This is a genomic window from Massilia sp. IC2-477 (assembly GCF_020707265.1).
Classification (GTDB): domain Bacteria; phylum Pseudomonadota; class Gammaproteobacteria; order Burkholderiales; family Burkholderiaceae_D; genus Telluria.
In genome coordinates this window covers 228,489-283,764 of sequence record NZ_JAJFEQ010000004.1, presented here as the reverse complement: position 1 = coordinate 283,764, position 55,276 = coordinate 228,489, and the positions used below count along the sequence as shown (strand labels likewise).

Below are 55,276 nucleotides of genomic sequence, written 5' to 3'. Positions count from 1 at the left end.
CCCTGCCCGCACAGGGCCATACTTCTGCCGAAAGCATTCGAAAGGTAGAGTCGCAGCTGCTCGGATCGAAGCGATTTCAAAGAAGCAGCGATACGAACGGGCACGCTTATTCACTCATCAGTCCTTCTGCAGATTCGTTCATCTACTTTTTTACTACGCCAGCCGAACGGGCACATCCTGCGATGGTAAAGGTGACCATCCATCCGATGGTCGATCCCCGGCAGCCCAAGGAAAACGACATCGAGACCTTTGGCGCGTACGCGGGAAAAGAAGAAGATTTCCGTGCCTGGAGTTACCGGATCGGGCGTGAGCTTGGCCGAGGTTTCGGCGATGCCGTCTTCAAGAAATGATTTGCGGTAGGTAGTCGAACGTGCAGCGGAGATGTACCTCGACCTTCGACGTCATTCCTGCAGCCAGAAGCATTCAGGCCCGCCCCAAACGAAAAAGGCCAACCGGTTGGCTGGCCTAACTCATTGATTTTGTTGGTCGGGGCGAGAGGATTCGAACCTCCGACCCCCTGCACCCCATGCAGGTACGCTACCAGGCTGCGCTACGCCCCGACGAACTCTGAAATTATATCAGAGCTCGTCCAAAAACTTGAGTTTTTGTAATAGGCAAGCGCGCAGATTTTTGTGCTTGCGCAGGTGCGAACATCGTCAATATCGCTCCCTACTCGAAAGCCAGGGCGATATCGTCGGTTCGCGCCGGTCGGGGCGCGCCAGCGGCCAACAGGTCGACTGCAGCCTCAAGCACCTTTCGCGGCGCCAGCAGGTCCAGACAGGCATGGTGGCCCTGCGGACAGCTGCTACGCAGGCAGTTGCGGCAGCTGACGTCGTGGAACAGCAGCCGGTGCGCCACGCGCCAGGGCGTGTGCTGGGGATTCGTCAGCGCATACATGTCGACCAGGGGCGTGCCGACGGCGGCGGCGATGTGCGCCGGCCCGGTGTTGCCGGTGATGAGCAGGCTGGATGAGCGGATCAGGGCGCCCAGTTCTCCCAAATTGAGTTTACCGATCAGCGAGTGCGAGGGGCCAACCCAAGTGTCGGACAGGGGGCGCAGCGATTCGACGTCGCCGCGGTCGCCGGTGAGGATGATCGGGTAGCCGAAGTGCGTTCCGAGCATGCCGATCAGGACCAGCCAGTGCCTGACGGGATAGCGGCGCGAGGCGGCGCTGGCGCCCGCGTGCAGCACCAGATAAGGGGCGTCTGGATCGATACCGGCATCAATCAGTATGGCGGCGACGCTTGCCGTGGCTTCCTGGGGAATGGCGAAGGACAGCGTGGTATCGGAGGTCGAGCAGCCGACATGGGCCACGAGGTCGAGCTGGCGCTGCACTTCGTGGCGGGTGGCGCGCTCGTGCTCGTGCTCCGGCACCCAGTGGGAGAGCAGCTGATAAGGGTTCTCGCGCGAGGACGCCAGCCGCAGAGGGATGCCGGCGAGGTGGCATAGCATGGCCGCCGGTAACGGGCTTTGCGAGTACGAGGTGAAAATGACGGCGGCATCGAAGCGCTGGGCAGCGAGCTGCGCGGCGCATTCCTGCAGGGCCGCGCTGCTGGCGAGCTCCTCGTGTTTCATCCACGGGGCACGGTAGCTGATCGCGCCGTTGAGCTCCGGAATGTAGGGCGTTACGGCTGCGCCGGACGGAGAGGTGAGCAAGGTGAGCTCGCAGCCCGGGATGCTTTGGCGCAGGGCGCGAATGGCCGGCGTGCACATGAGCACGTCGCCCAGCGAATCGAGGCGGATGCACAGGATGCGCCGTGCGGACTGCCATGCAGCGCTCATCGTGCTTCCTCGTGCGAGGCGATCAGGACGGCGGCCGAGTACAGGTCCGGCGCCATGCGGGTAGGGACACGGCGCGGGCCGAGCCGCCATTCGGTTTCGTTGCCGTTGTCGATCAGGAGGGTACGGCAGCCGGCGCGGTTGCCGGCTTCGACGTCGTGCAGGATGTCGCCGATCATCCACGAGTCGCGCAGGTTGATGTCGTGCTCGTGGGCGGCCTTGATCAACATGCCTGGCGAGGGCTTGCGGCAGGCGCAGACCATGGCGTAGGCGCCGATCGTGCCCAGCGGGTGGTGGGGGCAATAATAGAAGCCGTCCAGCGTCAGGTTTTCGCGAAACAGCAGGTCGGCCACGCGGTCGGCGACGGGGCCCATGGCGTCTTCGCCGAAGCAGCCGTGGGCGATGCCGGACTGGTTGGTCACGACGAAGAAGCGGTAGTCGAGCCGGGCCAGCAGGCGCAGGGCCGCGCCGGCGCCACTGACCAGGCGGATGCGGCGCGGCTCCACGTTGTAGGGCAGGTCGTCGACCAGGGTGCCGTCCTTGTCCAGGAAGATAGCCTTCATGTCAGGGCCACGAGGTTTCGCGCAGCGGCAGGACGGTGAGTTCGGCCACGACGGTGGTGGGCGGCAGCACCAGGACCGAGTGGATGGCATCGGCGACGTCGGCCGGGTCCTGCAGGCTGTCGGCATCGAGATCGGGGAAGCGTTCGAGCAGGAAGGGCGTGCGCATGCCGCCGGCGATGACGGCGGTGACGCGGATGTTTTCAAGCCGCAGTTCGGCGTGCAGCGCATGCGACAGGCCCAGCAGGCCCCACTTGCTGGCGTGGTAGGCGCTGGCATTGGGCCAGGCGCGCTTGGCGGCGGTGGAGGCGATGTTCACGATGTGGCCGCCGCCCTGGGAGCGCATGGCTATGGCCGCGTACTTCGACAGCAGGAAGGGTGCACTCAAGTTGGTGCCGACCACGCGCAGCCAGTCGCTGTCCGGCAGTTCGGCGATCGGCAGGGTGACGTCGGTGCCGGCGTTGTTGACGAGGATGTCGAGGCGCCCGAGCACGTCGACGGCATGCGCCACCACGCGCGGCGCGGCGCCCGGATCGGTGATGTCGACGCCGAGCGCATGTGCCTGCACGCCCAGTTCACGCAGCTGCGCCATGCTGTCGGCCAGGCGGCTGGCCTGCAGGTCGACGCCGAAGATACTGGCGCCGGAGGCGGCCAGGCGGCGCGCGAGGGCGGCGCCGAGGCCGCTAGCCGCACCGGTGATCAGGGCGGCCTTGCCGTGCAGGGAAGGTTGATGCTGCGTCGTCGTGCTCATGGGCTCCTCGGGTGGGCTCGGTTGGAATGGGAGTGCGGTCAGGCTCGGTTCAACATCAGTTCGGCACTCAGTTCGGCAAAACCGCCGGCTGGGCAGTGGAGCGGGTGGCGTCCAGGACGTCGGCGTAGATGGCAGCCAGCTGGGTGGCGACGTGGCGCCAGGTGTAGTGCTCGCAGGCGCGGCGGCGGCCGGCCTCGCCCATTGCGCGCGCCAGGTCGGGGTGCCGGTGCAGGCGCGCCAGCCGGTCGGCCAGCGCGGCCGGGTCGCGTGAGGGAATCAGGAAGCCGGTTACGCTGTCGTTGACGGTGCTCTTGATGCCGCCCACATCGGAGCCGACGACGGGCCGCGCGCAGGCCATGGCCTCGACCGGGGTGATGCCGAAGGGTTCGTACCAGGGCGTGCTGGCGAAGACGTTGGCGGCGCTGTAGTAGTCGCGCAGCACGGCGCGCGGCTGCTGGCCGGCGAAGCGCACGTGGGCGCCGACGCCGAGGTCGGCGGCAACGCTGCGCAGGCGCGCCAGTTCGACGTCATCGCCCGGCTGGCCGCCCGTGCTCGGTCCGGCATTGCCGCCGACGACCAGTAACTGGGCATCGACGCCGTGGCGGTGGCGCAGCATGGCGACGCCCTGGATGACCGTGTCGACACCCTTGCGCGGCACCATGCGGCCGAGCTGGAGTACCACGAAACGGCCGTCGTCCAGGCCCAGGCGGGCACGTGCCTCGTGCATCGGCACCGGCCACAGTTCGTCGGGCGAGAAGCCGCAGGGCGCGATTGCGATGCGCGACAGCGGCGCGCCGTAAAGCCGTTCCATGTCCTGGCGGTCTTGCGGGCACTCGGCGATGATGCGGTCGGCCGCGCGCATCAGCGCCGCTTCGATGCGCATGCGGGCGATCGGGAAGGTGTCGGCGCTGCCTTGCGCCAGCCGGCGCACGCGGCCCAGCGCATGGAAGGTGATCACGAAGGGCAGGCCCAGGCTGGCCTTCAGGTGCTGGGCGACCATGCCCGACATGAAGAAGTTGGCGTGCACGATGTCGTAGGGCACCGGCTGGCGCCGCGCGAAGCGGGTGACGTAGCGCGAGAAGGCGTCGACGTGCGGCAGCATCTGCTCCTTGGGGACATAGCGCGGCGGCCCGGCCGGCACGTGGATGACACGGATGTTCTCGCACCACTGCGCCACCAGCCGCTGCTCGGGTGCATCGCGGCGCGTGAAGACGTCGACCTGGTGCCCGGCGCGCGCCAGCTCACGCGCCAGCTGGGCTACGTACACGTTCTGGCCGCCGCAGTCGATGCTGCCGGGTTCGGCCAGCGGCGAGGCGTGGTCGCTGATGATGGCGATGCGGCGGCGCGTGCCGCCAGGGCCGGTGGCCAAGGGCAGGTGGGCAGGCGGCGCGGGTACTGCGACATCGGCCTGGGTGGAGGGCGCGCTTGCCAGTGCCGCCTTGGCCGCCGCAACGGCGGCCTGCACTTCATTCAATTTCATATTTGCTCCTGCCGGGTCGCGCCCAGGCCGGTGACGTGGCGCAGCGCGGCATCCCAGTCGCTGCTGAAGCGGCCGATCGAAAAGCGGTCGCGTGCGGTGCGGCGGGCCCCTTCGCCGAGGTGGCGGGCCAGGGCCGGATCGTCGAGCAGCACCCGCATGTCGCCGAGCAGGGTCGGCAGGTCGGTTGCGGTGTAGCCGGACACCCCGTTCTCGATGACGGTGGCCATCTCGGTGGTCGCGAAGGCCACCACCGGCAGGCCGACCATCATTGCCTCGATCACGGCCAGTCCGAGACTCGAATAGCGGATCGGACTGAACAGGAAGCGGTAGCGCGCCATGAAGGCGGGTAGCCGGGCGTGCTCGATCTCGTCCAGCCCGCCGAGTTCCTGGGCAGCCATGCCGACCAGGTCGAGCGGGATGGTCTGGCGCGCCTGCAGGAACAGGTCCGGGCCCATACGGCGGCCGCGGCGCGCGAGGTGGTTGGTGACCACCAGGCCGCGCGCCAGTTCGCCGCTGTAGTGCACGTCCGGCGGCGCCAATACGCCATGTTCGATGACGCGCACCGGCGTGCGACCGCTGTCCCACATCAGGGCGTTGAATGGCGTGACATGTATCAGCAGCACGTCGGGATCGTCGACCGGATGGCGGGTGCTGGCCGGATGCCCCATGGGCGGGTCGTGCTCGAGGTAGATGCGCGGCAGCGCGCGCTGGGCCGGGGTGAGGAACTCGTACTGGTCTTTCTCCCACTGGAAATCGTCCTGGAATAGGATGCAGTCGAACTCGTGGTCACGCGCGAGCTCGGCAGGCAGGTCGTGCACGTTGTCGCGCCAGGGCATGCTGCCGCAGCGTCCGCCGTAGCCGGGCGGGCAGCCGGGCTTCGAGAGCACGTAGAAATCGTGCGGCGCGTGCGACAGGTAGTGCAGGTAGTTGCCGTGGGTGTGCCAGGTGAGGACCTTCAGTCTGCGCATGGCGGCCTCACGCGAAACGTACGCGGTAGCGCACCGCGCCGGCCAGGCGCCAGAACACCGCCAGTGGCGGTAGCAGGGCCGAGGTGAGGATCATCTCGGCCACGTGCGCGGGCGTGTGCGCGGCCCCGCGCAGGCGGTGCGCGCACAGGCGGCCGGTGAGCAGCAGCCAGGCGGCGAAGGCGAGGCCGGCCAGCACCGGCAGCCCGGCCAGCAGGCCGGCCAGCGCCAGCAGCAGCACGGCCACGATGGCGTAGTGGTCCCAGCGCGGGCGCGGCTCGACCTTCTGGCGGTACAGGGCCGGGTGTTTCTTGTAGAGCAGGGCGTCGAACACGGCGTGGCGGATCTGCAGCAGGCTGGCGCCCCAGGGCACTGGGCGCACGGGGTGGACCACCAGCGCACGCGGGGCGCGCACGATGGGGACGCCGTGTTCCAGCAGGCGGAAGTACATGTCGGCGTCGCTGCCGCGCGGCACGCTGAAGCGCTCGTCGAAACCGTCCAGGCGTTCCAGCACCGTCTTGCGGAAGAAGCAGCTGGCGCTGGTGAAGCCGGCCGCATCGTGGCCGTGGGCGCTGCGCTGGTATTCGGTGGGGCGGGCGGGGACCGGGGTCTGGATGCGCCCGCAGACGACCTCGGCGTCATCGGCAAAGGCGGCCACCCCTTCGGACAGCCAGTTGGGTTCTGGAACGGCGTCGTCGGTGGTGAAGGCGACGATGGGCGCGCGCGCGGCGCGCCAGCCGCGGTTGCGGCTCGATGCCGGGCCGACCGGGCCCGGGTTGGCGACATAGGACAGGCGCGGGCCGCGTTCCAGGGTGCGGGTGCGCCAGCCCGCCACCAGGTGCAGGGTGTTGTGGTTGGGTTCGTCGTCGACGACGACGATCTCGTAGCGCTGCGGGTCGAACCCCTGACGCATCAGCGCGTCCAGGCAGCGGTCGAGCAGGTCCATGCGGCCGCAGGCGGGCACCACCACCGAAACCGCGATCGTTGCGTCATCCGTCGTTGCAGGCATGTCTCGTCTCCGCGTGTACTCCAGTCACGTTGGCCGTCATCGCGACGTGCGAACGACGGGGCGTGTTGAGTGCGGTTGGAGTCGGGCGGGAACGGACGGGTTCCGTCAGAGGGAAGGGGCTTGGAGGTGGATCAATGATCGGGCTGGACGGCCAACTGGCGGTGGCCGTAAATGTTTCCGGAATATTCTAAAGCTCGTAGACCGCGTGGGCGGGAGGACCCGCCCACCCTACAGGTTACTTACGCGAAAAGCCGGTGTCGTCGTCCATCTTGCGATCGCCCGCCAGGCGGTTGGCGCCGGCCGGGCTTTTCGGCAGGCCGCCGGCGACGTCGTTCGATTCGTGCACCGGGTCGGTGTCGGCCTGCACGCTCTGGCCCGGCTTCCAGCCCTGGTTCTCGCTGCGCGGCCCGCTGTTGCCGGGGCTGCGCGGCAGGCCGCCGGCGACGTCGTTCGACTCATGGGACAGGGCCTTGCCTTCGCTGCCGCCGGCCCCGGTCTGCGAACCGCTGCGGTCCGTGCTGCCCTGCTGGTTCTGGTCCTTTTGCTCGTTCATCGTTCCCTCCTTTGCTGGTTCGTCGGGTGCGGGCCGACCGCCATGCCGGTGCCTTCTCCCTGGCTTGCCGCGCTCTGCTTGTTGCCGTAGCCGACCTGGGCGGTCGTGCCCTGGGACTCGTAGGTGCCCGGCGCCACGCCGTGGTGGCGGCCCAGCGAGCCGCCCTGCAGCTCGGGCTGCCGTGCGTCGTGCGGGTTCATGTCGTGCACGGCCTGGCTGTTGCCCTGCTGGTTGGCCGGGTGGGCGCGCAGGTCGGTGCCGGAATCCCTGTCGCGGTGGCCGACGGGTTGCTCCAGCAAGCCCCAGGCGCCCGAGCGCTGTTCCATCTGGCGCTGGTGGCTGTCGGTGATGCCTTGTTGCGGGCCGGAGCCGCCGGTCTGCTGGCTTTGCAGCGAGCCGCCCGGCAGGTCATCGGGCACGGCGCCGGGGAGGGTGGTTTCGTAATCGGCGCGGCCGCCGTCCTCCGCGGCGACTTCCTGCTGGCCCATGCGCGCGGGATCGTCCGTCGGGCGCATCTCGTTTTCGCCGCGGATCACCGATTGCTGGCCTGGTCCCTGCGGATAGGTGTGGTCCATCGGGCCACTCTGGGTATTGCCCTTGGAGCCAGGTGTCCATTTCTCGTTGGCGCCGTTATTGGTCTGGTTATTGAATTCGCTGCGTTGGTTCGCGTCCATTGTCGACTCCTTTCGATAAGCCAGCGGTAACTGCTCGAGTCCCGCCTGATACTGCCATCATGCGCCGGTCTCCTCCAACACAGTATAGGAAGACGTAGGGGTGCCATGTAGGACACTTACTGAAGGGTTTGTTGACGACTGGAAGTACATTTTCGTTAATGCATTTTCTGTCGCGTGAAGTCCTACAAAGTCATCTGAAAGCGTCCTATACCAGCATTCATCTGTGCTACCTAAGATGATTTCGCCGGTCACTCATCGGGCATAGATTGTGATGGGTAGAAGCCTGCCGCAGGACGCGGCGGTCCATAAAGCGTACAAGGGAGAAGATCATCATGGCCTCGAGCAATCAAGGTAACAAGCAAGGTAGCAACCAGGGCGGCAACAGCCAGAGCAGCGGCACCCGCAATCGCGGTTTCGCATCGATGGATCCGGAACGCCAGCGTGAAATCGCCAGCCAGGGCGGCAAGGCTGCCCACGCCAAGGGTACGGCGCACGAGTTCACCTCGGAAGAAGCCCGCCGTGCCGGCAGCATGAGCCACGGTAACCGCCAGTCGGCCAATGCCGGCTCGGGTGGCCCGTCGCGCGCAGCCTCCAGCAAGGGCGGCCGCAACTCGCAGGGCGGCCGCGGCTCGAAAGAGTAAGGCCGGAGCAAGGCTCGCGCGTTGCGGAAGCCGAAGCACGACAACGTCGGGGAGCGCAAGCTCCCCGTTTTGTTTTTTGACCCTCGGATACCACACAACTGGGCCATGGGATGCGGTAGAATCGCTGCGCCTTTTTCAACCTTTCCCTAGGAATATCGTCGTGAAACCTGCGGTAATTCGTGAAGTCAAGAGCATGTCCATGTCCTGCGACCGCGTCGGCAACCTGTTGCTGGTGAAATTCTCCAGCAAGGGCGCGCGCGACCTGTGCATCTATGTGCCGGCCTTTATCGTGTTCTGGCTGCTCAGGCACCTGCCGGTCAACCAGGACCCGAACCTGGCTGCGCCGCCGGCCGCGCCGCAGATCACGCAGCAAGACTGGGACAATCCCTACACCCCGCGCGCCCAGTACGTGCAGTGCAAGGAACTGCGCGGCGCGCTGCGCATGACCTTCGTCCTCGACAGCAAGGAAGACCTGACCGTCGTGCTTGACCGCAGCAACGTCGAACTGATGCGCCAGGTCATGGCCATGTACACCAAGGACCTGATCGACCTTGACGCGCAGTAAGCGGAGCAGGCCGGGCAGGGCGAGGACCGCGCCGGTCTGCGCACTGTCCGGTAATATGCGTTTCTTTGAACGGACAATGAAGGATTCGCCATGCCCATCAAAATCAGCCAGACCTTCGATTCCGGCGCCATCGAAGTCGTGCGCGCCGACGGCCCCAGGGCGATCGACCTGAACCTGCGCAAGGATTCGCACGCCGACATCCACCAGTGGTTCCACTTCCGCCTGCAGGGCGCGCGCGACCAGGCCTGCACCATCCGTTTCCTGAATGCGGGACAGGCCACCTACCCGAAGGGCTTCGAGGACTACCAGGTCGCCGCCAGCTACGACACCGAGAACTGGTTCCGCGTGCCGACCAGCTTCGACGGCCAGGTGATGACGATCAACCACACGCCTGAACTCGATAGCATCTACTACGCCTATTTCGAGCCCTACACCTGGGACCGCCACCTGCGCCTGCTGGGCGAAGTGGCCGAGAACCCGGTCGCACGCGTGCAGGACATCGGCACCACCATCGACGGCCGCGACATGAACCTGGTCGTGATCGGCAACCCGCAGGCGGAAAAGAAGATCTGGGTGATCGCACGCCAGCATCCGGGCGAAACCATGGCCGAATGGTTCGTCGAGGGCATGATGGATGCGCTGCTCGATAACGCCAACCCGGTCGCGCGCAAGCTCCTCCAGCGCGCCGTGTTCTACATCGTGCCGAACATGAATCCGGACGGCTCGGTGCGCGGCAACCTGCGTACCAACGCGGCCGGCGCCAACTTGAACCGTGAGTGGATGACCCCGTCGCTGGAGCGCAGCCCGGAAGTGCTGTGCGTGAAAAACAAGATCCACGAAACCGGCGTCGACATGTTCTTCGACATCCATGGTGACGAAGCACTGCCGTACAACTTCGTGGCCGGCAACGAGATGCTGTCCGACTTCGGGCCCGAGCGCCAGGCGCGCCAGGATGCCTTCGTGCAGCGCTACATGGCGGCCAGCCCGGACTTCCAGAACGTCTACGGCTACGCCGCGAGCAAGTACAACGAGGAACTCCTGACCCTGGCCTCGAAGTACATCGGCCACACCTTCAAGTGCCTGTCCCTGACCCTGGAAATGCCGTTCAAGGACAATGCCAACCTGCCCGATCCGCACACAGGCTGGAACGGCGCCCGCAGCGCGGCACTGGGCGCGGCGATCCTGCAGCCGATCCTGCAGACGCTGGACTGAGCGTGGGCGTCGAAATCGAGCGCAAGTTCCTCCTGTCCGGCGAGGACTGGCGCGCCCTGGGCGAACCCGTGCTGCTGCGCCAGGGCTATCTGTGCTCGGACCCGGTGCGCACCGTGCGGGTGCGCATCGAGGGCGAGGCCGGCGTCCTCACCATCAAGAGCAAAAGCACGGGCGCGACGCGCGGCGAGTGGGAGTATCCGATTCCGCTGCCTGAAGCGCAGGAACTGCTCGACCGCCTGTGCGAGCGCCCGCTCGTCGAAAAATACCGGCGCCGCATTGCGTACGCGGGCTTTACCTGGGAAGTCGATGAATTCCTGGGCGAGAACGCGGGCCTGATGGTGGCCGAAATCGAACTGCCCTCCGAAGACGCGCAGTTCGAGAAACCCGCGTGGGTCGGCCAGGAAGTCACCGGCGACAAGCGCTACTACAACTCCAGCCTGATCCGCTTCCCGTTCTCTCAATGGACCACACCATGATGCATGTCTCCCGCCGCGCCGTCCTGAGCCTGGTCTTGGGCGCGCTGCTGCCGTCGGCCGCTTTTGCCGCCGCGCCCGCCGCATACTTCCCGCCGCAGGGCGAATGGGCCCGCAAGTCACCCGCCGAACTCGGCATGGACCCGGTCGCACTGGCCGCCGCGGTGCAGTTCGCCCAGTCGCGCGAAACCACCCGCGCCGTCGATTTCTCCGACCAGGAAGCCACCTTCGGCAGCCGCCTGGGTTCGATGCCGACGCGCCGCGCCCGGACCAACGGGCTGGTGATCTACAAGGGCTACGTGGTGGCCGAATTCGGCGACACCCAGTTCGTCGATCCGACCTATTCGGTGGCGAAAAGCATGTTGGCGACGGTCGCCGGCGTGGCCGTGCGCGACGGCCGGATCGTGCTGGACGAACCGGTGGCCAAGCGCGTGAACGACGGCGGCTATGCGTCGCCCCAGAACGCGCGCGTGACCTGGCAGCAGCACCTGCAGCAGGAAACCGAGTGGGAAGGCAGCCTGTGGGGCAAGAACGCCGACTTCATCGGCAAGGAAGCCTTTGGGGCAGGGGAGCGCAAGCCGCGCGCCCTGCAGGCGCCGGGCAGCTTCTACGAATACAACGACGTGCGCATCAACCGCTTTGCGCTGTCGCTGCTGCGCGTATTCGACCAAGCCGTGCCGGACGTGTTCCAGCAGCAGGTGATGGACCCGATCGGCGCCTCGAACAGCTGGAAGTGGGTCCCGTACCACAACAGCTATGTGGAACTGAACGGCAAGCCGGTAGCGTCGGTCAGCGGCGGCACGCGCTGGGGCGGCGGCATGTGGATCAATTCCTGGGACATGGCGCGCTTCGGCTACCTGTGGCTGCGCGGCGGGGCCTGGAACGGCAAGCAGGTGCTTCCGCCGTCCTACGTGAAGGCGGCGCTGAGCCCGAGCGCGCATGGCCCGGACTATGGCTATCTCTGGTGGCTCAATACCAAAGGCAAGAACCTGCCTGGCCTGCCGGCGAACGCCTACGCTGCGCTGGGAGCAGGCAGCAACACCGTCCTCGTTTCGCCTGACCACGATCTTGTGATCGTCTGGCGCTGGCATGCCGGCAACGCTGCCGACTTCGCCACCAAAGTCATTGCCAGCATCCGCCGCTAAGTCCTTCCGCTTGGCTGACCAGGCCGCCTTTATCGGCAGCAGCCCGCCCGGCGCTGCTGCCGCTCACTTCCCTCGCTCCCTTTCACTGTTCGCGCCGACGATCGCGGCTGCCTGCGTTCGCCTTGTGCCATCGCTCTTCCATTAGTGTGAATGTAAACGATAATGAGAATGATTCCTGTTTACATATCGGAACCTTTTCTTTACAATAATTTTCATTGTTGACTTTCCCACCATCTGACTGCCAAGGAACAGCTTCGTATGAAAACAATAAAAAGCCGCAAACACCCTCAATCGCGCGTGATGGGCACCGCCCTGGCGGCGGTCCTGCTGCCAATGGCCGCGCACGCGAACGACATGGACGGTGCTGCAGCCGCGATGGCCCCCGCCACCACCGTCGAAGTGGTTGGCAAGGCCGAGAACGCTTTCAAGGCTGAGCAGGCCTCGTCGCCCAAGTACACCGAGAAGCTGCTGGACACCGCGCAGACGGTGCAGGTCATCAAGAAGGAACTGTTCGAGCAGCAGGGCGCTGTGACCCTGACCGAAGCCCTACGCAATACCCCGGGCGTGGGCGCCTTCTTCCTGGGCGAGAACGGCAACACCAACACGGGCGATGCGATCTTCATGCGCGGCTTCGACACCTCGGGCAGCATTTTCGTGGATGGCGCGCGCGACATCGGTTCGATCTCGCGCGACACCTTCAACCTGGAGCAGATCGACGTCCTGAAGGGCCCGGCAGGGACCGACACCGGCCGCGGCTCGCCGACCGGTTCGATCAACCTGGTCAGCAAGAAGGCCAACATGAGCAGCGGCCGCTCGGGCTCGGTACTGGGCGGCACCGACTCGCAGAAGCGCGCCACCGCCGACCTGAATACGGTCCTGAACGCCGAGCGCGGCATCGCCCTGCGCCTGAACGCGATGGCGCAGGATTCCGGCGTCCCTGGCCGTGAGGTGGTCAACAAGAAGCGCTGGGCGGTCGCCCCGAGCATTGGTTTCGGCCTGAACGGCCCGACCCGGGTCTACCTGGATTACCTGCACGTGGACCAGGACAATGTTCCGGACGGCGGCGTGCCGACCATCGGCCTGCCCGGCTACACCAGCCCGGACCCGGCCCGTCCCTTCATCGGCAACGCGGCGCCGGTCGACCCGGAAAACTTCTACGGCTCGAACAACGATTTCGACAAGGTCAAGGCCGACATGGCCACCATCCGTGTCGAGCACGCCTTCTCGCCGACCCTGCAGCTGTCGAACGTCAGCCGCTACGGCCGCACCAAGCAGGACTACCTCCTGACGGCCTGGCTGGCCAGCAGCGCCAACTTCCGTACTCCGGTGGTGACTGACCCGTCGACCTGGACCGTGGCGCGCAGCACCCGCACCGTGAAAGATGCGGAGAACAAGATCCTGACCAACCAGACCGTGCTCACCGCCGATTTCGACACCGGCAGTCTGAAGCACACCCTGGTCACCGGCCTCGAATTCGTCAACGAGACCCAGGTCAGCTTCGGCCGTACCGGGCTGGGCACGCTGCCGGCCGCCAACCTGTACCGCCCGAACCCGGCCGACCCGGTGACCGGCCTGACCCTGGCCCGCACCGGCGCCTATACCGAGGGCGACGTCGACACCCAGAGCCTGTTCGCCTTCGACACCATCAAGCTGGGCGAGAAGTGGATCTTCAATGGCGGCGTGCGCGTGGACCGCTTCCGCGGCGTGTTCGATGCGGTGACCTTGACCAACAACGTGCTGGTCCCGGCCCGCCTGAACGTCAACAAGACCCTGGTCAACGGCAAGGCCTCGCTGCTGTACAAGCCGACCGCGAACAGCAGCGTGTACGGCATGGTCGCCACCTCGAAGCAGCCGCCGGGCGCCAACTTCACGGCATCGAGCAGCGCCAGCAGCGCCCAGAACCCGATCTTCGATCCGCAGGAAACCACGAACTGGGAACTCGGCGGCAAGCTCGACCTGCTGCGCCAGAAGCTGGCGCTGTCGGCGGCCCTGTTCCGTACCGACGTCAAGAACGAGATCGAGCAGGACCCGGTGGACCTGCAGTGGTACCAGACCGGCAAGAAGCGGGTGCAGGGCGTGGAACTGGGCATGACCGGCGCGCTGGCCAGCAACTGGCTGGTAAGCGCGGGCTACCTGTACATGGACACCAGCGTCGAAGCCGGCCGACTGATTACTGCCAACGGCGAGAACAGCCTGACCTACACGCCGAAGTCCTCGTTCACGCTGTGGACGGCGTATGACGTGACGCCCAACTTCAAGATCGGCGGCGGCGCCCGCTTCGCCGACGAGCTCAAGCGCGGCACCGACGGCGCAGTGGGCACGCCCACATACACCGAGTCCTACTGGGTGTTCGATGCCATGGCCCAGTACCGCATCGGCCCGAATCTGGACCTGCGCCTGAACGTGTACAACCTGGCGGACGAACGCTACGTGGCCAGCATCAACAAGAGCGGTTACCGCTACACGCCAGGCGCGCCGCGCTCGGCCAGCCTGACGGCGAACTTCCGCTTCTGAGATTCGCCGTGCTTTTGTAGGGTGGTCGGCTTCGCCGACCACCCTACTGCTTGCGCTGCTGCGCGAACCAGTCGAACAGCCCGGCCTCGCCGTAGGCATGCACCCATGCGTCGATGTGGCCTGCCTCCGGCAACACCGTGTACTTCACGTTGCCACCCTGCGCCTTGAGCGCTTCCACCATGCGTGCCGATTCCTGCTCCGGCACCGCGTCATCCTTCAGGCCGTGGAAGACCCACACCGGAATGTCTTTCATGCTGCGCGTCAGGCGCGGGATGCCGCCACCGCAGATCGGCGCCACCGCCGCGAAGTACTCCGGATAGCGTGAGGCGAAATCCCAGGCGCCGTAGCCGCCCATGCTGATGCCGGTGAGGTAGACCCGTTTCGGGTCGACGTTGTAGCGCTTCAGCACATCGTCCAGCATCGATTTCAGCAGGTAGGTATCCCACCACTGGCCGTCCGGCACCTGGGGCGAGACCACCATGAAGGGAAAGTCCGGATCCTTCTCGACGATCGCCGGCGGGCCCCAGGCCTTGACCTTGTTCAGGTCGGCGCCGCGCTCGCCCGAACCGTGCAGGAAGACGATCAGCGGAACCTTGTCGCCCTTGGCGCTGTAGGACTTGGGCAGGAAGGTCAGGTAGTTGATCTTGCCCTTGATGCTGGTGCTGTGGGCTTGCTGGGGAGACTTGGCCGGCGCCGGAGCGGCGAAGGCGAGGGAGGCGGTGCAGAAGGCGAGGGTAGCGGCGGTGAGACGGAGCATCTCGGGTTCTCCATGCGACGGTTGACGAACATCAACTCTAGCATGGCAACTGTAGCGTGGGCGGGTTCTCCCGCCCACGCGGTCAAATTACGGTGCTACTGCCAGCGCGGCTGATCATCCCATAACTATCACCGCGTGGGCGGAGGATCCGCCCACCCTACGAAAAACGGTCAGCTCAGTGGAAGTGCTCGCTCCCGGCCGGCGTATCTTCCGGCATCTCAGCATGCACCAGCTCGCCCGACGGATCCGCAAACAGCGGCGACCCGCAATCGTCACAGTACTCGGCGACATAACGCTCGTTGATGCGCTTGATGTGCGCAATGCCTGCTTCGTTCAGGTGGGCGACGATCTCGTTGAGGGGCGTCAGCGGGGCGGGGCCGGCGGCGAACGGGCCTTCCATCGGCGTGCCGTTCTCGTCTTCCTGACCGTACAGCGGCCACACGATGCCGTACATGACGTCGCTGTCCTGGCGCATCGTGAACGAGACCCGGTATTCGTCGATCTGGATGTCGGCCGACTCTTCGCCGAAGCCGGCGATGACGGCGCGCAGGTCGGAGGCTTCCACGCCCAGGGTGTGGGTCAGGTAGTGGACGGCGGCGCGGATCGAGATCGGGCGGATCAGCTTGTCGGCTTCGCGGCAGGCCACGTAATACGCTTCCGGCAGCAGCAGCTCGACGCCGCAGCCTGGCAGCAGGCGCGCGATGTTGGCCGTGCCCTGGGCGCGCCACTGCTCGAGCGCGCGGTTGCGCTCTTCGGCGAAGCCGATGTGGTGCTGCGGTTCCTGCCAGCGGAACATCGGGGCGCCCTGGGGCGCGACGATCGCCACCAGCAGGTAGCGGGTATCGGCCAGGAAGGGTGCGGTTTCGTCCACGCGCGCGGCCGGCTTGACCGTGCCGCCCTTGTGCGCGGCCGCGGCCAGCTTGTGGGTCAGGGCATAGGTCTCGGCATGGGTGCGCGGCAGCTGGTCGATCGAGTACAGCGTCGGCGCCATGGCGATGCGCGTGCCTTCGGCCAGCAAGTGGGCCGAGAAGTGCGCCTGCAGCGTGCTCAGCATCTCCGGCGGGATATTGCCCGAGGCGATGTTGAAGCGGGTCCAGGCGAGCACCGGCGCCGCCACCAGCAGGGCCTGCCAGGTGACGTCACTCCCGTCCTGCTGCTCGACCATGGTGGCCGACTCGCTCACGGCCTCGACCGCATCCATCAGCACGTCGTACGAGGCCAGATCGTCCTTGAACAGGGCGTTGAGGGCGGCGTCGATGCTGTCCTGGTGGTTGGTCTTGAGCAGCTTCTGCAGTTGCGTGTCCAGTTGGTGCTCCCAGGTCCGTTCCTCGACGCGGCTGGCGGCCTGCATGATGGCTTGCGCGATGCTGACGAGACGCTGGCTTTCGGCGGAGAGTTTAGGGGTTGAATCTTTGGAAGGACGACGCATGGCGCTAGGGGTCTCTCTTTTCAATAAATGGTCAGGTCATGATAAACCCATATCCCCGGTATTGTAGTTGATTCGGCCACATGCCACGAACACGCCGCCGTCAGGCACAAAGGACGTTGCGCTTGCCAAAAACCTGAATAGAAACCATAATGCGAATCGTTCTCATTAAAATTCCGGGGCCGGGCGAGATTGCCGGGTTTCTCTAACTAAGAAGAAAATGACCAAGATTAGCTCGCAGGCCAACAACACTTTCATCAAGAGCAAGAAACACTCCCGTCCTTCCGCCCCTGTGCTGGCCGTGCTGGCCACGCTGGCCATGCCGCTGGCCCACGCCACCGGCATCGACGAAGCGCCGGAACTGCCGGCGGACGCCAAGCTCCCGCAAGTGCACGTGACCGCCGGCAATGACCGCGCCGTGCAGGGCCCAGTGCGCGCCAGTTCCGACAAGTTCACCGCGCCGCTGCTCGACACCCCGAAATCGGTCACCGTGGTGACCTCGGAAACCATCTCGCAGACCGGCGCCGTGTCGCTGACCGACGCGCTGCGCACCGTCCCGGGCATCACCATCGGCGCCTCGGAAGGCGGCAATCCGGTGGGCGACAACCTGTTCATCCGCGGCTACAACGCCCAGACCGACACCTATATTGATGGCGTGCGCGATTCCGGCTCGCAGTCGCGCGAGATCTTCGCGATCGAGCAGGTCGAAGTCGTCAAGGGCCCGAACTCGGCGATGGGCGGTCGCTCCTCGGCCGGCGGCGGCGTCAACATCGTCACCAAGACCGCACGCGACACCAATTTCAATAACGCCACCGTCGGCCTGGGCACCGACAAGTATGCCCGCGTCACTGCCGACCTCAACCGCGTGGTCGGCGAGAACACCGGTTTCCGCCTGAACGCCATGGTCCACGCCAACGACATCGCCGGCCGCGACGTGGTCGGCGGCGAGCGCTGGGGTATCGCGCCCACCGTCACCTTTGGCCTGAACGGCCCGACCCGTGCGATCCTGAGCTATTACCACCTGCAGAGCAGCGAGATCCCGGATACCGGCATCCCGTTCAACAACCCGATCGCCAGCGGCCCCAACACCGCGAGGAATGGCGGCGGCACCCCATTCACCGTGGACCGCGAGGCCTTCTATGGCCTGAAGAACCGCGATTTCCGCGACACCCAGACCGATGTCGCCACCGTCGACCTGCGCCACGAGTTCAGCCCGAACCTGGCCATCCGCAATGTGACGCGCTGGGGCAAGACCGGCCAGGACTACGTCTACACCCAGCCGGACGATTCGAAGGGCAACACCGTCCTGTACGGCACCGTCTGGCGCCGCGCCAACACCCGCGTGGTCGACACCAAGACCCTGGCCAACGCGACCAGCCTGACCGGCCAATTGACCACCGCTGGCATCAAGCACAGCTTCAACGTGGGCGTCGAGTTCTCGCGCGAGGACACCGACCGCGGCAGCTTCGTGTTCACGCCGGGCACCAACAACCCGGTGGCCGGCACCTCGAACTGCCCGACCGCAGGCGCCGCCACCCTGTACAACTGCACCACGCTGGTCAACCCGAACCCGTACGACCCGTGGGTCTACACCCGTACCAAGTCGCCGACCCTGACCACGGTCGAGACCCGCACCCGCGCCGTGTACGGCTTCGACACCATCGAGTTCACCCCGCAGTGGCTGCTGAACATCGGCGCACGCTGGGACGACTTCTCGAGCACCCTGTTCACCCCGGCCACCGCCACCGCGGGCGTGGTCAATGCCCGCGTGCAGTCGACCTTCGACACCTACCAGGCCGGCCTGGTGTACAAGCCGAAGGCGAACGGCAGCATTTACGTGTCGTGGGCGACCTCGGCCACCCCGCCGGGCAACGACGGCGGCGACGGCCTGGACGCGCTGACCGTGCAGATCCAGAACCTGCAGCCGCAGAAGAGCCGCAGCATCGAGCTGGGCACCAAGTGGGAAGTCCTGCCGGGCGGCCGCCTGTCGGTCAGCGCCGCCGTGTTCAAGAGCGACATGGACAACGCCCGCGTCACCGCGCCGGACGGCAGCACCCAGAACGTGGGCCGCAAGGAACTTGAAGGCGTGGAATTCGGCCTGTCGGGCCGCCTCACCAACGCCTGGACCGTGTTCGGCGGCTACACCTACCTGCACGGCATCATCGCCGACAACGGCTTCGTGAACACCGGCACCGCCTCGACGCCGCGCTGGACCGCGTCGCCGTTCAACGGCAACGCCTTCCCGACCACGCCGAAGCACAGCGCTTCGCTGTGGACGACCTACGCGATCGACAAGTCGCTGACGATCGGCGGCGGCGCCAACTTCGTGGATCGCCAGTTCGCCAACGTCAACAACAACAAGTATTCGCCGAGCTACACCCGCTTCGACGCGATGGCGAGCTACACGCTGAACCCGAGCGTGTCGTTCCAGCTGAACATCCAGAACCTGACGAACAAGTTCTACTTCGACCGCGTCTCCTCGCCGCACTACGCCGGCGTGGGCGCAGGCCGCTCGGCATCGCTGATGGCCAATCTCAAGTTCTGACTCCTGGGTACCACCCCCGCCGGGCAACCGGATTCGCCCTCCTGCTTACAATCAGGGGGGCTTTTTTATTTTGGAGGATTCGTATCATGATGCTGCACATCCCTGGCGTGCTCACGGCCGAGCAGGTCGCCCACATCCGCGCGCGCATGGACGGCGCCCCCGAATGGGTGGATGGCCGCGAGAGCGTCGGCCCGCAGGGCGCCCAGGTCAAGCGCAACCGCCAGCTGAAGGAAGGCTCTCCCCTGGCCGTCGAGCTGGGGCAGGTCGTGAGCGCTGCGCTCATGAACAACCCGTTGTTCTTCTCCAGCGTGCTGCCGCTGCGCATCCTGGCGCCTTACTTCAATGCCTACGGCGGGGGAGAGCATTACGGCCTGCACGTCGACGGCGCGGTGCGCCCCCAGCGTGGCGGGCTGCCGCCGGTGCGCGCGGACGTGTCGACCACCGTGTTCCTGTGCGACCCGGAAGACTACGACGGGGGCGAACTGGTGGTGGTCGATGCCTACGGCACCCATGAGGTCAAGCTGCCGGCCGGGGACGCGATCGTGTACCCGTCGGGGAGCGTGCACCAGGTGCTGCCGGTGACGCGCGGCGAGCGGGTGGCGTCCTTCCTGTGGACCCAGAGCATGGTGCGCGACGATAGCAAACGCGCGCTGCTGTTCGAGCTGGATACCAACATCCAGAAGCTGCGCGCGGCGCACGGCGAAAGCGAGGCAACCGTGGGCATCACCGGGCATTATCACAACCTGCTGCGCATGTGGGCGGAGATGTGATGAAGCTCGTCGCGCCAAGCCACGAACACATCGACGCGCTGCTTGCCTTCGAGCTGGAGAACCGCGCCTTTTTCGAGGCGACGATCAATGCACGTCCGGCTTCCTACTACGCGCGCGAGGGTGTGAGCCTGGCGGTGGCGCAGGCCATGGCGGACGTGTATGCGGACATCGGCTACCAGTACCTGGTGATCGACGATGCGGACCGGATCGTCGGGCGCATCAACCTCAGTAACATCAAGCGCGCGCATTTTCACAGCGCGGTGCTGGGCTACCGGATCGGGCAGGCGCATTGCGGCAAGGGCTTCGCCGGCGAGGCGGTGCGCCAGCTGCTGGCGCTCGCCTTCGGCAAGCATCGCCTGCAGCGCATAGAGGCGGACTGCCGCGTCGACAACCTGGCGTCGAAACGTGTCCTGGAGCGCAACGGTTTCAATCAGTTCGGCCATTCGCGCCGCAGTTTCGAACTGGGCGGCGTGTGGTATGACCGGCTGCACTTCGAGTGCCACGCGCCGGCCGCGCAGCCTCAGGTCTGACCCTCAGCCATGCGGGAAGCCTCCGGTTTCCCACCGGCGGCGTTCGACGTGATGTTCAGGCCCACGATCAAGAACTGTGTCTCGATATCGGCTTTTGGACAATGTTCTACGCCCCGAGGCACGACGAAGATGTCTCCCGCGCCAAGCTCCACGTCGCGATCCCTCAGCTGGATCGTCAGCTGGCCCGAATAAATGATGAAGAGTTCGTCCTGGTCATCATGTTGATGCCAGCGTGTCGAGCCGATGCCTTTGGCGACCTTGAACAACTGTCCGTTGGCTTGTGCGACCGTTCCCTGGGACCAGAACTCCGTCAAGCGAGCAAGGGTAGCTGGAATATTCACTTTGTCTTTCATGGGCATTCCTCGAAAACTTCCTGAATGAAGCCCCGGTGCATCCATCAGCAAGGCGAGCAGTCAACGATGTCAGGGCAATGCTAGTGAATGTAGCAAGCTTGTTTCGCGTGAACTAATCAATTATTCCAGCCGTCGCTCAGGAAAACTGAGGGGCCAGGCATCAGGAAGGCTTGTTCAGGGACTTGCGCATGACGGCATTGCGCAGTGCGATGCCGCGCACTACCGGATACTGCTCGCTTTCCACGCGAAAGCCGGCATGCCTGAAGAAGGGCTGCGCCGTCAGGCTCACATGGGAAAACAGCTCCGTGATGCCCTGTGAACGTGCAAGCTCGTGCAAGTGACGCATCAAGGCTGTGCCGACGCCCTGGCCACTGAACTCGGCGGCGACGAAGAATTGGTCGATACAGCCGTCGGGCTGGAGGTCGGCGAATCCCGCCAGGCGCCTGTCGACTTCGGCGACCCAGGGGCGATTCGACTGGATGCGGGCGATCCATCGCATCCGGCTGTCCTCATCCATGACGGCCGTGGCCCATGCATCGATCTGTTCGGGCGTATAGTCGCGGCTGGCGAGACCGCGGACGGAAGACTGGAAAACGGCCAGCAAAGACAGCTCTTCACCGGCGGCGCAGGGGCGGATGTGCATGGTCATCACTGAAAAAGCTTGATTATGCCGCGCCCCTCAATGGCAATGCTTCTGCATTTGTCATGCCATGTCCCTGACTGCCGGACTGAACCGCCGCTACATTGGCGGCTGTCCGTTCGAGGCCGACAAGCCGTTATCCACCTGCAGGTTGACCCCGGTGAGCAGCCGCGCGTCTTCGCTTGCGAGGAATGCCATCACCGCCGCGACACCTTCCGGATCCATGGGCGCGCCGAGCGGCATGCGTTCCTTGAACTTCTCCACCAGCTCGGGATCGCTCACCATGTCCTCGGTCATCCGGCTGACGGTAAAGCTCGGGTTGACCGCGTTCACCCGCACCCCGTGCTTTGCCGCGTCCATCGACATCGAGCGCACCATGTTGCTGACGGCGCCCTTCGAGGTGTTGTAGGCGAACAGTTCCCAGTCGCCGCCAAGCCCCGAGACGGACGAGGTCATGACGATCGAACCGCGCGTCTTGACGAGTTCGGGCATGGCCGCCTTGGCCATGTGGTAGTAGCCGCCGACATTGACTGCCATGACGCGTTCGAAGTCTTCTTCGCTCGTCTTCATGATGTCGCCTTCGGTTGCGACGCCGGCATTGTTGATCAGGATGTGCAGCGCGCCGAAGCGGTCGACGGCCGCCTTGACGGCTGCCGCTGCGGTTTCCTTGGCGGCGGTATCGCCGACCTGCACGAGGATACGATCCTGGGGCAGCTTTGCGGCCGATTCCTTGAGGCATGCCTCGTCTATATCGAGCATGACGACGCGGGCGCCCTCGTCGAGGAAGCGGCGGGCGACCGCCAGACCGATGCCGGACGCGGCACCTGTCACCAGTACGACTTTGTCTTTGAAGCGGTTCATGCGTTCTCCTTCCATGTCGGGCCCATGTGGTCGATGGCGACCATATCACAGCCGAAAAAACACGGTTTTTCCGTGCCGGAAGGCAAGCTCTACTTGTGGCCGGCTTCATGTCTGACGAGGCGATGAGCACTTGTCCTCTACAGACCGCGTGTTCGGACAGGCAAACTGCTTACATGGGTCACCATGGCTTGAAGCCGATCCTATTGCTCAAGGAGAAATACCATGCGTAAGTTGATGTTGACGGCAGCGAGCGCACTTTGTTTGCTCGGGTGTGCGACGCCACAGGAACGGGCAATGCAGCAACAGGCTGAGATGGAACGCCTGATGGCCGAATTCGGGCCGGCGTGCAGCCAGCTGGGCTATGCGATGAATTCGGATCCCTGGCGCGATTGCGTGCTCCAGTCGGCCCAGAGAAGCGGCCGTAGTGGCGTCTCGACCTCCATCTTCGGCGGCATAGGCAGTGGAGGACGCGGTTCCGGCATCGGGATCGGCATCGGAATAGGGCGCTAGCGCATCCAACTCTGACGGGGCCAGAAACAAGAAGGCCGGGATCCTCGCGGATTCCGGCCTTCTTGTTTCTGGCGCACCCGCTTGCGCAGACTCTTGCATCAGCTAGTTGTCGAAATGAAAGGAACGGCCGCCATTTCGCGGGTGGGGTAAAAACGCGCTACGGACTTGGTTCAGTTACATGGATCGAGTTTATTCAAACTCTAGCAAAACAGATAAGGAGAACAAGCTCATGGCAAATTCGGATCATCAGAACGACGGTGCACCACCAAGGAACGTCCATATCGGCCCCGAGAAGAAAACCAAGTGGCTCCCCTGGCTGCTGCTGGCGCTGGGGCTGCTCGCGCTCCTGTTCGGGCTCAGGAGCTGCAGGAACAACGACGAGGCCGCCCTCACGGCGCCGGTCGCGACGACCGAGCCTGTAGCACCGGCGCCGGCCACGACGCCTGCCGTACCGGCACCGGCACCGGTGACCGCCCCTGCCGCCGGCGCCGCTGCGGTCCTGCCCGGCGCCTCGACCGTCGGCACCTATCTGGCCGGTACCGAAGCTCTGCCGCGCACCTTCGTGTTTGAAAAGCTGAATTTCGATACTGCCAAGAGCAACATCCGGGAGGCCGATCGTGAAGAGCTGAACGCGCTGGCGGCCGTGATGAAGCAATACCCGAATGCGCGCATCCAGATCGTCGGTTACGCCGATGCACGTGGCACCGCCCCAGCCAACGCCACGCTCGGCAAGGAGCGCGCCGACAGCGTGAAAGCGGCGCTCGTCGCGCAAGGAATCGACGCCGGCCGTCTCGAGACCGCTTCAGGCGGCGAGACCGACCCGGTCGATACCAACGCCACTGCGAGCGGCCAGTTCGAGAACCGCCGCGCCGAGCTGGTCGTCCTGGCACGCTGATTTCCGAACACCTCTTACAAAGGAGCATCCATGTCACGTACTCTCACTGCATTGTTCGACACGCGTGCCGACGCCGAAGCCGGCCGCCAGCGACTGCTCGACGCCCATGTCGATGCAGACCACGTCAGGATCCACGACAAGTCCTCCGTCGGCGAAAGCGGCTACTCGTCACAGGAGTCGCCGGGCTTGTGGGCCTCGATCAAGAACGCCTTCCTGCCCGATTCGGACCGCCATCTCTACGAGGAGGGCATTCGTCGTGGCGGCTTCCTCTTGACCGCCGATATCGATGGCGATGACGCCGGCGAGGCGATCCGGGCACTCGAGGATGTCACCGTCAACAGCGTCGATATCGATGAGCGCGCTTCCCAATGGAAGTCCCAAGGCTGGAACGCACCGTCGGCAAGCGCGGCGGCGGCGGGAGGCGCTTCGCGCTCCGTGGGCCAGCGCGGCGCGCGGGTCTGTTCGTACAGCGTCGGAAAGCCGTAAGAAGCCCAGGCTTCGATCGACAAAAAAAAAGGGCTGGAACCCGTCAAGGTTCCAGCCCTTTTGATTTACCCCCTGCGGGGCGCTTCCTGATTACGCAGCCAGCAGCTGGCGCAGCACGAACGGCAGGATGCCGCCATGCTTGTAGTAGTCGACTTCGATCGGGGTGTCGATACGCAGCAGCACTTGGACTTCCTGCGATTCGCCGCCTTCGCGGTGGATCACCAGGGTGGCCAGTTGTTGCGGCTTGATCTCGCCTTCCAGGCCCTTCAGGTCGAAGGTTTCCTTGCCGGTGATGCCCAGGCTTTCGACGCTGTCGTTGCCGATGAACTGCAGCGGCAGCACGCCCATGCCGACCAGGTTCGAGCGGTGGATGCGTTCGTACGAACGCACGACCACGGCCTTCACGCCCAGCAGCTGGGTGCCCTTGGCAGCCCAGTCGCGCGACGAGCCGGTGCCGTACTCTTCGCCGCCGAAGATCATGGTCGGGGTGCCTTCCGCCACGTACTTCATTGCCGCGTCATAGATCGACAGCTGTTCGCCCGACGGCTGGTGGATGGTGATGCCTCCTTCGACTGCGGAACCATCGGCCTTCGGCGGGATCATCTTGTTCTTGATGCGCACGTTGGCGAAGGTGCCGCGCATCATGATCTCGTGGTTGCCGCGGCGTGAGCCGTAGGAGTTGAAGTCCGCCTTCAGGACATTGTGCTCCTTGAGCCACTTGCCTGCCGGACCGTCTTCCTTGATCGAACCGGCCGGGGAGATGTGGTCGGTGGTGATCGAATCGCCGAACACGCCCAGTGCGCGTGCGCCGGTGATGCCGGTGGCGGCGGTTTTCGGGGTCATCTCGAAGTCCGCGAAGAACGGCGGCTCGGCGATGTAGGTCGACTCAGGCCAGTTGTAGACTTGACCTTCGGTCGACGACACGCGCTGCCACAGTTCGCCCGGGTTGCCCTTCACGTCGGCGTAGTTCTTCTGGAAGACTTCCGAGTTCATCGCGAAGCGCATCAGTTCGCCCACTTCCTGCGACGACGGCCAGATGTCGCCCAGGTAGACGTCGACGCCGTTCTGGTCCTTGCCCAGCGGCTCGCTCATCAGGTCCTTGGTCATGTTGCCGGCGATGGCGTAGGCAACGACCAGCGGCGGCGAAGCCAGGAAGTTCGAACGGATGTTCGGGTGGATACGCGCTTCGAAGTTACGGTTGCCCGACAGGACGGCTGAGGCGACGATGTCGTTCTCGACGATCGCGGCGTTCAGTTCCGGGGTCAGGTCGCCGGCGTTACCGATGCAGGTGGTGCAGCCGTAGGCGGTCACGCCGAAGCCCAGCTTGTCCAGGTAAGGCAGCAGGCCGGCGGCGGTCAGGTACTCGGTGACCACGCGCGAGCCGGGAGCCAGCGAGGACTTGATGTGCGGCGCCACGGTCAGGCCGCGCTCGACGGCTTTCTTGGCCAGCAGGCCGGCGGCCAGCAGCACGCTCGGGTTCGAGGTGTTGGTGCACGAGGTGATGGCGGCGATCAGGACGTCGCCGTTCTTCACGCGCACGCCGTTGGTCGTTTCGTAGACCTTGTGCAGGTCGTCCGGGGTCTTGTTGAAGCCGTTCTGGGTGGTCGGCTTGCTGAACAGGTCGGTGAAGGTGTTCTTCACGTGGCCCAGTTCGATACGGTCCTGCGGGCGCTTCGGGCCGGCCAGCGACGGGGTCACGGTCGACAGGTCGAGGTGCAGCACGCGGGTGTATTCGATCTCGCCTTCCTGCGGGATGCCGAACATGCCCTGGGCCTTGTAGTAGTTCTCGAAGGCTGCCAGTTCTTCTTCGGTACGGCCGGTGCCGCGGAAGTAGTCGACGGTCGCTTCGTCCACCGGGAAGAAGCCCATGGTCGCGCCGTATTCCGGGGCCATGTTGGCGATGGTGGCGCGGTCGGTGGTCGACAGCGAACGGGTGCCGGCGCCGAAGAACTCGACGAACTTGCCGACGACTTTTTCACGGCGCAGCATTTCGGTGATGGTCAGCACCAGGTCGGTCGCGGTGCAGCCTTCGCGCAGCTTGCCGGTCAGGTTGACGCCGATGACGTCCGGGGTCAGGAAGTAGACCGGCTGGCCCAGCATGCCGGCTTCCGCCTCGATGCCGCCCACGCCCCAGCCGACCACGCCGACGCCGTTGATCATGGTGGTGTGCGAGTCGGTACCGACCAGGGTGTCCGGGTAGAACACCTCGCCCTGGCGCATCACGCCGCGGGCCAGGTATTCCAGGTTGACCTGGTGGACGATGCCGAAGCCCGGCGGCACGACGCCGAAGGTGTCGAAGGCCTGCATGCCCCACTTCATGAACTGGTAGCGCTCGTTATTGCGCTGGAATTCCAGCTTCATGTTCAGGTCCAGCGCGCCCGGCTCGCGGAAGTGGTCGATGGTGACCGAGTGGTCGACCACCAGGTCGACCGGCACCAGCGGCTCGATCTTCTTCGGATCGGCGCCCATCTTCGAGGCGACGTTGCGCATCGCGGCCAGGTCGGCCAGCAGCGGCACGCCGGTGAAGTCCTGCAGCACGACGCGCGCGACAACGAAGGGGATCTCTTCGGTGCGCTCGGCGGTCGGGCCCCAGTTGGCCAGCTGCTTGATGTGCTCTTCGGTGACCTTCTTGCCGTCGCAGTTGCGCAGGACGGATTCGAGGACGATACGGATCGACACCGGCAGGCGCGACAGGTTCACACCGAGGGCTTCGCCCAGGGCCGGCAGCGAGTAGTACTGGCCGGTCTGGCCGGCGCCAGCCGGGAATTCCTTCAGTGTGTTCAGGGTGTTGCGAGACATAATCTCTCCTTCAGTGGGGATTAATTGTTATTCCGGTACTGCCATTTACTTCATAGGGCGATCCGACGGTGTCAGCCGCGGATCATCCGTTCTTTTGCGCGGTCGCAGCGCTCGCCACGGCCGCCGCCTGTTCGGCGTTCTTGCATTCGTTGGCCAGCTGCCGGTTCAGCTTCGAATCCAGCAGGATGCCCTTGGCCGGGATGCCGATCCAAATCAGCCCCCAGAACGGGTTCTCGAAGCGCAGCGCGCCCGTCGTGGTGCCCACGCGGTTCAGGCGGTGCAGGCGCTTCTTCCAGCGCAGGGCGATATGGCCCTCGTCCTTCGCGTTCGTATAAATCGTGATCTTGTTGCCGAGTTCGCAGCTGTACTCGGTGACGATCGTGTCGGTAATGTCCGGTTCCGCTTCGTCCTCGGCGCTGAAAGCGGGAGCGGCAACGGCGGCTGCAGCTGCGGCTGCGCCCGCGGCGGCGGCCTTCTTTGCCTTGGCCTTCGGCTTGGCTTTCGACTTCGCCTTCAGGACGTCTTCGGCTTTCGGGTGATTTTTCTCGGGCGCCGCGCTGGCGTGCGCGCACACGCCGACGGCTGCAAGCGCAAACGCGCCGGCAGCCAGGAGTCGGGAGAGGAGGGTGGCCATTATGGGGAATCCGTTTGGTTGACGATTGCCGCGGCGGCTTCCGGCAGCGCAAGGCCGGCCAGCTTCGCGCGCTGCAAAACGGTCCAATAATATCGGTAGCTCGCGCGGTCGTGCAAGCGGCCGTGCTGGGCGATGGGGCCCCATCCCGCGTTCATCGCTTCCTGCAGAATATTCGTTGCTTCGTTCACTTCTGACAGGCGCGGCGTGAAGGCTTTCAGGATCGGCTTGATCTGGTCCGGGTGGATGCTCCACATGCGGGTGAACCCGAATTCCGCCCCGGCGCGCTGGGCGTCATTGGCGACCACCGCGCTGTCCTTGATGTCGGTGGTGACGTTGTGCGAAGCCACCTTGCCGTGCGCGTGGCAGGCCGCGACCATCTCGAGCTTGGCGCGCACCACCAGCGGGTGGGTGAACTGGCCCGGCGTGCGCATCGCGCTGGCCGGCACCGCGCCGTAGTGGGCGGAGACGAAATCCATGATGCCAAAGGACAGGCACTCGACCTGGGGCAGGGCGGCGATGTCGTAGGCGTCGCGCAGGGCGCCGTGGGTTTCGATCAGGACGTGGACGGGCAGGTCATTCCGGCCGGCCTTGCAGGCATGCTGGTTGATCAGGTCGATCGCGCGAATGACTTCGGCGGTGCTTTCCACCTTCGGCAGCACCACGTAGGCCAGGCGTTTTGCCGTGGCGCCGACGATGGCGGCGACGTCGCCCGCGAAGTGCTGGCTGCCGGTGTCGTGCAGGCGCACGCCGATGCGGTTGAAGCGGTTGTCTTCGCTATTGATCAGCTGTGTGACCAGCAGCGCATGTTCGACCTCGCTGCCGGCGGCGGCGCCGTCCTCGCAGTCGAAGGTGATGTCGAAAACGGGCCCAAGCTCTTGTTGCAGGGCCATCGATTTGCGCATCAGCTTCTCCGAGCCGGCGTAGTGATCGCAGGCGGGGAGGAGGAGCGGCTGGCGTTTGCCCTGGAATAAAACCTCGGAAGGGTGCATGGTATGTCTTGAAACGGATCGGCCATGCCGTCGTTGAAACGGCATGGCGCGGTTGGCGCGCCCGCAACATGCGGACGCGCCGTTGTACTACTTAAGCCAGCAGGTGAGCGACGCCGGCTTTCTCTTCTTCCAGCTCTTTCAGGGTCAGGTTGATGCGTTCCTGCGAGAAGGCATCGATTTCCAGGCCCTGGACGATCTTGTATTCGCCGTTTTCGGTGGTCACCGGGAAGCCGAACATGGTGCCTTCCGGGATGCCGTACGAACCGTCCGACGGGATGCCCATGGTGGTCCACTTGCCGCCGGTGCCCAGCACCCAGTCACGCACGTGGTCGATCGCTGCGTTGGCGGCCGATGCTGCCGACGAGGCGCCGCGCGCTTCGATGATGGCGGCACCGCGCTTGCCGACGGTCGGCAGGAAGGTGTCGCGGTTCCAGACGTCGTCGTTGATCGCTTCCTTGACCGACTGGCCGTCGATGGTGGCGAAGCGGTAGTCGGCGTACATGGTCGGCGAGTGGTTGCCCCACACGGCCATCTTTTCGATGCTGCCGACTGGTTTGCCCAGCTTGGCGGCGACTTGCGACAGGGCGCGGTTGTGGTCCAGGCGCAGCATGGCGGTGAAGTTCTTGGCCGGCAGGTTCGGAGCCGACTTCATGGCGATGTAGGCGTTGGTGTTGGCCGGGTTGCCGACCACCAGCACCTTGACGTTGCGCGAAGCGACGGCGTCCAGCGCCTTGCCCTGCACGGTGAAGATCTGGGCGTTGGCTTCCAGCAGGTCCTTGCGCTCCATGCCCGGGCCGCGCGGACGGGCGCCGACCAGCAGGGCCACGTCGGCATCCTTGAAGGCGGTCATCGGGTCGGCGTGGGCGGTCATGCCGGCCAGCAGCGGGAATGCGCAGTCGTCGATTTCCATCATGACGCCCTTGAGCGCCTTCTGTGCCTTCTCGTTGTCGATCTCGAGCAGCTGCAGGATGACCGGCTGGTCCTTGCCCAGCATGTCGCCGTTGGCGATGCGGAACAGCAGGGAATAGCCGATCTGGCCGGCCGCGCCGGTGACGGCGACGCGCATTGGGGTTTTAGCCATGATGAATCTCCAAAGTGGGAATGAAAACGGTCGAGCCGGGGTGCCGGTTTTAGGGAAACTGCAATGATACCAAAAGCGACACCGTGTCAATTGGATATCGCGCGCATACGTGAAGGGCAGGCGTGGATGTCCAAACCGACCGCGAGTTTATGCCTCCGCTGTTCTATCTGTCAATTCATATCATATGTCTTATATAAGACACATGTGTTGACGGTCGCGCACTGGACGGACGTGCACTTTTTGTGGTGAAATCACGGTCTATGAACCCCCTTCCGCCCAACAGCAGCGATGCGGTCGACGCGTCGCCGTCGTTCCGTCCGTTGTACCAGCAGATCAAGGCCCTGATCACCCAGAGCCTGCAGTCGGGCGAATGGAAGCCGGGCGAGCTGATGCCGAGCGAGGTCGAGCTGGCCGGCCGCTTCAAGGTCAGCCAGGGCACCGTGCGCAAGGCCATCGACGAGCTGGCGGCCGAGAACCTGGTGGTGCGCCGCCAGGGCAAGGGCACCTTCGTTGCCACCCACGCGGAAGAGCGCGCCCATTTCCGCTTCCTGCGCCTGAACCCCGACGAGGGCGTTCCCCACCATCCCGAGAACCGCATTATCGCCGTGTTGCGCATCCGCGCCACGGCCGAGGTCGCGCGCCTGCTCGAGCTGAAGTCGGGCGACGCCGTGGTCTACATCAAGCGCGTGCAGTCCTTCGATGGGGTGCCGACCATCCTGGAAGAGCTGTGGCTGCCGGGTCAGATTTTCAAGGGGCTGACGGCGGAGCGCCTGGTGGAATACAAGGGGCCGATGTACGGCCTGTTCGAGTCGGAATTCGGCACGCGCATGATCCGTGCGACCGAGAAGATCCGCGCGGTGGCGGCGGATGCGGCCGCGAGCGAGCAACTGAAGGTGGCGGAAGGCACGCCGCTGCTGTGTGCGGACCGGGTGTCGTTTACCTATGGCGACAAGCCGGTCGAGCTGCGCCGAGGCATTTATTCGACAGCTCGCCACCATTATCAGAACGAGTTGTCATAAGAGATACCCGTAGGGTGGGCGGCTTCGCCGCCCACGCGTTCAAACGGGCATGCGTTGCCTGAACGCGTGGGCGGGAAACCCGCCCACCCTACGAAAACACGGCGCCGGCTTGCTGACGCCCAACTGTGGTGGGCCAGACTGGCGCTCTGCAGTGATCGCATGAAGCGATTAAAATATGTTGGTTTTGCGTAAGTGGCGTACGTTACCGGTGCGCCGCAGGGATGTTCCGGTTTTCTGCATGCAGATGCTTGGTGCCCCGTTACAAAATCGGCGAAAATGAAGGGTTCACTAAAAATCTGTCGTCATAAGGGAGGTGTTACATGTCCGAAGCCGTGAGAGAAGCTGCAAAAAAAGGGCGGCCGGAGTTCCGCAACGTTGGCATTGGGGATATTACAAGTAAATATCGCATGCCGCCATCGGCCATCGTGTCGATCCTGCACCGCGTCAGCGGCGCCGGTCTGTTCCTGTTCCTGCCGTTCCTGCTGTACCTGCTGCAGGAAAGCCTGCTGTCGGAAATCTCGTTCGAGCATTTCCGCGGTGTCGTTGGCAACCCGTTTGCCAAGATCATCCTGGTCGGCCTGTCCTGGGCTTACCTGCACCACTTCGTCGCCGGCGTGCGTCACCTGTTCATGGACAACCACCTGGCCCTGGACAAGGATGCCGCCCAGAAGACCGCACGCTGGGTGCTGATCATCAGCCTGGTGCTGACCGCACTGGTCGCCCTGAAACTGTTCGGAGTCTTTTAATCATGGCAAACAAGAATAATATCGGACCGCGCCGCCTCGTCGTCGGCGCCCACTACGGCGTCAAGGACTGGCTGGCGCAGCGCGTCACCGCCATCGTGATGGCCGTGTTCACGGTCGTGCTGCTGGTTTCTTTTCTCACCGGCCAGAATTTCACCTATGAAGGCTGGGCTGGCCTGTTCGCGCGCCAGTGGTTCAAGCTGTTCGCCCTGGTGACCTTCCTGGGCCTGTTCTACCACGCCTGGGTCGGCATCCGTGACATCTGGATGGACTACGTCAAATCGGCAGGCCTGCGCCTGTTCCTGATGCTGTTGACCATCTTCTGGCTGCTCGCCTGCGCCGCCTGGACCGTGCAAATTCTCTGGAGTGTGTAATCGTGGCAGCTATTAAAACTGCAATCCCTTCGCGTCGCTTCGACGCGGTCATCGTTGGCGCCGGCGGTTCCGGCATGCGCGCATCGCTGCAGCTGGCTGAAGCCGGCCTGAACGTGGCGGTGCTGTCGAAAGTGTTCCCGACCCGTTCCCACACCGTTGCTGCCCAGGGCGGCATCGGCGCTTCGCTGGGCAACATGAGCGAAGACGACTGGTACTGGCACATGTTCGACACCGTCAAGGGCGGCGACTACCTCGGCGACCAGGACGCGATCGAATTCATGTGCCGCGAAGCACCGAAGGTCGTGTACGAGCTCGAACACTTCGGCATGCCTTTCGACCGCAACCCGGACGGCACCATCTACCAGCGTCCGTTCGGCGGCCACACCGCGAACTTCGGCGAGAAGCCGGTCCAGCGCGCCTGCGCGGCCGCTGACCGTACCGGCCACGCACTGCTGCACACCCTGTACCAGCGTAACGTCCGCGCCCGCACCCACTTCTTCGTCGAGTGGATGGCCCTCGACCTGATCCGCGACGCCGACGGCGACGTGGTCGGCGTGATGGCCCTGGAAATGGAAACCGGCGACGTCATGATCCTGGAAGCGAAGACCACCATCTTCGCCACCGGCGGCGCAGGCCGCATCTTCGCCGCATCGACCAACGCCTTCATCAACACCGGCGACGGCATGGGCATGGCGGCACGCGCCGGCCTGCCGCTGCAGGACATGGAGTTCTGGCAGTTCCACCCGACCGGTGTGTCCGGCGCGGGCGTCCTCATTACCGAGGGTGTGCGCGGCGAGGGCGGTATCCTGATCAACTCGAACGGCGAACGCTTCATGGAGCGCTACGCGCCGACCCTGAAAGACCTGGCGCCGCGCGACTTCGTCTCGCGTTCGATGGACCAGGAGATCAAGGAAGGCCGCGGCTGCGGACCGAACAAGGACCACGTGCTGCTGGACCTGCGCCACATCGGCAAGGACACCATCGAGAAGCGCCTGCCGTCGATCCTGGAAATCGGCCACAAGTTCGCCAACGTCGACGCGACCAAGGAACCGATCCCGGTCGTCCCGACCATCCACTACCAGATGGGCGGCATCCCGACCAACATCCACGGCCAGGTGGTCGCACCTGACGGCACCGGCGGCCAGAAGATCGTCAACGGCCTGTACGCGATCGGCGAATGCGCCTGCGTCTCGGTCCACGGCGCCAACCGCCTCGGCACCAACTCGCTGCTCGACCTGGTCGTGTTCGGCCGCGCGGCCGGCAACCACGTGGTGGCATCGAACCTGAAGCAGAAGGTCAACAAGCCGCTGCCGAAGGACGCCGCCGACTTCGCACTGGATCGCCTGAACCGCCTCGAGACCTCGACCGGCGGCGAAAAAGTCCAGCACGTGGCCAACGACATCCGCGCCACCATGCAGAAGTACTGCGGCGTGTTCCGTACCCAGGAACTGCTGGAAACCGGCGTCAAGGAAATCATGAAGCTCGACGAGCGTCGCAAGCACGTCTCCTTCCAGGACAAGTCGAAGGTGTTCAACACCGCCCGCGTGGAAGCGCTGGAACTCGACAACCTGATCGAGACCGCCAAGGCAACCATCGTCTCGGCCGCGGCCCGTCCGGAATCGCGCGGCGCCCACGCCCACAGCGACTACCCGAACCGCGACGACGAGAACTGGATGAAGCACACCCTGTTCTTCTCGGAAGGCAACCGCCTCGAGTACAAGCCGGTGGTGCAGAAACCGCTGACCGTCGATACCTTCAAGCCGAAGGCCCGTACTTTCTAATTTTGTGTAGGGCGGCGTTTGAATACGCTGCCCCTGAAAACAGGTAAAAACATGGCACGCACCGTCCAACTGAAGATCTACCGCTACGATCCTGACAAGGATGCGAAGCCTTACATGCAAGACGTCACCGTCGAGCTGCAAGACACCGACAAGATGCTGCTCGACGTCCTGCAGCGCATCAAGTCGGACGTCGACGATTCGCTGGCCCTGCGCCGCTCCTGCCGTGAAGGCGTGTGCGGTTCGGACGCGATGAACATCAACGGCAAGAACGGCCTGGCCTGTACCACCAACCTGAACGAGCTGACCCAGCCGATCGTGCTGCGTCCTCTGCCGGGCCTGCCGGTGGTGCGCGACCTGATCGTCGACATGACCAACTTCTTCAAGCAGTACCACTCGATCAAGCCGTACCTGATCAACGACTCGATCAAGCCGGAGAAGGAGCGCCTGCAGACCCCGGAAGAGCGCGAAGAGCTCGACGGCCTGTACGAGTGCATCCTGTGCGCCTGCTGCTCGACCTCGTGCCCGTCGTTCTGGTGGAACCCGGACAAGTTCGTCGGCCCGGCCGGCCTGCTGCAGGCCTACCGCTTCATCGCCGACTCGCGCGACGAAGCCACCAACGAGCGCCTGGACAACCTGGAAGACCCGTACCGCCTGTTCCGCTGCCACTCGATCATGAATTGCACGGACGTGTGCCCGAAGGGCCTGAATCCGAACAAGGCGATCGGCAAGATCAAGGAACTGCTGGTTCGTCGCGCGATTTAAACGTCGTTCCGGTATTTCTCTGCACATACCGCGTGGGCGGCAAAGCCGCCCACCCTACGGAACCACGAACCGGTAGGGTGGGCGGGTCCTCCCGCCCACGCGGTCTGCGAACAGCAGCAACTCGCAGCATCCCGCAATAAAGATGCCGCAAATACAGTAAAAGTACCGTACTGCCTTATCCCGGCATGCGGAGTATGATGTTGACCCAACAACGGACTCTAGTGAAAACGCATCAATCCGACCCCGCGAACCGTGCCCGCCTGCGCTGGCGCGCGCGCCGTGGCCTGCTCGAGAACGATTTGATCCTCACGCGCTTCCTCGATGCGCATGAAGAACAATTGACCGACGAGGAAGTCGATGCGCTGACCCGCTTGCTGGACCTGGCGGACAATCCGCTGATGGACCTGCTGCTGGGCCGGACCGAGCCCGAAGGCGAGGTCGACCAGCCGCATGTGCGCGCCTTGCTGGCGCGCCTTCGGCAAGCGTGAGACGCCAGTTTTTTGTTTTTAGATCCACTCCCACAAGAAGGAAGTGCCATGAATATCTCTGATACCAAAGCCACCCTGTCGTTCTCCGACGGCAGCCCGTCGGTCGACATGCCGATCTACAAGGGCACCATCGGCCCGGACGTCATCGACATCCGCAAGCTGTACGGCCAGACCGGCAAGTTCACCTACGACCCTGGCTTCATGTCGACTGCCTCGTGCAACTCGAGCATCACCTACATCGACGGTGACAAGGGCGAGCTGCTGTACCGCGGCTACCCGATCGAGCAGCTGGCCGTCAACTGCGACTTCCTGGAAACCTGCTACCTGCTGCTGAACGGCGAACTGCCGAACGCCGAACAGAAGGCCGAGTTCGAAAACACCGTGACCCGTCACACGATGGTCCACGAGCAGATGAACTTCTTCTTCCGTGGCTTCCGCCGCGACGCGCACCCGATGTCGGTCCTGGTCGGCACCGTCGGCGCGCTGGCCTCGTTCTACCACGACTCGCTCGACATCAACGATCCGAAGCAGCGTGAAATCTCGGCCATCCGCCTGATCGCCAAGCTGCCGACCCTGGTCGCGATGGCATACAAGTACTCGATCGGCCAGCCGTTCATGTACCCGCGCAACGACCTGTCGTACAGCGCGAACTTCATGCACATGATGTTCGCCAACCCGTGCGAAGAGTACAAGGTCAACGACGTGCTGGTGCGCGCCCTGGACCGCATCCTGATCCTGCACGCCGACCACGAGCAGAACGCATCGACCTCGACCGTCCGCCTGGCCGGTTCGTCGGGCGCCAACCCGTTCGCCTGTATCGCTGCCGGTATCGCCTGCCTGTGGGGCCCGGCGCACGGCGGCGCGAACGAAGCCGCACTGACCATGCTGAAGGAAATCGGCAGCGTCGAGAACATCCCGGCCTTCATCGAGAAGGTCAAGGACAAGAACTCGGGCGTGAAGCTGATGGGCTTCGGTCACCGCGTCTACAAGAACTTCGACCCGCGCGCCAAGCTGATGCGCGAAACCTGCCACGAAGTGCTGAACGAACTGGGCCTGCAGGACGACCCGCTGTTCAAGCTGGCGATGGAACTGGAAAAGATCGCCCTGAACGACGAATACTTCGTGTCGCGCAAGCTGTACCCGAACGTCGACTTCTACTCGGGTATCGTGCAGTCGGCCCTGGGCATCCCGGTCTCGCTGTTCACCGGTATCTTCGCGATGGCCCGTACCATCGGCTGGATCGCCCAGTGGAACGAAATGATCGCCGATCCGGAACAGAAGATCGGCCGTCCGCGCCAGCTGTTCGTTGGTTCGCCGGTGCGCGACGTGCCGGGCATCGACAAGCGTTAATCGCGACTCGACTCATCAAGAAAGCGGGCTTTGGCCCGCTTTTTTTTCGTTCGACTCCCCATCGGGGTGTGACTTTCCGAGCATTTTCCGTCATTAGGAAATGGCATCATCCTGACGATGAATTTCGCCACGATCCTGATCGTCTCGATGCTGGTACTGAGCTACGCTGCCGGCATCGTCATTCTGACCGCCGGAGTGCGGCAGATCCGGACTGGACTTGCGGCGCGTGACTGGCCATCGGTCGACGCGCGGCTGGAAAAATGCGAAGTCGTACCCCGATACGCCAGCAACACCAGGGCCTACCATGTGTCGGTGAAGTATTCGTACACCATTGCTGGCGTCCGCTACGAGGGCGATACCCTGGCGATCGGCTACGGCGGGTCCAGCAGCCGACGTCCGCACGAGGACGCCCGTCGAGAAGTTCTCAGCCTGGAGCGATTCACGGTCCGCTACGACCCGGCACATCCGGAGAGTTCAACCATCTTCGCGTCCGAGAATTCGCTGGTCTTCGGCACCTTCGTGTTCGGCCTGCTGTGGATGGCCTTCACACTCATCTTCACCGCCATCGTGCTGGCTGTCAGTGGCGTCGGCTCCGCCATCCTTGCGTGGATGACCTAGATACCGTCGGGGAGAAAGAGGATGATCAAGCAGGTCGGACCCACCATCATTCAGCCGAAGCACAAGGCCAGTTGCCACTGCGGCGCCGTCGAACTCGAGCTGAGTCTACCCAACGGCATCGAAAGCCCGCGCCGCTGCGACTGCTCGATCTGCCGTCGCAAGGGCGCCATCGTCGCCTCGGTACCGCTATCCGGCATCCGTATCGTCAAGGGCGAGGACGTCCTCAAGCTCTACCAGTTCAACACGATGACCGCCAAGCACTACTTCTGCTCGGTCTGCGGCATCTACACGCACCACCAGCGCCGCTCCAACCCGGAGCAGTACGGCTACAACGTCGGCTGCCTCGAGGGCGTGAATCCCTTCGACCTGGGCGAGGTGCCGACCAACGACGGCGTCCATCATCCTGCTGACCGCGCCAAGGCCTGAGGCGAGGCAGCAGTAGGGCAGGGACCATGTTTCCAGCTCCGTTGCCATAGCGTTATAATGTCCGCCTTCGGCGCCGCGCCGAGTATCGGTACCTGTATAGACAGAGATGTTCGCCAGCTTTCCACGCATCCGTTCTGCCCGCTTCGTCATCGTCCTGATGTTGACGTTGGCGATGGTGTTCGCGCACTGGCAAGGCTTGGCGCACCGGATCGCGCACGCGTCCCAGCACATCTCCTCGACGGCGGATGCGGGCAAGGATGGTTCGCTGGGATCGGATGTCAAGGCGGCCCAGCACTCCTGCCTTGCCTACGACGCCGCCACGGTCTCGCCCGCGCTGCACACGCCTGGGTGCACCACGACGGCCATTCCGGCCGACCGCATCCTGGCCCAGTGGATCGCCTTCGATTCCTGGACCGCGCCGTCCACGCCCTGGTTCTCGTCCCGCGCGCCACCCCTCGCCTGACTGCACCCTGAAATCCCGACCCGCTTGCGCCGGCTGAGCCGCGCACGCGCGTCCGTCCCGTATTCGTTTCAAGGAATTCATCATGCACGTCCAGCGTACCATCCTGGCGAGCGCGGTTCTGGCCGCACTCGCACCGTTCTCGTTTGCCCAGACCCAGAACGCCAACCCGCCCGTCGCCACCGTCGTCGTCACCGCCAATCCGTTCGGGGCGGGCGAGGGCGACCAGATCCTCACCCCGGCCAAGGTGCTGTCCGGCGACGAGCTGCGCAGCAAGCTGGGCAGCTCGCTGGGCGATACCCTTTCGAACGAACTCGGCGTCTCGGCCTCGGCCTTCGGCGCAGGCGCTTCGCGCCCGATCATCCGCGGCCTGGAAGGCAACCGCGTCAAGGTGCTGGAAAACGGCATGTCGGTGTCCGACCTGTCCGGCCTGTCGAACGACCACGCCGTCACCGGCGAAGCGGCCACCGCGCGCCAGATCGAGATCCTGCGCGGCCCGGCGGCGCTGCTGTACGGCTCCGGCGCCATCGGCGGCCTGGTCAACGTCGTCAACGAGCGCATTCCCGTCGAGCTCCACGACAAGCCGCACGGGGTAGTCGAAACCCGCTACAGCAACGTCGACCATGGCCGCGCTGCATCGTTCTCGGGTGACGGCGCCGCCGGCAAGATCTCGCTGCACGTCGACGGCAGCGGCCGCGACGCGGGCGCCTATCACGTGCCGGGACAACCGGACGGCGACACCTTGCAGAATTCCGAACTGCGCCAGCACACGCTGGGCGCGGGGGCCTCGTATATCGGCGAACGCGGCTACCTCGGCGCCTCGGTCAGCACGCTCAAGAAGAAATACGGCATCCCGGGCGGCGAGGGCGCCAGGATCGACCTCGACCAGACCCGCTACGACATCGACGGCCAGCTCAATGCGCCGATGGCAGGCTTCGACAAGCTGCGCTTCAAGGCCGGCTATTCCGACTACGGCCATGTCGAACTGAATGCCGAGGGCGGACCGGAGACCATCTTCACGAACCGCTCGCTGGAAACGCGCCTGGAGCTGAGCCACAAGCCTCTCAATGGCTGGGAAGGCAGCTTCGGCGTCCAGACCGAGCACACGCGTTTCTCCGGCCTGAGCGCGGACAGCGGTGAATCGGCGACCGTGCCGGTGACGGTCTCGGACACCCACGCCGCCTTCCTGGTCGAGAAGCGTGAATTCGGCAAGCTGCGCGTGAATGCCGGCGTGCGGGTGGAATCGGTGAAGCGCGAGCCGGAGGGCGGGGCGCCGCGCCGCAGCTTCGACCTGCTGTCCTACTCGGCGGGCGCCGTCTGGCCCGTGGCGAAGGACTACACCGTCGGCGTCACCGCCTCGGTGGCCCAACGCGCGCCAGGCACCGACGAGCTGTACTCGGGCGGTCCGCACGAATCGACCCTGACCTACGACATCGGCAACCCGAATTTTAAAAAGGAGACCTCGCGCAACCTGGAGCTCTCGTTCCGCAAGGTGACGGGCCTGGTGCGCTGGCAGGCGAACCTGTTCGAGAACCGCGTGCGCGACTTCATCTACGGCGAGGTGAGCGACACCCTGCTGGACGACAAGGGCAATCCGGGCGACGAGCTGCGCGAGCGCATCTTCCGCCAGGCGGATGCGACCATCCGCGGCGCCGAGGCCGAGATCAGCTACAACCAGCATCCGGGCAGCCGGGGCCTGTCGTTGCGCGCCTTCGGCGACCTGTCGCGCGGCTCGCTCGACGATGCGGGCAGCCTGCCGCTGCAGCCGGCCAAGCGCGTCGGCTTCGAGACCGGTTACCGGAAAGGCGCGCTGCGCGGTGGCGTGTCGGTGCTGCGCGCGTTCGAACAGGAGCGCCTGGCCTCCTTCGAGACCACGCCGACGCCGGGCTACACCCAGCTGGACGCCAACCTGTCCTACACCCAGCGCCTGCGCAACACCGACCTGACCTGGTTCATCATCGGCAAGAACCTGCTCGACCGGGACATCCGCATTTCGACCTCGGTCCTGAAGGATATCGCGCCGCTGCCGGGACGGAACATCACGGTCGGCGTGCGCGCCGCGTTTTGATCTGGCGCGGCCGGCCGGTGACTTTACCAGCCGCCGCGCTGCTATAATCGGCGCATTCTTCCTAGGTGAACCGTGCGCCGTATCGTCCATCTGCTCCTGTTGCTCTGCCTGCCCCTGTATGGCTTCGCCATGCAGGGCGGCCTGCCGCAGGCCTACGGCACGCAGACCGTCGCGCATGCAGTGGCGCACGACGAGAACATCCTGCACCACCATCACGAGGACGATTCGGTGCACTACGACGCATCGGAAAAGTCGCTCGCCCATACCCAGGACCACCACTCCTGCGCACAGGCGCTCGACCTGCTGCTTCCCTCCTGCATCGTCCCGCCCGAACAGCTGCTCTCCAGCCTCGTCGCGTCCAGCGCCGGCACAATCCCGGAACCCTTCCTCGACGGGCCACGCAAACCACCTCGCCACGCCCCCGGCCACGCCGCCGGGGGAATGACGCACGCCTGACCTGAACACCGCGCGACCCGGTCGCGCCCGTGCGCTTCCTTCGGTAGATCTCGACTGTCACCGATGGAGAACACATGCGCATCCGCCGCCTGTCCCTTTGCTTTCTCGGTGCCGCGTTCGCCCTGCCATGCTGGGCGCTCGCCGCACCACCTGCAACACTCAAACAAGCCGTCGACGGCGCCTGGCAGCGCGTGCCCGACGCCCGCACGATCGAAGCGCGCCAGGAAGAAGCCGCGGCCGCCCGCGCCACGGCCGGCTCCTGGCTTGCCACCGCGCCCACGCTCGGCCTGTCCCAGCGCCGCGACGAGAGCGGTTCCGAGCGCGCACAGCGCGAATCGGAGATTTCCGTCTCGTCCTCGTTCTGGCTGCCCGGCCAGAAGTCGGCGCGCGAAGCGCTCGCCGCACGCAGCAGCGATGAAGCGTCCGCCCAGCTGACGGCAACCCGCCTGGCCGTGGCCGGCCAGGTACGCGACCGGATGTGGGAAGCGGCCGCCGCCCAGGTCACGCTGGAAGAAAAGCAGGACCACCTGCACCACCTCGAAGGGCTCGCGCATGAAGTGCGGCGCCGCGTCGGGGCAGGCGACCTGGCGCGCAGCGACGGCTTGCTGGCCGATCAGGAAGTGCTGGCCGCGCGCATCGAGGTCGGCAAGGCCCGCACCAATGCCGCCGAGACGCTGGCCCGTTTCCAGGTCCTGACCGGGCTGCCGGAACTGCCGGCGCTGGAGCCGGAAGCGCTGCGCGAAGGCGATGTCCCCGCCAACGCGAGGTTTAGGGCGGCCCAGGCTTCCGAGCAGCGCGCCCGCGCCGCCTTGCGCCTGGCAGAAGCCAATCGATCCGCGCCGCCGACCATCGCGCTGTCGGTGCGGCGCGAAGACGAACGCCAGCTGCGCGAACCGGTGCGCAGCGTCGGCCTGGGCCTGCAGGTCCCGTTCGGCAGCGCCGCGCGCAACCGCGCCGTCGAGGCCCAGGCCAGGACCGTGATCGCAACAGCAGCTGCCGAAGCGGCCGAGGCACAGGCCGCCAGCGGCGCCGGGCTCGCCGTCGCCCGCGCGCGCCTGGCCAATGCCAGGGCGGCGCTGGACGATGCGATCGCCCGCGCCAAGGCCCTGCACGAGCACACCGAGCTGTTCGAGAACGCCTTCCGCCAGGGCGAGCGCGGCCTCGCGGACCTGCTGCGCTCGCGCGCGCTGACCCACGAGGCCGACGTCGCCGTCGCCCAGCAACAAGTCGCAGTCGGGCACGCCCATGCGCAACTCAATCAAGCATTAGGAATCCTTCCATGAAAACCCTGATTTTCTTCTTCGCCGCCATGCTCGCCATGTCGCAGGCGGTGGCCGGCCCAGGCGCGCACGGGCCGAACGGCGAGCACCTCGACGCTCCGGCAGCAAGCACCGGCGCCGCGCTGCCGCGCATCGAAACCTTCACTGAAGCCTTCGAGCTGGTGGGCCAGCTCTCCGGCGGCGAACTGTCGATCATGATCGACCGCTACGAGACCAACGAGCCGGTCCTGAACGGCGTGCTGGAAGTCCAGTACAAGAACCTCAAGGTGAAAGCGAGCTTCCACGCCGACATGGGCGACTACGCGGTCGACGATCCGGCCCTGCTCGCCGCGCTGTCGAAGCCGGGCGCGCACCCGCTGCTGTTCACCTTCGTTGCGGGGGAGGAGAGCGATTTGCTGGAAGGGACGCTGCAGGTGGTGGAGGCCGCCGAAGGCCTCGACCATGATCATCCGCATTCGTCATGGTGGCCCTGGCTGCTGGCGGCCGTCGCGGCGGCCGTCCTGGCCGTGGCTGTGTTCGTCGTACGCCGCCGTCAACGCAAGGGAGCCGGAGCATGAAACATCGCATCGTGATCGGCATTCTCGCCGCCTTCTGCGCGGCTTCCGTGCTGGCCTCGCCGGGCGCGCATGGTCCCAACGGCGAACACCTCGACGAGAAGTCGGGCGGTACGGCCAGCGGACTGGCGCGCCTGCCGGACGGCAGCGTCAACGTGCCGAAGCTGGCGCAGCGCCGCATGGGCGTGCGCACCCTGATGGTGAAGGAAGGCGAGTATGCACGCACCGTGCTGCTCAATGGCCGCGCCGCGATCGACCCGAACGCGGGCGGCCGGGTGCAGGCGCCGTTTGCCGGGCAGGTGGCGCCGGGCCCGAACGGGCTGCCGGTGGCCGGCCAGCGCGTCGCAAAAGGGCAGGTGCTGGCGCGCCTGCGCCCGATCGGCGAGGCCATCGAACGCGGCAACCAGGCGGCCGAACTGGCCGGCCTGCGCGCCAGCCGCGAACTGCTGGCCAAGCGCGTCAAGCGCCTCGAATCGCTGGAGGGCGTGGTGCCGGCCAAGGAAATCGAAGCGGCCCGCGCCGAGCTAGCGGCCACCATCGGCCGCGAGCGTGCGGTGTCCCGGTCGATCGGCGGCGTCGACAACATCGTCGCACCGAGCAGCGGCGTCATTGCCAGCGCCGCGGTGCTCAATGGCCAGATGGTCGAGCCGCGCGAGCTGCTGTTCGAGATCGTCGACCCGCAGCGGATGCTGGTCGAAGCCCTGGCGACCGATGCTTCACTGGCGCGGCGCATCAGCAGCGCGCGCCTGCTCGAAGTCGCGGACGCCGAACTGACCCTCGTGGGAGGAGGGCGCAGCCTGCGCGAAGGCGCGCTGCCATTGAACTTCCGTGCGCGCGGCAAGGCGCTCGACCTGGCGGTCGGACAGCCGGTGACGGTGCTGGCGAGTCTCGATACCAAGGTGAAGGGCATCGCGCTGCCGGCGGCGGCGCTGGCGCGCAACCAGGCCAATGAGACCGTGGTGTGGATCAAGTCCGGCGCCCAGCGCTTCATCGCGCTGCCGGTAGAGACGACGCCGATCGATTCCGCTACGGTGATCGTGACCAAGGGGCTCAGCCCCGACAACCGGGTTGTTGTCAGCGGCACCTCCCTGATCAACCAGATCCGGTAGGCCGCGCATGTTTAATACAATCGTTCGTTTCAGCCTGCGCAACCGCCTGTTCGTGCTGGCGGCGGCGCTGCTGCTGATGGTCTACGGCGCATTGAGCGCATGGCGCACCCCGGTGGACGTGTTCCCCGACCTGAACAAGCCGGTGGTGACGGTGCTGACCGAGGCCGGCGGCATGGCGCCCGAGGAGGTCGAGCAGCTGGTGTCCTTCCCGATCGAGACCTCGCTCAACGGCATGCCGGGCGTGACGCGGGTGCGTTCGGTGTCCGGCGTGGGCCTGTCCATCGTGTACGCGGAGTTCGACTGGGATACCGACATCTACCGCAACCGCCAGCTCGTCTCCGAGCGCCTCGGCCTGGTCAAGGAACAGCTGCCCGGCGGCCTGGCGCCGATGATGGGCCCGGTGTCCTCGATCATGGGCGAGATCATGCTGATCGCGCTGCCGATCGACGTGGCCAGGACCGACCCGATGAAGGCGCGCGAGTACGCCGACTTCGTGCTGCGTCCGCGCCTGCTGTCGATTCCCGGCGTGTCGCAGGTGATTCCGATCGGCGGCGAAGTGCGCCAGCTGCGCGTGCAGCCGGATACCGCGCGCATGGCGCAGCTCAAGGTCTCGCTCGAGCAGGTGACAAGTGCGCTGCGCGGCGTCGCGGCCAATACCAGCGGCGGCTTCATCGACCTGAACAACCGCGAGTACCTGATCCGGAACCTGGGGCGCACTACGCGCCTGGAAGACATCCGGGGCCTGGCGGTGGCCTACCGCAACGGCTTGCCGGTGCTGCTCGAGCAGGTGGCGAGTGTGTCTTACGCGCCCGCCTTCAAGCGCGGCGACGCCGGCATGAACGGCAAGCCTGCGGTCATCGTCAGCGTGCAGAAGCAGCCGACGGGCGACACCGTGCGCCTGACCCGCGACATCGAGGGCGCGCTGGCGGAACTCAAACAGGGACTCCCGGCCGGCATTTCGCCGCCCGTGGTGCTGTTCCGCCAGGCGAACTTCATCGAAGCCGGCGTCGGCAACGTGGTCGAGGCGCTGCGCGACGGCGCCATCCTGGTGGCGATCGTGCTGTTCGCCTTTTTGCTCAGCGCCCGCACCACCCTGATCTCGCTGGTCGCGATCCCGCTGTCGCTGGCGGTGACGGCGCTGGCCTTCCACCTGCTCGGCCAGTCGATCAACGTGATGACGCTGGGCGGCCTGGCGATTGCCATCGGTGAGCTGGTGGACGACGCGGTGGTGGACGTCGAGAACATCCTGCGCAGGCTGAAGGACAGGGACAAGACCGGGCACTCGGTGCTGGAAACCATCTGGCATGCATCGGTCGAGGTGCGCTCGGGCATCGTCTACGCCACTGTGATCGTGGTGCTGGTGTTCATCCCGCTGTTCGCGCTGCCGGGCATCGAGGGGAGGCTGTTCGCGCCGCTGGGCATCGCCTACATCGCCTCCATCCTCGCCTCGATGCTGGTGTCGATGACGGTCACGCCGGTGCTGGCCTATTACCTGCTGCCGAAGATGAAGCGCCTGCAGCACGGCGACAGCCCGATCGTGCGCCGCCTGAAAGCCTGGGACACGGCACTGCTCGCCTGGTCGCTGCCGCGCATCCGCCTGGTGCTGGCGAGCGCGCTGGTGCTGGTGGTGCTGGCTGCCGCCTCGGTGCCCTTCTTCCCGCGCAGCTTCCTGCCGGCCTTTAACGAAGGCTCGCTGGTGATGAGCCTGACCTTCACGCCAGGCACTTCGCTGGCCGAGGCCAACCGCATGGGGGCGCTGGCCGAAACCCTGATCGCCCAGGTGCCGGAAGTCACCCGGGTGGGGCGCCGCACCGGCCGCGCGGAACTCGACGAGCATGCCGAGGGCGTGCACTCGTCCGAGATCGACGTCGACCTCAAGCCTTCCGAACGCAGCCGCGAAGAAGTCATGGCGAGCATCCGCAACCAGCTGTCCGTGATCCCGGCAACGAGCGCGATCGGCCAGCCGATCTCGCACCGCCTGGATCACCTGCTGTCCGGCGTGCGCGCCCAAGTCGCCGTGAAGATCTACGGCGACGACATCGACACGCTGCGCGGCCTGGCCGAAGGCCTGCGCGGACGCCTCGCCGGGGTGCCGGGCCTGGTCGACCTGTCGGTCGAACGCCAGGTCTTGATTCCGCAGGTGAAGCTGCGTATCGACTACCGCAAGGCGGCCCAGCACGGCCTGGCCGCGGGCGACGTGCTGCAGGCGCTGCGGTCGCTGTCGGAGGGCACGCGCGTGACCCAGGTCATCGATGGTGCGCGCCGCTACGACCTGGTGCTGCGCCTCGCGGATGCCGACCGTTCGCCGCAGGACCTGGGCCGCGTCATGCTCGACAGCCCGGCCGGACAGGTGCCGCTGTCCAGCATCGCCACGGTGGAAGAGGGCGACGGCCCGAACCAGATCGGCCGCGAGAACGGGCGCCGCCGCATCGTCGTGTATGCGAATACGGACGGCTCCAACATGTCGCACATCATCGACGACGTGCGCCAGGCGGTGGCGGCAACCCGGCTCCCGGGCGGCTACTTCGTCAGCGTGGAAGGCCAGTTCCAGGCGCAGGAACAGTCGCAACGGCTGATCGTGGGCCTCTCGCTGGCTTCCCTGGTGATGATCTTCCTGGTGCTGTATTCGCGCTACCGTTCCTCGACCCTGGCGCTGGTCATCATGGGGAACATCCCGTTCGCCCTGGTCGGCAGCGTGATTGCGATGTGGACGGCCGGCGTGTCGCTGTCGGTGGCCTCGATGGTCGGCTTCATCACGCTGGCCGGCATCGCCACGCGCAACGGCATCCTCAAGATCAGCCATTACATCAACCTGTGCAAGTTCGAGGGCGAGACCTTCGGATGGCCGATGATCGTGCGCGGCTCGATCGAACGCCTGACGCCGGTGTTGATGACGGCACTGGTGGCCGCCTTCGCACTGACCCCGCTGCTGCTGGCGGCGGACGCGCCGGGCAAGGAGATCCTGCATCCGGTGGCGGTGGTCATCTTCGGCGGCCTGATCAGCTCGACGCTGCTCGATTCGCTGCTGACGCCCCTCATCTTCTGGAAGCTGGGGCGGCGTCCGTTGGCGCGGCTGCTGGCCGACAAGGGCAGCGAAAGCTATTAATTCTTAACTTTTGGAGCATGAACATGAAGAAGATCTTTGCAGTAGCAGCAATTGCGGCCGGCGTCGCCCTCTCTGGCCAGGCCCTCGCGCACGGCGCCAAGCCGAAGCACGGTGGCGTCGTGCAGACCGCGGGCGACCTGTCCTTCGAGCTGGTCGCCAGGGACGGCACGATCCATGTCGACGACCATGGCAAGGACAAGCCGACCGCGGGCGCGACCGGGACCCTGACGGTGCTGAAAGGGACGCAGAAGACCGAGTGGCCGCTCGAATCGGGCGGCAACAACACCCTGGTCGTGAAAGGCAAGGCCAAGCTGGAGAAGGGCAGAAAGGCCGTGGCGCTTGTCAGCTTCGCGGACAGGAAGACCGTCAGTGTGCGCTTTTCGGTGAAGTAAGCTGGCTGCCCATAGGGAGGAGCATCGATGAAGTGGATCATTACCAAGTACCTGCTGACGGCTGCCGTCGTCGTGCTGGTATCCGAAACCGCCAAGCGCAGCGACCGCTTCGGCGGCTTCGTCGCGGCGCTGCCGATGATTACGATCCTGACCCTGGTCTGGCTATATGTCGAGAACCAGCCGCAGGCCAGGATCGCCAATCACGCCTGGTACACCTTCTGGTACGTGGTGCCGACCCTGCCGATGTTCCTGGCCTTCCCCTGGCTGCTGCCACGGATCGGGTTCTGGTGGACCCTGGGTGCATCCGTCGTAATCACGGTGGTGTGCTTCGGGCTCTTCGCGCTGCTCGTCAAGCGCTTCGGGATCGTCCTGCTCTAGCGGGTCCAATTGCACTTGCCCCTGAAGACGGCGGCGCCCCAGAAGGGCAAGGCGTAGATGCCGCCCACGCCTACTGCGAAGTCGCCGAAGATGGTCTTGACGACGGTGCTGTGCGGCTGGTGCCTGAGCGGGTCCGGACCCAGGCAGTGCGGCTTGGCGGCCAGCGCGAACTTGCGCGCAAACTCGCGATAGGGGCCGCCGCTCAGCGCCTGTCCGCTCATGGGCGTCGAGCTGTCCGGCATCTCTTCGAGGGTGGCGCGCACCGCGGCGCGGATCGCCTCGTCGCTCGGCCGTGCGCCCGGTGGTGGCGCCTGCTGAGGGGCGGGCAGGGCGAAGGGATCCTGCAGCGGGTCCCTGACCACCGGCGGCGCGTCCGCATGGGCGGCAAATGCGAGGGGCAGGAAGAGCGTCGGGTGCCAGGCTTTCATCTAGGTGTCGTGAAGTGGATGAGCTGCTGACTGTATCCAAAAGGTTTGGCAGAATACTTATGGGTGCATGAAGGCTAGATAGATTATGAGCAGTGAATAAGGAGGGGAATGGATGGCAACGGAACAGAGCTTCGTGGACTACGTCGCCGAGGTGGCCGGGCTGGGCAGCCGCCTGACGCACAAGAAGATGTTCGGCGAGTACGCGCTCTACCTGGACGGCAAGGTGGTCGCCTTCGCCTGCGATAACAGCCTGTACATCAAGCCGTCGAAGGCCGTGGCGGCGCTCGCCCCCGACCTGCCGCAGGGCCCGCCCTACCCGGGCGCCAAGGATTATCCCATCGCCGACGAGCTGCTCGACGATCCGGAGGCGCTGCGCCGCCTGCTCGAAGACACCGCGGCGCTGATGCCGCTGCCGAAGCCAAAGAAGCCCAAGGCCTGACCGGCTCTCCCGCCAGTCGATTCAGTACACCCTGTACTGACAAGTGGCTCGTATTCATGAGCCACATTCATAAGCCCTTGCAATTTTCGCACCAAAAACGGGCATTTCCATCCCCTACAATCGATAGCCGGCCGCGCAAGCGAACTGCACGCCCCGAAAATTAGAAAAGCGTTATGTTCTTGGCTTCGGCCGCGCGCGCGTTTTCGTCAAATCGGAATACGGCGTCGCTGCGTCACCGCTCATATTGCCCATGTCCAAGAAAGGAAGAACGATGCCCGAGTTCGATCCAAACAGGCGGCAGCTGCTGAAGGCCTCGACCGTCGCCGTCGGCGGCGTCGCAGTAAGCTCCCAGTTCGCGGCGCCTGCCGAAGCTGCACCCGCCGCCCAGCCGGCCAACTCCACCCAGGCGACCACCATGAACGTCAGGCTGAAAGTGAACGGCATCGAGCACCAGCTGCAGGTCGATCCGCGCACCACGCTGCTCGATGCGCTGCGCGACCGCCTGCACCTTACCGGCAGCAAGAAAGGCTGCGACCAGGGCCAATGCGGCGCCTGCACCGTCCTGATCGACGGCCGCCGCAGCACCTCCTGCCTGACCCTGGCCGTGATGCAGGAAGGCCACGAGATCACCACCATCGAGGGCCTCGGCACCCCGACCAACCTGCACCCGCTGCAGCGCGCCTTCATCAAGCACGACGGCTACCAGTGCGGCTTCTGTACGCCGGGGCAGATCTGTTCGGCCGTGGGCATGCTGGAAGAGATCCGTTCGGGGGCGCCGAGCCACGTCACGGCCGACCTGAACGCCAGCCCGCAGGCCAGCGACATGGAATTCCGCGAGCGGATGAGCGGCAACCTCTGCCGCTGCGGCGCCTATTCGAACATCCAGGAAGCGATTGCCGAGGTGGCCGGGCTCACTGCGGGAGGCAAGCGATGAAAGCCTTTACCTACGAACGGGCCAGGACCCCGCAGGAGGCGGCGGACGCCGCCGCGCGCCACCCGAACGCGCGCTTCGTTGCCGGCGGCACCAACCTGCTGGACCTGATGAAGCTCCAGATCGAAACGCCGGCCCACCTCATCGACGTCAATGACCTGGCGCTCGACCGCATCGAGCCGACCCAAAATGGCGGCCTGCGCATCGGCGCTCTGGTGCGCAACTCGGATCTGGCGGCCGACCAGCGCGTGCGGCGCGACTACGGCGTGCTCACGCGCGCCCTGGTGGCCGGCGCCTCGGGCCAGCTGCGCAACCAGGCGACCACCGCCGGCAACCTGCTGCAGCGTACCCGCTGCCCCTATTTCTACGACACCAACGTCCCCTGCAACAAGCGTAAACCAGGCAGCGGCTGCAGCGCCATCGGCGGCTTCACGCGCCTGCATGCGATCGTCGGCCAGAGCGACGCCTGCATCGCGACCCATCCGAGCGACATGGCGGTGGCCATGCGCGTGCTGGACGCCCAGGTGGAGACGGTGGCGCCGGGCGGCGCGACGCGCGTGATCCCGATCGCCGACTTCCACCGGCTCCCGGGCAATACGCCGCACATCGACCACAACCTGAAACCCGGTGAGCTGATCACCGCGGTAACGCTGCCGCCGCCGGTGGGTGGTGCGCAGAGCTACCGCAAGGTGCGCGACCGCGCTTCGTATGCCTTCGCGATCGTGTCGGTGGCGTCCATCGTCCAGCGCGACGGCAGCGGCCGCGTGGCGCTGGGCGGCGTGGCCCACAAGCCGTGGCGCGTCGAAGCGGCGGAAGGCGCCTTCGCGCGCGGTGCGCAGGCGGTTGCCAGTGGACTGCTTGCCGGCGCCCGCACGACCGAGGACAACGCGTTCAAGGTGCCGCTGGTCGAGCGCACCCTGGCCGCGGCCATTGCGGACGCAAAAGCGGACGCTAAAGCTTGAGGGAAGGGACAGCCATGAAATTCAACGAACCAGCCACTACCAACCCGATCGACCAGCTCAAGGTCGTGGGCCAGCCGATCGACCGCGTCGACGGTCCCCTCAAGACCACCGGCACTGCGCCCTATGCGATGGACCGCCACGACGTGATGCCGAACCAGGCGCATGGCTATGTGATCGGCTCGGCCATCCCGACCGGGCGGATCGTCTCGATGGACCTGGCGGCGGCCAAGGCCGCGCCGGGCGTGATCGCGATCGTCACCGCGCAGAACGCGGGCAAGCTCACCAAGGGCAACTTCAACACCGCCATGCTGCTGGGCGGGCCGCGCGTCGAGCACTACCACCAGGCGGTGGCGCTGGTGGTCGCCGAAACCTTCGAGCAGGCGCGCGACGCCGCCTCGCTGGTGCGCATCAAGTACGAACGCGACAAGGGCGACTTCGACCTGAAGGCGGTGCAGAACAAGGCCATCGCGCCGAAGAAGGAAGCGGCCGAGACCAAGGTCGGCAACTTCACTGGTGCCTTCGCCTCCAGCCCGGTGAAGCTGGATGCCGAATACCACACGGCGCACGAATCGCACATGATGATGGAGCCGCATGCGAGCGTGGCGGCCTGGGACGGCGACCAGCTCACCGTGTGGACCTCGAACCAGATGATCGCCTGGGCCAAGGGCGACCTGGCCAAGACCCTGGGGCTGCCGAAGGACAAGGTGCGCGTGCTGTCGCCCTACATCGGCGGCGGCTTCGGCTCCAAGCTGTTCCTGCGCGCCGACGTGGTGTTGGCGGCACTGGGCGCGAAAGCAGCGCGGCGGCCGGTGCGGGTGCCCCTGCAGCGCGCGCTGATCCCGAACAACACCACGCACCGCTCGGCGACCCTGCAGCGCATTCGCATCGGCGCCACGCGCGAGGGCAAGATCACGGCGATCGCCCACGAAAGCTGGTCCGGCAACCTGAAGGACGGCTCGCCGGAAAATGCCGCGACCCAGACCCGCTCCCTGTATGCGGGCGAAAACCGCATGACCGCCAACCGCGTGGCCTTCATGGACCTGCCCGAGTCGAACGCGATGCGTGCGCCGGGCGAGGCGCCAGGCCTGGCGGCGCTGGAAATCGCGATGGACGAGATGGCGGAAAAACTCGGCATGGACCCGGTACAGTTCCGCATCGTGAACGACACCCAGGTGGTGCCGGACAATCCCGAGAAGCCCACGTCCAACGACCCGCAGTCGAAGAAGCCGGAGAAGGAAAAGCACAATCCGCATCCGCCGTTCTCCAAGCGCCAGTTCATCCAGTGCCTGCAGACCGGAGCCCAACGCTTCGGCTGGGATCGTCGGCAGGCAAAACCCGCTTCGGTCCGGGACGGCCGCTGGCTGGTCGGCATGGGCATGGCCTCGGCCTTCCGCGACAACCTGCTCACCAAGTCGGCAGCGCGCGTGCGCCTCGACCGGCGCGGCATCCTGACGGTGGAAACCGACATGACCGACATTGGCACCGGCAGCTACACCATCATCGCCCAGACCGCGAGCGAGATGATGGGCGTGCCGCTGGAGCGGGTGCGGGTGCGCCTGGGCGACTCGAGCTTCCCGGCCTCCTGCGGCTCGGGTGGCCAGTGGGGCGGCAACAACTCGTGCGCGGGCGTGTACGCCGCCTGCGTCAAGCTGCGCGAGATGGTGGCGCGCCAGGCCGGCTTCGAGCCGGAGCGCGCGATCTTCGCCGATGGCCTGATCCGCGCGGGCGAGCGCAGCCTGCCTCTGGCGCAGGCGGTGGGAGAGCGCGAGCTGGTGGCCGAGGACATGATCGAATACGGCGACATCAACACGCGCTTCCAGCAGTCGACCTTCGGCGCCCATTTCGTGGAAGTCGGCGTGGACGCGGTGACCTGCGAAGTACGCATCCGCCGCATGCTGGCGGTGTGCGCGGCAGGGCGCATCCTGAACCCGAAGACGGCGCGCAGCCAGGTGATCGGCGCGATGACGATGGGGGCGGGCGCGGCGCTGATGGAAGAGCTGGCCGTCGACAAGCGGCTCGGCTACTTCGTCAACCACGATCTCGCGACCTATGAGGTGCCGGTGCATGCCGACATTCCGCACCAGGAAGTCATCTTCCTCGACGAGACCGACCCGATGTCTTCGCCGATGAAGGCCAAGGGCATCGCGGAGCTGGGCATCTGCGGCGTGGCGGCGGCGATCGCCAACGCGGTGTACAACGCGACCGGCGTGCGGGTGCGCGAGTATCCGATCACGCTCGACAAGCTGATCACGAAGATGCCTCTGTCCGTGTGATGCTGCGCGCATTGTCACCCCGGTGACAATGCGCGACATTCTCCGCTTGTGCTTCTGCTATCCTCTCGCGCTTCGATGTCACGCGCTCCATGCATGAAGCAAGCCCTCACTGCCGCCACTCCCGATTCCGTTCGCCGTCTCGACTGGTTCCAGCTTGCCGCCGGCTTTGCGCTGCTGGCCTGCCTGGTGATGGTCTGGCGCTGGGGCGGCACCGTCGCCGATTCCCAGGCCTATTACGACACCGCGCGCTGGCTGCGCGGCGAGATTCCGGCCAGCAGCCTGGTCGCGCCCTTCCCGTACCGCATCCTGGTGCCGGCGCTGGCCTCCCTCATTCCCGGCGACCTGCGCAACGGCTTCGCGATGCTGAACTGGGTGCTGGTGACGCTCGGGGCCGGCCTGATGTCGGCCTGCGTGCTGCGCGCGGGGCTCGGCCAGGGCCGCGCGGTCGCCGCCGGGCTCATGATGATCGTCTCGGTGCCGACCTTCTGGTTCGCGCCCTACCTGGTGGTGGATCCGGGCTCGGTCTGTGCGCGCGCCGCCTTCGTGCTGGCGGTGGTCTCTGGCCAGCCCTGGCTGGCCGCTGGCGCGGGCCTGCTGGGCACCGCCGTGCGCGAAGAGAACATCCTGCTGCTGGTGTGGCTGGTCGCGATGCGCCGTATCGCCTTTTTCCCTGGCCTGGCGGTGCTCGCCGCGGCAGGCGCCTGGATCGTGGCGGTGCGCTGGTGGCTCGTCACCGGCCTGCCGTCCTACACCTGGGCGCCGCGCTGGGAACAGGTAGCGCATGCGCTGGGCGACTGGCGTTCGCTGGCCACCATCGTCGGCAGTGCCATCGTCGTGGTGCCGCTGGCGCTACGCGGCTGGCGCGTGGCGCCGCCCGTGCTGCGGCCGATCGCCGGCCTGCTCGCGCTGATGGCGCTGCCGCCGCTGTATGCGGCGCTATGCGTGCGCGTCGACGGGCGTGCGGTGTGGGGACTGTATCCCTTCCTGGTGCCCTTCGCCGCCTGCGCGCCGCTGGCCTGGCGACTATCCCGTTGACGGATTCGTCACAGGGGCTATACTGGCCCCATGAACCCACCACGCTTCATGTCGCCGCGTAATGCCGCCTGCCAGCAGGGCAGGGGCTTTGCCGCGTCCGTCGAGCGTGACTGCGCCGCCGTTGCGCGAGCGGTGCAACAGTCGTCCCGTAACCTCGCCTGGCTCGTCCAGGCTCGGTGAGGAACACTGCCAGCGTTTTTCCGTCCTCCCGAGCCTGACCCTTCCCGATACCTGCGGCCGCCGCGCGACCGCCACGATTCAATCGCCCTCAAGCAGGGGCACCATCAGGAGTGAACAATGAAACCTTCTATCCTCGTCTCATGGCTGGACATGGACCGCCTCGACCGCATGCTCGACGCCTTGCCGGCCGCCCAGGCCGGCGCGCGCGACGCGCTGCTCGATGAACTGGGCCGCGCCGGCCTGGCTGAACCCTGGGAAATGCCGGCCGACGTCGTCACCATGAATTCGCGCGTGCGCTTTGCCTTCGACGGCGCCGACGAAGAAGTGACGATGACGCTGACCTACCCCAAGGACATGAACGGCAACCCCGAGCAGCTCTCGATCCTGACCCCGGTCGGCACCGCGCTGCTGGGCCTGAAGGTGGGCGACAGCATCCGCTGGCAGCGTCCGGACGGGGCCATGTTCGACGTCAGCGTCCGCGGTATCGAATACCAGCCGGAACGCGACGGCCAGTATCACCGCTGAGCATCACCACCAGCGCCAGCACGATGGCGCAGGCGATCCAGGCCGACCACAGGGTATGGCTCAGGAAGTGCGCGCCGCGCATCTGCTGCATCCATCCCAGCGCCAGCCCGGGCGCCAGGCACAGGGCCAGGCCCCGCCACGCCCGCCGCGCGGGTCCCGGCAGCCAGAAGACCACCAGCGACACCAGCCACAGGGCGCTCGACGCATGGCCCGCGGGCAGGCAGTGGCCTGGCAGCACGCCGGCGGGCAGCGCCTCGAACAGGCGCACATACGGCTGCGCGCCGCCGTAGCGCGCCAGGTCCCAGGGACAGTGCGCATTGCTCGACTGCTTGAGCAGGCTGACGACCAGCGGCACCAGGACGGCGGACCAGGCGACTACGCGCAGCCGCAGGCGCGCCAGCGGCCGGTCGAAGGCCCGCTGCGGCCAGATCGTATCGCCGATGGCGAGCGCGATGATCACGCCGGCGCACACGCTCAGCGCAGTCTTGGCGATGCGGTGACTGAAGGTCGCCGTCAGCCAGGCTTCACGCCATGGAAAGCCTGCCGTCACCCGGTCGTACTGCGCGTCGGCCAGCCACAGGTCGGCGTCGGTCCAGGCGCCCAGCGCAAGAATCAGCAGCGCGGCCAGCGCCAGCAGGGCGCCGAGCCGGAGCGCCGTCGTTCCACCCAGCAGCCTGTCCTGCGCCTCAGTTGCGGACACAGGCATGGAACAGGTCGAGTTTCGGATTCAGGACGGCGGTTTCGACATTCAGCATGCCGAGCACCGAGTGGAACACATTGTCGTGCGAGAGCGGCTGGTCGCGGCGCGCCTGCAGGCAGGCGCGGTCGATGCGGAAGCGCTGGCTGAAGCCATCCGACATCCACAGCATCATCGGCACGTGGGTCTGCTCGCTCGGAGCGAACAGGTAGGGCGCACCGTGCAGGTACATATTGTTCTCGCCCAGGGACTCGCCGTGGTCCGAGAAGTACAGCATCGAGGTGTCGACCTCGGATTCACCGGCGGCCTTGCGCAGCAGGGCGATGGTCTCGGCCAGGAAGCTGTCGGTGTACAGGATGGTGTTGTCGTAGGCGGCGACGATCGACTCGCGGGTGCAGGTTTCGAACTCGCTGCTGGTGCACACCGGCCCGAAGCGGCCGAAGCCGGCCGGGTAGCGGTGCGCGTAGGCTGGCCCGTGGCTGCCTTTCTGGTGCAGCACGATGACCAGGTCCTGCTTCGATTGCCGGATCAGCGCGGGCAGGCCCTCGAGCAGGTCTTCGTCGTAGCACTCGTCCTCGCTGCAATGGCGGCTACCGGCGCCAGGGCTGGACACGTCGACGAATTCGACGCGGTCGCACACGCCCTTGCAGCCGGAATTGTTGTCGCGCCAGAGAACGCGCAGGCCCGCGTGCTTGAGCACGTCGAGCAGGCCCTCCTGGTGTTTGGCGCGGGTGTCGTCGTAGCGCTCGCGCGTCATCCCCGAGAACACGCAGGGTACCGACACCGCCGTGGCCGTACCGCAGGACTGGACCCGTGCAAAGTTGATCAGGCCTTGTTCGCTCGCC

At 65.7% G+C, this 55,276-nt stretch carries 57 protein-coding genes and 1 tRNA gene (2 of these 58 only partly in view); 37 read left to right on the top strand and 21 right to left on the bottom strand.

What is annotated here, in order from left to right; genetic code table 11:
• A protein-coding gene (locus tag LK542_RS10135; RefSeq protein WP_227799094.1) for a hypothetical protein crosses the window boundary here: on the top strand, positions 1 to 350 show its 3' portion. It extends 67 nt beyond the left edge of the window; 350 of the gene's 417 nt are visible here — the last part of the coding sequence; its start codon lies off the left edge, out of view; the stop codon is at positions 348 to 350.
• Positions 351 to 483: 133 nt separating this feature from the next.
• Here LK542_RS10135 and LK542_RS10130 read toward each other — a convergent pair.
• The 9 genes from LK542_RS10130 to LK542_RS10090 form a co-directional block, all read right to left on the bottom strand.
• Positions 484 to 560 (bottom strand) — tRNA-Pro (locus LK542_RS10130).
• Positions 561 to 669: 109 nt separating this feature from the next.
• Positions 670 to 1,782 (bottom strand): glycosyltransferase family 9 protein, encoded by a 1,113-nt coding sequence (locus tag LK542_RS10125; RefSeq protein ID WP_227811812.1) that lies wholly within the window; start codon positions 1,780 to 1,782, stop codon positions 670 to 672.
• Entirely contained in the window at positions 1,779 to 2,342 is a 564-nt protein-coding gene (locus tag LK542_RS10120; protein WP_227799092.1) for an HAD-IIIA family hydrolase, read from the bottom strand. The genes LK542_RS10125 and LK542_RS10120 overlap by 4 nt, the downstream gene beginning before the upstream one ends.
• A 1-nt stretch (position 2,343) precedes the next feature.
• Entirely contained in the window at positions 2,344 to 3,090 is a 747-nt protein-coding gene (locus tag LK542_RS10115; protein WP_227799091.1) for an SDR family oxidoreductase, read from the bottom strand.
• 67 nt (positions 3,091 to 3,157) lie between these two features.
• Positions 3,158 to 4,570: a glycosyltransferase gene (locus LK542_RS10110; protein WP_227811811.1), complete on the bottom strand. Its 1,413-nt coding sequence runs from the start codon at positions 4,568 to 4,570 to the stop codon at positions 3,158 to 3,160.
• Positions 4,567 to 5,538, bottom strand: a complete 972-nt coding sequence (locus LK542_RS10105) for a glycosyltransferase (protein WP_227811810.1) — start codon at positions 5,536 to 5,538, stop codon at positions 4,567 to 4,569. Before LK542_RS10105 ends, LK542_RS10110 begins: the two co-directional genes overlap by 4 nt.
• A 7-nt stretch (positions 5,539 to 5,545) precedes the next feature.
• Positions 5,546 to 6,544, bottom strand: coding sequence for a glycosyltransferase family 2 protein (locus LK542_RS10100; protein WP_227811809.1), 999 nt, complete (start codon positions 6,542 to 6,544; stop codon positions 5,546 to 5,548).
• Positions 6,545 to 6,779: 235 nt separating this feature from the next.
• The gene (locus LK542_RS10095) at positions 6,780 to 7,097 is read right to left on the bottom strand and encodes a hypothetical protein (RefSeq protein WP_227811808.1); all 318 of its coding nucleotides are present in this window, start codon (positions 7,095 to 7,097) and stop codon (positions 6,780 to 6,782) included.
• The gene (locus tag LK542_RS10090; RefSeq protein ID WP_227811807.1) at positions 7,094 to 7,771 is read right to left on the bottom strand and encodes a hypothetical protein; all 678 of its coding nucleotides are present in this window, start codon (positions 7,769 to 7,771) and stop codon (positions 7,094 to 7,096) included. Before LK542_RS10090 ends, LK542_RS10095 begins: the two co-directional genes overlap by 4 nt.
• 332 nt (positions 7,772 to 8,103) lie before the next feature.
• Between LK542_RS10090 and LK542_RS10085 the strand changes: the two genes are divergently transcribed.
• From LK542_RS10085 to LK542_RS10060, 6 genes are all read left to right on the top strand, one after another.
• The gene (locus tag LK542_RS10085; RefSeq protein ID WP_227811806.1) at positions 8,104 to 8,412 is read left to right on the top strand and encodes a KGG domain-containing protein; all 309 of its coding nucleotides are present in this window, start codon (positions 8,104 to 8,106) and stop codon (positions 8,410 to 8,412) included.
• A 193-nt stretch (positions 8,413 to 8,605) separates the two neighbouring features.
• Positions 8,606 to 8,977 (top strand): hypothetical protein, encoded by a 372-nt coding sequence (locus LK542_RS10080; RefSeq protein WP_227799084.1) that lies wholly within the window; start codon positions 8,606 to 8,608, stop codon positions 8,975 to 8,977.
• Between the two features lie 90 nt (positions 8,978 to 9,067).
• The gene (locus tag LK542_RS10075) at positions 9,068 to 10,189 is read left to right on the top strand and encodes a M14-type cytosolic carboxypeptidase (protein ID WP_227799083.1); all 1,122 of its coding nucleotides are present in this window, start codon (positions 9,068 to 9,070) and stop codon (positions 10,187 to 10,189) included.
• 2 nt (positions 10,190 to 10,191) lie between these two features.
• Positions 10,192 to 10,665, top strand: a complete 474-nt coding sequence (locus LK542_RS10070) for a CYTH domain-containing protein (protein ID WP_227811805.1) — start codon at positions 10,192 to 10,194, stop codon at positions 10,663 to 10,665.
• On the top strand, positions 10,662 to 11,807 hold the full coding sequence (locus LK542_RS10065) for a serine hydrolase (protein ID WP_227811804.1): 1,146 nt from the start codon (positions 10,662 to 10,664) through the stop codon (positions 11,805 to 11,807). Before LK542_RS10070 ends, LK542_RS10065 begins: the two co-directional genes overlap by 4 nt.
• Positions 11,808 to 12,065: 258 nt before the next feature.
• Positions 12,066 to 14,321 carry a catecholate siderophore receptor Fiu gene (locus tag LK542_RS10060; RefSeq protein ID WP_227811803.1) on the top strand — a complete coding sequence of 752 codons (2,256 nt, stop codon included), beginning with the start codon at positions 12,066 to 12,068 and terminating at the stop codon, positions 14,319 to 14,321.
• A gap of 43 nt (positions 14,322 to 14,364) precedes the next feature.
• Here LK542_RS10060 and LK542_RS10055 read toward each other — a convergent pair whose 3' ends face one another.
• Together LK542_RS10055 and LK542_RS10050 are read right to left on the bottom strand one after the other, a co-directional pair.
• On the bottom strand, positions 14,365 to 15,078 hold the full coding sequence (locus LK542_RS10055; protein ID WP_227811802.1) for a prolyl oligopeptidase family serine peptidase: 714 nt from the start codon (positions 15,076 to 15,078) through the stop codon (positions 14,365 to 14,367).
• Between the two features lie 175 nt (positions 15,079 to 15,253).
• On the bottom strand, positions 15,254 to 16,507 hold the full coding sequence (locus LK542_RS10050; protein ID WP_227811801.1) for a DUF2863 family protein: 1,254 nt from the start codon (positions 16,505 to 16,507) through the stop codon (positions 15,254 to 15,256).
• Between the two features lie 217 nt (positions 16,508 to 16,724).
• Between LK542_RS10050 and LK542_RS10045 the strand changes: the two genes are divergently transcribed.
• From LK542_RS10045 to LK542_RS10035, 3 genes are all read left to right on the top strand, one after another.
• Positions 16,725 to 19,049, top strand: a complete 2,325-nt coding sequence (locus LK542_RS10045; protein WP_227811800.1) for a TonB-dependent siderophore receptor — start codon at positions 16,725 to 16,727, stop codon at positions 19,047 to 19,049.
• 86 nt (positions 19,050 to 19,135) lie between these two features.
• Positions 19,136 to 19,819, top strand: a complete 684-nt coding sequence (locus LK542_RS10040; protein ID WP_227811799.1) for a Fe2+-dependent dioxygenase — start codon at positions 19,136 to 19,138, stop codon at positions 19,817 to 19,819.
• Positions 19,819 to 20,349, top strand: a complete 531-nt coding sequence (locus LK542_RS10035; protein ID WP_227811798.1) for a GNAT family N-acetyltransferase — start codon at positions 19,819 to 19,821, stop codon at positions 20,347 to 20,349. Before LK542_RS10040 ends, LK542_RS10035 begins: the two co-directional genes overlap by 1 nt.
• Here the strand turns inward: LK542_RS10035 and LK542_RS10030 are convergent.
• The 3 genes from LK542_RS10030 to LK542_RS10020 form a co-directional block, all read right to left on the bottom strand.
• Positions 20,340 to 20,702, bottom strand: a complete 363-nt coding sequence (locus LK542_RS10030; protein ID WP_227811797.1) for a cupin domain-containing protein — start codon at positions 20,700 to 20,702, stop codon at positions 20,340 to 20,342. The genes LK542_RS10035 and LK542_RS10030 overlap by 10 nt on opposite strands.
• Positions 20,703 to 20,862: 160 nt before the next feature.
• On the bottom strand, positions 20,863 to 21,351 hold the full coding sequence (locus tag LK542_RS10025) for a GNAT family N-acetyltransferase (protein ID WP_227811796.1): 489 nt from the start codon (positions 21,349 to 21,351) through the stop codon (positions 20,863 to 20,865).
• A gap of 90 nt (positions 21,352 to 21,441) precedes the next feature.
• Positions 21,442 to 22,203: an SDR family NAD(P)-dependent oxidoreductase gene (locus tag LK542_RS10020; RefSeq protein WP_227811795.1), complete on the bottom strand. Its 762-nt coding sequence runs from the start codon at positions 22,201 to 22,203 to the stop codon at positions 21,442 to 21,444.
• Between the two features lie 294 nt (positions 22,204 to 22,497).
• Here LK542_RS10020 and LK542_RS10015 point away from each other — a divergent pair, with 294 nt between their 5' ends.
• The 3 genes from LK542_RS10015 (at position 22,498) to LK542_RS10005 (ending at position 24,094) form a co-directional block, all read left to right on the top strand.
• Positions 22,498 to 22,713: a hypothetical protein gene (locus LK542_RS10015; RefSeq protein WP_227811794.1), complete on the top strand. Its 216-nt coding sequence runs from the start codon at positions 22,498 to 22,500 to the stop codon at positions 22,711 to 22,713.
• Positions 22,714 to 22,942: 229 nt separating this feature from the next.
• Positions 22,943 to 23,608, top strand: a complete 666-nt coding sequence (locus LK542_RS10010; RefSeq protein ID WP_227811793.1) for an OmpA family protein — start codon at positions 22,943 to 22,945, stop codon at positions 23,606 to 23,608.
• 30 nt (positions 23,609 to 23,638) lie between these two features.
• Positions 23,639 to 24,094 (top strand): hypothetical protein, encoded by a 456-nt coding sequence (locus LK542_RS10005; protein WP_227799069.1) that lies wholly within the window; start codon positions 23,639 to 23,641, stop codon positions 24,092 to 24,094.
• 90 nt (positions 24,095 to 24,184) lie between these two features.
• Here the strand turns inward: LK542_RS10005 and acnA are convergent, their stop codons facing one another.
• The 4 genes from acnA to LK542_RS09985 form a co-directional block, all read right to left on the bottom strand.
• A complete protein-coding gene (gene acnA, locus LK542_RS10000) occupies positions 24,185 to 26,893 on the bottom strand; it encodes an aconitate hydratase AcnA (protein ID WP_227799068.1) in 2,709 nt (902 codons plus the stop codon).
• 82 nt (positions 26,894 to 26,975) lie between these two features.
• Positions 26,976 to 27,527, bottom strand: a complete 552-nt coding sequence (locus LK542_RS09995; protein ID WP_227811792.1) for a hypothetical protein — start codon at positions 27,525 to 27,527, stop codon at positions 26,976 to 26,978.
• Entirely contained in the window at positions 27,527 to 28,516 is a 990-nt protein-coding gene (locus LK542_RS09990) for a CoA ester lyase (RefSeq protein ID WP_227799066.1), read from the bottom strand. Before LK542_RS09990 ends, LK542_RS09995 begins: the two co-directional genes overlap by 1 nt.
• A 91-nt stretch (positions 28,517 to 28,607) precedes the next feature.
• A complete protein-coding gene (locus LK542_RS09985) occupies positions 28,608 to 29,597 on the bottom strand; it encodes a malate dehydrogenase (RefSeq protein ID WP_227811791.1) in 990 nt (329 codons plus the stop codon).
• Positions 29,598 to 29,857: 260 nt separating this feature from the next.
• Between LK542_RS09985 and LK542_RS09980 the strand changes: the two genes are divergently transcribed.
• From LK542_RS09980 to LK542_RS09895, 18 genes are all read left to right on the top strand, one after another.
• Positions 29,858 to 30,616, top strand: coding sequence for a GntR family transcriptional regulator (locus LK542_RS09980; protein WP_227811790.1), 759 nt, complete (start codon positions 29,858 to 29,860; stop codon positions 30,614 to 30,616).
• Positions 30,617 to 30,948: 332 nt separating this feature from the next.
• Complete coding sequence (gene sdhC / locus LK542_RS09975; protein WP_159705435.1) at positions 30,949 to 31,362, top strand: succinate dehydrogenase, cytochrome b556 subunit; 414 nt, start codon at positions 30,949 to 30,951, stop codon at positions 31,360 to 31,362.
• Between the two features lie 2 nt (positions 31,363 to 31,364).
• Positions 31,365 to 31,733: a succinate dehydrogenase, hydrophobic membrane anchor protein gene (sdhD, locus tag LK542_RS09970; RefSeq protein ID WP_227799063.1), complete on the top strand. Its 369-nt coding sequence runs from the start codon at positions 31,365 to 31,367 to the stop codon at positions 31,731 to 31,733.
• Between the two features lie 2 nt (positions 31,734 to 31,735).
• Positions 31,736 to 33,514, top strand: coding sequence for a succinate dehydrogenase flavoprotein subunit (gene sdhA / locus LK542_RS09965; RefSeq protein ID WP_227799062.1), 1,779 nt, complete (start codon positions 31,736 to 31,738; stop codon positions 33,512 to 33,514).
• Between the two features lie 51 nt (positions 33,515 to 33,565).
• Positions 33,566 to 34,276, top strand: a complete 711-nt coding sequence (locus LK542_RS09960; protein ID WP_227799061.1) for a succinate dehydrogenase iron-sulfur subunit — start codon at positions 33,566 to 33,568, stop codon at positions 34,274 to 34,276.
• Positions 34,277 to 34,497: 221 nt separating this feature from the next.
• Positions 34,498 to 34,764, top strand: coding sequence for a succinate dehydrogenase assembly factor 2 (locus LK542_RS09955; RefSeq protein ID WP_373889504.1), 267 nt, complete (start codon positions 34,498 to 34,500; stop codon positions 34,762 to 34,764).
• Positions 34,765 to 34,812: 48 nt separating this feature from the next.
• Positions 34,813 to 36,114: a citrate synthase gene (gene gltA, locus LK542_RS09950; RefSeq protein ID WP_227811789.1), complete on the top strand. Its 1,302-nt coding sequence runs from the start codon at positions 34,813 to 34,815 to the stop codon at positions 36,112 to 36,114.
• 117 nt (positions 36,115 to 36,231) lie between these two features.
• On the top strand, positions 36,232 to 36,732 hold the full coding sequence (locus LK542_RS09945) for a DUF3592 domain-containing protein (protein WP_227799058.1): 501 nt from the start codon (positions 36,232 to 36,234) through the stop codon (positions 36,730 to 36,732).
• A 21-nt stretch (positions 36,733 to 36,753) separates the two neighbouring features.
• Positions 36,754 to 37,158, top strand: a complete 405-nt coding sequence (locus LK542_RS09940; RefSeq protein ID WP_227811788.1) for a GFA family protein — start codon at positions 36,754 to 36,756, stop codon at positions 37,156 to 37,158.
• 106 nt (positions 37,159 to 37,264) lie between these two features.
• Positions 37,265 to 37,621, top strand: coding sequence for a hypothetical protein (locus LK542_RS09935; RefSeq protein ID WP_227811787.1), 357 nt, complete (start codon positions 37,265 to 37,267; stop codon positions 37,619 to 37,621).
• A gap of 82 nt (positions 37,622 to 37,703) precedes the next feature.
• Entirely contained in the window at positions 37,704 to 39,686 is a 1,983-nt protein-coding gene (locus LK542_RS09930) for a TonB-dependent receptor (RefSeq protein WP_227811786.1), read from the top strand.
• Between the two features lie 99 nt (positions 39,687 to 39,785).
• The gene (locus tag LK542_RS09925) at positions 39,786 to 40,142 is read left to right on the top strand and encodes a hypothetical protein (RefSeq protein WP_227811785.1); all 357 of its coding nucleotides are present in this window, start codon (positions 39,786 to 39,788) and stop codon (positions 40,140 to 40,142) included.
• Between the two features lie 74 nt (positions 40,143 to 40,216).
• Positions 40,217 to 41,425, top strand: coding sequence for a TolC family protein (locus LK542_RS09920; protein WP_227811784.1), 1,209 nt, complete (start codon positions 40,217 to 40,219; stop codon positions 41,423 to 41,425).
• Positions 41,422 to 41,979, top strand: coding sequence for a hypothetical protein (locus tag LK542_RS09915; protein WP_227811783.1), 558 nt, complete (start codon positions 41,422 to 41,424; stop codon positions 41,977 to 41,979). The genes LK542_RS09920 and LK542_RS09915 overlap by 4 nt, the downstream gene beginning before the upstream one ends.
• A complete protein-coding gene (locus tag LK542_RS09910) occupies positions 41,976 to 43,085 on the top strand; it encodes an efflux RND transporter periplasmic adaptor subunit (RefSeq protein ID WP_227811782.1) in 1,110 nt (369 codons plus the stop codon). Before LK542_RS09915 ends, LK542_RS09910 begins: the two co-directional genes overlap by 4 nt.
• Before the next feature lie 7 nt (positions 43,086 to 43,092).
• On the top strand, positions 43,093 to 46,191 hold the full coding sequence (locus LK542_RS09905) for an efflux RND transporter permease subunit (protein ID WP_227811781.1): 3,099 nt from the start codon (positions 43,093 to 43,095) through the stop codon (positions 46,189 to 46,191).
• Between the two features lie 23 nt (positions 46,192 to 46,214).
• Positions 46,215 to 46,583, top strand: a complete 369-nt coding sequence (locus LK542_RS09900; RefSeq protein ID WP_227811780.1) for a hypothetical protein — start codon at positions 46,215 to 46,217, stop codon at positions 46,581 to 46,583.
• Between the two features lie 27 nt (positions 46,584 to 46,610).
• On the top strand, positions 46,611 to 46,961 hold the full coding sequence (locus LK542_RS09895; protein WP_227811779.1) for a DUF3147 family protein: 351 nt from the start codon (positions 46,611 to 46,613) through the stop codon (positions 46,959 to 46,961).
• Here LK542_RS09895 and LK542_RS09890 read toward each other — a convergent pair.
• Positions 46,958 to 47,389, bottom strand: coding sequence for a hypothetical protein (locus LK542_RS09890; protein WP_227811778.1), 432 nt, complete (start codon positions 47,387 to 47,389; stop codon positions 46,958 to 46,960). The genes LK542_RS09895 and LK542_RS09890 overlap by 4 nt on opposite strands.
• Positions 47,390 to 47,501: 112 nt before the next feature.
• Between LK542_RS09890 and LK542_RS09885 the strand changes: the two genes are divergently transcribed.
• The 6 genes from LK542_RS09885 to rnk all read left to right on the top strand — a co-directional run bounded on the left by LK542_RS09885 (position 47,502) and on the right by rnk (position 53,734).
• A complete protein-coding gene (locus LK542_RS09885) occupies positions 47,502 to 47,828 on the top strand; it encodes a TfoX/Sxy family protein (RefSeq protein ID WP_227811777.1) in 327 nt (108 codons plus the stop codon).
• A 271-nt stretch (positions 47,829 to 48,099) separates the two neighbouring features.
• On the top strand, positions 48,100 to 48,762 hold the full coding sequence (paoA, locus tag LK542_RS09880; protein ID WP_227811776.1) for an aldehyde dehydrogenase iron-sulfur subunit PaoA: 663 nt from the start codon (positions 48,100 to 48,102) through the stop codon (positions 48,760 to 48,762).
• Positions 48,759 to 49,721, top strand: a complete 963-nt coding sequence (locus tag LK542_RS09875; protein WP_227811775.1) for a xanthine dehydrogenase family protein subunit M — start codon at positions 48,759 to 48,761, stop codon at positions 49,719 to 49,721. Before paoA ends, LK542_RS09875 begins: the two co-directional genes overlap by 4 nt.
• Before the next feature lie 14 nt (positions 49,722 to 49,735).
• Positions 49,736 to 51,994 (top strand): xanthine dehydrogenase family protein molybdopterin-binding subunit, encoded by a 2,259-nt coding sequence (locus LK542_RS09870; RefSeq protein ID WP_227811774.1) that lies wholly within the window; start codon positions 49,736 to 49,738, stop codon positions 51,992 to 51,994.
• A gap of 93 nt (positions 51,995 to 52,087) precedes the next feature.
• A complete protein-coding gene (locus tag LK542_RS09865; protein ID WP_227811773.1) occupies positions 52,088 to 53,029 on the top strand; it encodes a hypothetical protein in 942 nt (313 codons plus the stop codon).
• 297 nt (positions 53,030 to 53,326) lie between these two features.
• On the top strand, positions 53,327 to 53,734 hold the full coding sequence (rnk, locus tag LK542_RS09860) for a nucleoside diphosphate kinase regulator (protein ID WP_227811772.1): 408 nt from the start codon (positions 53,327 to 53,329) through the stop codon (positions 53,732 to 53,734).
• On the opposite strand, the gene LK542_RS09855 is transcribed toward rnk, so the two are convergent.
• Complete coding sequence (locus LK542_RS09855) at positions 53,679 to 54,440, bottom strand: phosphatase PAP2 family protein (RefSeq protein WP_227811771.1); 762 nt, start codon at positions 54,438 to 54,440, stop codon at positions 53,679 to 53,681. The genes rnk and LK542_RS09855 overlap by 56 nt on opposite strands.
• Positions 54,421 to 55,276: the 3' portion of a phosphoethanolamine--lipid A transferase gene (locus LK542_RS09850; RefSeq protein WP_227811770.1), read on the bottom strand. It continues 782 nt past the right edge of the window; the window shows 856 of its 1,638 coding nt (coding positions 783-1,638); the start codon falls outside the window, past its right edge; its stop codon occupies positions 54,421 to 54,423. Before LK542_RS09850 ends, LK542_RS09855 begins: the two co-directional genes overlap by 20 nt.

Excerpts from the sequence above, each read along its gene's own strand:
- LK542_RS10085 (WP_227811806.1), top strand. The coding sequence starts at position 8,104 with ATGGCCTCGAGCAATCAAGGTAACAAGCAAGGTAGCAACCAGGGCGGC.
- LK542_RS09990 (WP_227799066.1), bottom strand. The coding sequence starts at position 28,516 with ATGCACCCTTCCGAGGTTTTATTCCAGGGCAAACGCCAGCCGCTCCTC.
- LK542_RS09930 (WP_227811786.1), top strand. The coding sequence starts at position 37,704 with ATGCACGTCCAGCGTACCATCCTGGCGAGCGCGGTTCTGGCCGCACTC.
- LK542_RS10010 (WP_227811793.1), top strand. The coding sequence starts at position 22,943 with ATGGCAAATTCGGATCATCAGAACGACGGTGCACCACCAAGGAACGTC.
- LK542_RS10060 (WP_227811803.1), top strand. The coding sequence starts at position 12,066 with ATGAAAACAATAAAAAGCCGCAAACACCCTCAATCGCGCGTGATGGGC.
- LK542_RS10030 (WP_227811797.1), bottom strand. The coding sequence starts at position 20,702 with ATGAAAGACAAAGTGAATATTCCAGCTACCCTTGCTCGCTTGACGGAG.
- LK542_RS09885 (WP_227811777.1), top strand. The coding sequence starts at position 47,502 with ATGGCAACGGAACAGAGCTTCGTGGACTACGTCGCCGAGGTGGCCGGG.
- LK542_RS09920 (WP_227811784.1), top strand. The coding sequence starts at position 40,217 with ATGCGCATCCGCCGCCTGTCCCTTTGCTTTCTCGGTGCCGCGTTCGCC.
- LK542_RS09935 (WP_227811787.1), top strand. The coding sequence starts at position 37,265 with ATGTTCGCCAGCTTTCCACGCATCCGTTCTGCCCGCTTCGTCATCGTC.
- LK542_RS09960 (WP_227799061.1), top strand. The coding sequence starts at position 33,566 with ATGGCACGCACCGTCCAACTGAAGATCTACCGCTACGATCCTGACAAG.
- LK542_RS09910 (WP_227811782.1), top strand. The coding sequence starts at position 41,976 with ATGAAACATCGCATCGTGATCGGCATTCTCGCCGCCTTCTGCGCGGCT.
- LK542_RS09900 (WP_227811780.1), top strand. The coding sequence starts at position 46,215 with ATGAAGAAGATCTTTGCAGTAGCAGCAATTGCGGCCGGCGTCGCCCTC.
- LK542_RS10110 (WP_227811811.1), bottom strand. The coding sequence starts at position 4,570 with ATGAAATTGAATGAAGTGCAGGCCGCCGTTGCGGCGGCCAAGGCGGCA.
- LK542_RS09995 (WP_227811792.1), bottom strand. The coding sequence starts at position 27,527 with ATGGCCACCCTCCTCTCCCGACTCCTGGCTGCCGGCGCGTTTGCGCTT.
- LK542_RS09865 (WP_227811773.1), top strand. The coding sequence starts at position 52,088 with ATGAAGCAAGCCCTCACTGCCGCCACTCCCGATTCCGTTCGCCGTCTC.
- LK542_RS10005 (WP_227799069.1), top strand. The coding sequence starts at position 23,639 with ATGTCACGTACTCTCACTGCATTGTTCGACACGCGTGCCGACGCCGAA.
- LK542_RS09905 (WP_227811781.1), top strand. The coding sequence starts at position 43,093 with ATGTTTAATACAATCGTTCGTTTCAGCCTGCGCAACCGCCTGTTCGTG.
- sdhD (WP_227799063.1), top strand. The coding sequence starts at position 31,365 with ATGGCAAACAAGAATAATATCGGACCGCGCCGCCTCGTCGTCGGCGCC.
- LK542_RS09915 (WP_227811783.1), top strand. The coding sequence starts at position 41,422 with ATGAAAACCCTGATTTTCTTCTTCGCCGCCATGCTCGCCATGTCGCAG.
- LK542_RS09870 (WP_227811774.1), top strand. The coding sequence starts at position 49,736 with ATGAAATTCAACGAACCAGCCACTACCAACCCGATCGACCAGCTCAAG.
- LK542_RS09940 (WP_227811788.1), top strand. The coding sequence starts at position 36,754 with ATGATCAAGCAGGTCGGACCCACCATCATTCAGCCGAAGCACAAGGCC.
- acnA (WP_227799068.1), bottom strand. The coding sequence starts at position 26,893 with ATGTCTCGCAACACCCTGAACACACTGAAGGAATTCCCGGCTGGCGCC.
- LK542_RS10015 (WP_227811794.1), top strand. The coding sequence starts at position 22,498 with ATGCAGCAACAGGCTGAGATGGAACGCCTGATGGCCGAATTCGGGCCG.
- LK542_RS10040 (WP_227811799.1), top strand. The coding sequence starts at position 19,136 with ATGATGCTGCACATCCCTGGCGTGCTCACGGCCGAGCAGGTCGCCCAC.
- LK542_RS10055 (WP_227811802.1), bottom strand. The coding sequence starts at position 15,078 with ATGCTCCGTCTCACCGCCGCTACCCTCGCCTTCTGCACCGCCTCCCTC.
- rnk (WP_227811772.1), top strand. The coding sequence starts at position 53,327 with ATGAAACCTTCTATCCTCGTCTCATGGCTGGACATGGACCGCCTCGAC.
- LK542_RS09890 (WP_227811778.1), bottom strand. The coding sequence starts at position 47,389 with ATGAAAGCCTGGCACCCGACGCTCTTCCTGCCCCTCGCATTTGCCGCC.
- LK542_RS09945 (WP_227799058.1), top strand. The coding sequence starts at position 36,232 with ATGAATTTCGCCACGATCCTGATCGTCTCGATGCTGGTACTGAGCTAC.
- LK542_RS10075 (WP_227799083.1), top strand. The coding sequence starts at position 9,068 with ATGCCCATCAAAATCAGCCAGACCTTCGATTCCGGCGCCATCGAAGTC.
- paoA (WP_227811776.1), top strand. The coding sequence starts at position 48,100 with ATGCCCGAGTTCGATCCAAACAGGCGGCAGCTGCTGAAGGCCTCGACC.
- LK542_RS09875 (WP_227811775.1), top strand. The coding sequence starts at position 48,759 with ATGAAAGCCTTTACCTACGAACGGGCCAGGACCCCGCAGGAGGCGGCG.
- LK542_RS09895 (WP_227811779.1), top strand. The coding sequence starts at position 46,611 with ATGAAGTGGATCATTACCAAGTACCTGCTGACGGCTGCCGTCGTCGTG.
- LK542_RS10045 (WP_227811800.1), top strand. The coding sequence starts at position 16,725 with ATGACCAAGATTAGCTCGCAGGCCAACAACACTTTCATCAAGAGCAAG.
- LK542_RS10115 (WP_227799091.1), bottom strand. The coding sequence starts at position 3,090 with ATGAGCACGACGACGCAGCATCAACCTTCCCTGCACGGCAAGGCCGCC.
- LK542_RS09855 (WP_227811771.1), bottom strand. The coding sequence starts at position 54,440 with ATGCCTGTGTCCGCAACTGAGGCGCAGGACAGGCTGCTGGGTGGAACG.
- LK542_RS10125 (WP_227811812.1), bottom strand. The coding sequence starts at position 1,782 with ATGAGCGCTGCATGGCAGTCCGCACGGCGCATCCTGTGCATCCGCCTC.
- LK542_RS10050 (WP_227811801.1), bottom strand. The coding sequence starts at position 16,507 with ATGCGTCGTCCTTCCAAAGATTCAACCCCTAAACTCTCCGCCGAAAGC.
- LK542_RS10035 (WP_227811798.1), top strand. The coding sequence starts at position 19,819 with ATGAAGCTCGTCGCGCCAAGCCACGAACACATCGACGCGCTGCTTGCC.
- LK542_RS10100 (WP_227811809.1), bottom strand. The coding sequence starts at position 6,544 with ATGCCTGCAACGACGGATGACGCAACGATCGCGGTTTCGGTGGTGGTG.
- LK542_RS09980 (WP_227811790.1), top strand. The coding sequence starts at position 29,858 with ATGAACCCCCTTCCGCCCAACAGCAGCGATGCGGTCGACGCGTCGCCG.
- LK542_RS10095 (WP_227811808.1), bottom strand. The coding sequence starts at position 7,097 with ATGAACGAGCAAAAGGACCAGAACCAGCAGGGCAGCACGGACCGCAGC.
- gltA (WP_227811789.1), top strand. The coding sequence starts at position 34,813 with ATGAATATCTCTGATACCAAAGCCACCCTGTCGTTCTCCGACGGCAGC.
- LK542_RS10120 (WP_227799092.1), bottom strand. The coding sequence starts at position 2,342 with ATGAAGGCTATCTTCCTGGACAAGGACGGCACCCTGGTCGACGACCTG.
- LK542_RS10025 (WP_227811796.1), bottom strand. The coding sequence starts at position 21,351 with ATGACCATGCACATCCGCCCCTGCGCCGCCGGTGAAGAGCTGTCTTTG.
- LK542_RS10020 (WP_227811795.1), bottom strand. The coding sequence starts at position 22,203 with ATGAACCGCTTCAAAGACAAAGTCGTACTGGTGACAGGTGCCGCGTCC.
- LK542_RS09985 (WP_227811791.1), bottom strand. The coding sequence starts at position 29,597 with ATGGCTAAAACCCCAATGCGCGTCGCCGTCACCGGCGCGGCCGGCCAG.
- LK542_RS10080 (WP_227799084.1), top strand. The coding sequence starts at position 8,606 with ATGTCCATGTCCTGCGACCGCGTCGGCAACCTGTTGCTGGTGAAATTC.
- LK542_RS10090 (WP_227811807.1), bottom strand. The coding sequence starts at position 7,771 with ATGGACGCGAACCAACGCAGCGAATTCAATAACCAGACCAATAACGGC.
- LK542_RS10105 (WP_227811810.1), bottom strand. The coding sequence starts at position 5,538 with ATGCGCAGACTGAAGGTCCTCACCTGGCACACCCACGGCAACTACCTG.
- LK542_RS10065 (WP_227811804.1), top strand. The coding sequence starts at position 10,662 with ATGATGCATGTCTCCCGCCGCGCCGTCCTGAGCCTGGTCTTGGGCGCG.